The following is a 57,414-nucleotide window of genomic DNA, read 5'->3' on the forward strand; positions in this document are numbered from 1 at the left end:
TGGCTGGATGCCTGACCGCTTTGGCGGCGTGAAGGTGGCGGTTGGTTCACTTTTGGTGGAAACCGTTGGCTTGCTGCTGCTGTGGCTGGCGCCCGACGCATGGTATGCGCTGGCCGGCGCGGCTTTAACCGGGGCCGGTTGCTCGCTGATCTTCCCGGCGCTGGGGGTGGAAGTGGTTAAGCGCGTGCCGCAGCAGGTACGTGGGACGGCGCTCGGTGGCTATGCCGCGTTCCAGGACATCGCGCTCGGCGTCTCCGGGCCGCTGGCGGGCATGCTGGCCACCTCGTTCGGCTATGCGTCCGTGTTTCTCGGCGGAGCCATTGCCGCCATACTGGGAATTGGCGTCACGCTGTGGTCGTTCCGCAAATAGCGTTTATCGGCTGGCTCTGCGCACCTGCGAGCCGGTCGTCGCTTTGCGCGGCAGAAAATATTTCACCTGGAACTCGAACATGTTGGTGTAGAGAATGGAGTAATCGATAGGGTTTTGCTGCTCATCGACGGCCTGAGTCTGCATCCTGACTATCGGATCCAGCGCACTAATGTGCAGGAGCTGCGCTACCTCTGGCGACGGCAAAATCGGCTGGATAGATTCATAACAACCCAGAATTTTCACCCCACACTCATTTTCGATATAGGCAAATTTGGAGTTCTTCATGTGGGCGATCGTCAGGTCGGGAAAACGGCTGGCGGAAAGCCAGGTTTCCTCCACCTGCATGGCGATATTGTCGATAAAGCGCAGCCGTTTGGCGTAATAAACCGGTTCGCCGTGGCTGACTCTCAGACTGGTGGCGATATCGTCCGATGCGCGCTGAAGCTCAAACTTCAGGATCTGACTCGTGGGTGTTTTACCTTCATTGCGGGCAATTTCAGTAAAGCTGTCGAGGTGCGTCAGCGACGCCTGAAAATGTTTGTTCCGCAGGTAGGTTCCCGAACCGTGCCGCCGTTCAATCATCCCTTCCTCTTCCAGCGTTTTTAACGCCTTGCGTAAGGTATTGCGCGAAACATCATAAAGCGCCGCCAGCTCTTTTTCCGAGGGGAGAAGATCGCCCACATTGTAGATTGAGCTGTTTAATCTGTTTTTCAGCAAATTTATGATGTTCTGATATACCACTTTTGAACCTCCTTAAATCCTTTTTAAACAACTGGTTATAAAATCACTTTTGCGACGACGGGCCAACACGTTCATCTATTTCCCGATTATTGAACAACTTAGGCATGGTTAACTGTGATCGAAATACGGGTTACGAAAATTAACAATAATTAAAGTGATCGTCAATTAATGACCTTTTTACCAATATTCTCGCCAGATATGAGAAATGGTGCAGTTATTAAATGAATTATGCCTAATCATTTTATTTTAAATTTAAGGGTTCACTATGGGTTTAATGAATTCATTTGAACGAGGGATGGAAAAAATCCTTGTTCCGGTTGCGATAAAATTGAATTCGCAGATACACGTTTCGGCTATTCGGGATGCTTTTATTTTGTCATTCCCGATAGTCATGGCCAGCTCGCTGATTATCCTTATCAACTTTGCCATTCTCTCGCCGGATGGTTTTATCGCCAGTATTTTACATTTAGGCACCTTATTCCCTAATCTGGCCGACGCGCAGCAAATTTTTACGCCGGTGATGAACGGTTCGGTCAATATTATGGCTGTGCTGATTACTTTCCTCGTGGCGCGCAATATGGCGATCAGCTATCAGCAGGATGACTTGCTGTGCGGCCTGACGGCAATTGGCGCGTTCTTCGTGGTGTATACTCCGTATGTGATTATTGACGGCCAGGCCTATCTCACCACCAAATATCTCGGGCCTCAGGGGCTGTTTGTGGCGGTGATTGTGGCGCTGATTTCCAGCGAAATATTCTGTCGCCTGGCCCGAAACCCGAAGGTGGCTATCACGATGCCCGACGCGGTACCGCCGGCGGTGGCGCGCTCTTTTAAGGTGCTATTACCTATCTTTTTCGTGATGATCTTCTTCTCGGTGTTGAACTACCTGCTATCAAAAATCTCGCCAAACGGGCTGAACGATCTTATCTACACCCTGATTCAGGCGCCGCTGAAGGATATGGGCACCAATATCTTTACCGTGTTGATTCTCGGGCTGGTGGCTAACTTCCTGTGGATCCTCGGTATTCATGGGCCGAATACGGTTGCCGCCATTCGCGAAACCATTTTCTCAGAAGCGAACCTGGAGAACCTGTCGTATGCCGCCTCCCACGGTTCAACCTGGGGTGCGCCGTATCCGATTACCTGGACCGGCATCAACGATGCCTTCGCCAACTGCGGCGGCTCCGGGATGACGCTGGGCTTGCTGCTGGCCATTTTTATCGCCTCTCGCCGGAAGGACTACCGCGACTTAGCGAAAATGGCCTTTGTGCCAGGCCTGTTCAACATTAACGAACCGGTGATGTTCGGCCTGCCGATCGTACTGAACCCGATTCTGGTGATCCCGTTTATTCTGGTGCCGTTCGTCAACTCACTGATTGGCTATTTCTTTATCACGCTGGAGATTATTCCGCCGATTGCCTATGCGGTACCGTGGACGACGCCGGGGCCGCTGATCGCCTTCTTCGGCACCGGCGGCAACTGGATGGCGCTATTTGTTGGCGTATTGTGTCTGGTGGTGGCGACGCTTATCTATCTGCCGTTCGTGATTGCCGCGAATAAAGTGAATATGTCAGCAGCAGAACAGAATACATAACGTCCTGGTGTAGAAATTCCTTCACTCTGCAATAGCCGCCGCGGAGTGGGGGGATCATGATTCTCTGGCTAACAATATTATTCCGATAACCCAGGGACGTGAGTCAATTCAGACGTCACGACCTGGGTTTTTAATTTTCGGAAGAGGAATCTCTTGCTGACTACCATAAAGCGAAGAGGAGGGCGCTGAACTTACAGTACCAGCCACAGCAGCATCGCGACGACAATCAACACCACGAAAGCCAGGCCCGGGCGCGCTGACAACGATTTCAGCGTGTTGATGGCCGGGGCAAATGGCGCATAAATGGGCTGAAGATCGCGCGCTTCCAGGGTATGGGCGTGGGCCACGCGCTCGCGCTCGATACGTTTAAGGAACAGCAGATTCAGCAACTCCTGTACCTGCACCTGGGTCAGTACCGTCTGCGGGGTGGCGTTCCAGTTTTGCTGGGCGAAATCGCGAAGCGCTTGTCCTTCCTGCGGCTCCAGCGGTTGTTTGAGCGCTGCCTGCAAAACGTTGAGCGTTGGGGCGGGATGCGTGCTGAGGGTCAGGCGCGCCTGCAGTAGCGTGACCAGCGCGTTAAAGTGTTTCGCGGGTAACGGGTCGCCGGACTTCACGCCGGAAAGCTCAAGCAGCGACTGCCAGATCAGCTTAGTAGAGTCGCCAGTGGCGGCGGAAACCTTAGTCACCAGCTGATTCAGGGTATTGTGCTCGGCAGGCAGCAGGGGACGATCGGTCGCCGGGCGCTGCTGAGGCTGCGGAATAGAAAGCTGCCCTTGTTGAAGCAACTGCAGGACGTTTTTCAACTGCTGCGGCGTCAATTGGCTGAGGGCCGTTTGCCCGTACTGTTGACGGATATAGTCGCTGACGGCCTGGCGATTATTGCCCTGATTCAGCAGTTCAGTCAGTTGCGACAGCGTCTGGCGCGTGCTGAGCTTTTGTTCGGCAGTACCAATACGTTGATTCAGATTCTGCTCGGCGGCAGGAAAGTGGCGCGCCAGCAGCGGCGTGTCGTTTTTCAGCCCCAGATCGTGTTTTACGCCCGCCCAAACCTCAGCATTCTGCTGCGAGGTCATCGCGATTAAGCGCGTGATCAGTCGTTCCAGCACCGTGCGTTGCTGGGTACTAAGCGGCTGTTCTCCGGCAGGAGAGAGCGGAGTGGGGCCTGTCCCCGGAGGGCGCGCGGGCATACCTGAAATGGGTTGCGTCATGATTGATCCTTTCCAAACCGAATACTGATGCCCGGCGCAAGTATGCCTGGCGGCCAGATTATGGCACACTTCCCCGGTTTACTCTCGTTCTCAGACAGGTACTGAACCGTGAAAATCTTCGTTGATGAAAATATGCCCTACGCCCGCGAACTTTTTAGCCGTTTGGGTGAGGTTAAGGCTGTCCCCGGCCGCCCGATCCCGACTGAGGCGTTAACCGATGCCGATGCGCTGATGGTCCGCTCGGTGACAAAGGTGAATGAAGCGCTGCTGGGCGATAAGGCGATTAAGTTCGTTGGCACCGCGACGGCGGGCACCGATCACGTCGATCAGGCGTGGCTGGAACAGGCAGGGATTGGTTTCTCCGCCGCACCGGGGTGTAACGCGATTGCGGTCGTTGAGTACGTATTTTCTGCGCTGTTGATGCTGGCCGAGCGCGACGGTTTTGCGCTGGCCGACCGTACCGTGGGTATTGTTGGTGTGGGTAACGTAGGCGGACGCCTGCAAAAACGGCTGGAAGCCCTGGGCATCAAAACGCTGCTCTGCGATCCGCCACGCGCCGACAACGGCGAAGAGGGCGATTTCCGTTCGTTGGACGAGCTGGTGGCGCAGGCGGACGTGCTGACTTTCCACACGCCGCTGTATAAAGATGGCCCGTATAAGTCGCTGCATCTGGCCGACGAGGCGCTGATTGCCAGCCTGAAGCCGGGCGCTATTCTGATCAACGCTTGCCGTGGCCCGGTGGTGGATAACGCCGCGCTGCTGAAATGCCTGAACGCCGGGCAGCAGCTGAGCGTGGTGCTCGACGTCTGGGAGCCGGAGCCGGATCTCAACCTGGCGCTGCTGGATAAAGTCGACCTCGGCACTTCGCATATTGCGGGCTACACCCTGGAAGGGAAAGCGCGTGGCACCACCCAGGTGTTTGAAGCCTATAGCCAGTTTATCGGTCAGCCGCAAGAAGTGGCGCTCTCGTCGCTGCTGCCCGCGCCGGAATTCGGACGGATTAGCCTGCACGGCCCGCTCGATCAGCCTACGCTGAAAAGACTGGTGCATTTGGTGTATGATGTGCGCCGCGATGACGCGCCGCTGCGGAAAGTGGCGGGGATCCCGGGCGAATTCGACAAGCTGCGCAAAAATTACCTTGAGCGTCGCGAATGGTCATCGCTGACCGTCGAGTGCGATGACGCCGACGCAGCCGCGCTGCTGCAAAAACTCGGGTTTAACGCCGTACACTGTTAATGTCTTCTTAATGCCTCTGCCGGATACTCCGGCAGAGCCGCTTTTTTTCTGGAGTAAATCACCATGTCTGAAGGCTGGAATATTGCCATCCTGGGCGCAACCGGCGCCGTAGGCGAAGCCCTGCTTGAAACCCTTGCTGAACGTCAGTTCCCGGTGGGTGATATCTACGCGCTGGCGCGCACCGACAGCGCGGGCGAACATCTGCGTTTTAACGGTAAATCGGTAAGAGTGCAGGACGCGGCGGAGTTTGACTGGACGCAGGCGCAGCTGGCGTTCTTCGCGGCTGGCGTGGAAGCCAGCGCCACCTATGTTGAAGAGGCCACTAACGCCGGCTGTCTGGTTATCGATCTTAGCGGTCTGTTTGCGCTGGAGCCGGACGTACCGCTGGTGGTACCGGAGGTGAACCCATTTGTGCTGGCCGATTATCGCAACCGTAATGTGATTGCGGTGGCGGACAGCCAGACCAGCCAACTTTTGGCAGCGCTGAAGCCGCTGATTGATGACGGCGGCCTGTCGCGCATCAACGTGACCAGCCTGATCTCCGCCTCGGCGCACGGTAAAAAAGCCGTCGACGCCCTGGCCGGGCAGAGCGCCAAGCTGTTGAACGGTATTCCAATCGATGAAGATGATTTCTTTGGCCGCCAGCTGGCGTTCAACATGCTGCCGATGCTGCCGGATCGTGAAGGCGCGGTGAGCGACGAGCGTCGCATTGTTGATCAGGTGCGTAAAATCATGCAGGACGACGGTCTGATGATCTCCGCCAGCTGCATTCAGTCGCCGGTGTTCTACGGTCATGCGCAGATGGTGACGTTTGAAGCCATGCGTCCGCTGTCGGCGGAAGAGGCGCGAGACGCCTTTGCGCGCGGCGAAGATATTGTGCTGTCAGAAGAGCGCGAATTCCCGACTCAGGTCGGTGATGCCACCGGTAGCGCCCATCTGTCCGTGGGCTGTGTGCGTAACGATTACGGCATGCCGGAGCAGGTTCAGTTCTGGTCGGTGGCGGATAACGTTCGCTTTGGCGGCGCGCTGATGGCGGTGAAAATCGCCGAGAAACTGGTGCAGGAGTATCTGTACTGATGTCTGAAATGGAGCAACTGCCGGTCTATCGAATTGCGCTGGGCATTGAGTACGACGGCAGCAAATACTACGGCTGGCAGCGGCAAAACGAAGTGCGCAGCGTGCAGGAGAAGCTGGAAAAGGCGCTTTCGCAGGTGGCTAACGAACCGATTAATGTCTTCTGCGCCGGTCGTACTGACGCAGGCGTACACGGGACCGGCCAGGTCGTGCACTTCGACACTCATGCCGTACGTAAAGATGCGGCGTGGACGCTCGGCGTAAATGCGAATTTACCTGGTGACATTGCGGTACGTTGGGTGAAAGCTGTTCCCGACGATTTTCACGCGCGTTTTAGCGCGACGGCACGCCGCTATCGCTACGTGATTTACAACCACCGGCTGCGTCCGGCGGTGCTGGGGCAGGGGGTAACGCACTATCACCAGCCGCTGGATGCCGAGCGGATGCATCGCGCGGCGCAAAGCCTGCTGGGCGAAAACGACTTTACTTCGTTTCGCGCGGTGCAGTGTCAGTCGCGCACGCCGTGGCGTAACGTTATGCACATTAATGTGACGCGTTACGGCGCTTATATTGTGGTGGACATTAAAGCAAACGCCTTTGTTCACCATATGGTAAGGAACATTGTTGGCAGCCTGATGGAAGTTGGCGCAGGAAACCAGCCGGAGAGCTGGATTGCAGAACTGCTGGCGGCAAAAGACAGGACGCTTGCCGCCGCAACGGCGAAAGCGGAAGGGTTGTATCTGGTGGCGGTGGACTACCCCGCGCACTTTGCGCTGCCTTCCGTGCCGATGGGCCCGCTATTCCTGGCGGACTAACGTAGTCATTTGGGGCTAAACAATATGGATCTTATCCGTTTTTTAATTGATTTCATTCTGCACATTGACGTGCACCTGGCGGAGCTGGTCGCGCAGTATGGCGTCTGGGTGTATGCCATTCTGTTCCTGATTCTGTTCTGTGAAACGGGGCTGGTGGTAACACCATTCCTGCCGGGCGACTCGCTGCTGTTTGTCGCCGGGGCGCTCTCCGCGCTGCCGACGAACGACATCAACGTGCATGTGATGGTTGTGCTGATGGTGATTGCGGCGATTGTCGGCGATGCGGTGAACTACACCATTGGCAGGCTGTTCGGCGAGAAGCTGTTCAGCAATCCGGACTCGAAAATTTTCCGTCGCAGCTACCTGGATAAGACCCATGCCTTCTACGATAGACATGGTGGAAAAACCATTATTCTGGCGCGATTTGTCCCCATCGTCAGAACATTCGCGCCTTTTGTGGCGGGAATGGGCCACATGTCCTATCGTCATTTTGCGCTCTATAACGTCGCGGGCGCGCTGCTGTGGGTGCTGCTGTTCACCTACGCGGGCTATCTGTTCGGCGACCTGCCGGTGGTACAAGAGAACCTGAAGCTGCTGATTGTGGCGATCATCGTTCTGTCGGTGCTGCCGGGGGTAATCGAAGTGATCCGTCACCGTCGCAAGGCGGCAAAACAGGCAAAATAAACCCTGCACACGGGGCACGATTCAGCCGTGCCCTGTTACGACATGTTTCGCGGTTCGACCACTTTTTTATGCCAAGTTTCGGGCTGTTATGTTTTAATGTGCAACATTCATGGTCTATGAAGGGGAAAAGTGGCATTATGCGCGGCCCCTTAATGGCAAAACTGGCATCGACCAGGTTCAGGCAGAAAGGTTATCAATGAGCTGGATTGAACGAATTAAAAGCAACATCACACCTACCCGCAAGGCGAGCATCCCGGAAGGGGTATGGACCAAGTGCGATAGCTGTGGTCAGGTTTTGTATCGCGCCGAGCTGGAGCGTAACCTCGAGGTTTGCCCGAAGTGCGATCACCACATGCGTATGTCAGCGCGTAATCGCCTGCATAGCCTGTTGGATGAAGGGTCCCTGGTAGAACTGGGTAGCGAACTTGAGCCGAAAGACGTGCTGAAGTTCCGTGACTCTAAAAAGTATAAAGATCGTCTGGCATCCGCTCAGAAAGAGACGGGTGAGAAAGACGCGCTGGTGGTCATGAAGGGTACCCTGCATGACATGCCGGTTGTCGCTGCGGCCTTCGAGTTCTCCTTTATGGGCGGCTCTATGGGTTCCGTGGTTGGCGCGCGCTTTGTGCGTGCCGTTGAGCAGGCGTTGGAAGACAACTGCCCGCTGATCTGCTTCTCCGCATCCGGCGGCGCGCGCATGCAGGAAGCGCTGATGTCCCTGATGCAGATGGCGAAAACCTCCGCTGCGCTGGCGAAAATGCAGGAACGCGGTTTACCGTATATTTCCGTGCTGACCGACCCAACCATGGGCGGCGTCTCCGCCAGCTTCGCTATGCTGGGCGATCTGAACATCGCAGAACCGAAAGCGCTGATCGGCTTTGCCGGCCCGCGTGTTATCGAACAGACCGTGCGTGAGAAACTGCCGCCGGGCTTCCAGCGCAGTGAATTCCTCATCGAAAAAGGCGCGATCGACATGATCGTTCGCCGCCCGGAAATGCGTCTGAAGCTGGCCAGTATCCTGGCGAAGCTGATGAACCTCCCGGCACCGAATCCGGACGCGCCGCGCGAGAGCGTGGTGGTACCGCCGGTACCGGATCAGGAACCAGAGGCCTGATGATGTAAAGGGCAGGGCCGGTTGGCGCTGCCCTTTTTGCTATTATTCACCGTTGAAAGTTGCGGGCACCATGGACAAACATCTTATTCCTCAGGCCACGTCGCCCCTGGCTACGTGGCTTTCTTATCTGGAAAACCTCCATTCAAAAACCATCGATCTGGGGCTGGCGCGCGTCAGCCAGGTTGCGGGTTCGCTCGATGTGCTGCAGCCGGCACCGTTTGTTTTCACCGTCGCGGGCACCAACGGCAAAGGCACCACCTGCCGCACGCTGGAAACCATTCTGATGGCGGCGGGCTACAAAGTGGGCGTTTACAGTTCCCCGCATCTGGTGCGCTACACCGAACGTGTCCGCGTACAGGGAGAGGAGCTGGCGGAAAGCGCCCATACGGCTTCGTTTGCCGCGATTGAGGCAGCGCGTGGCGACACCTCGTTAACCTATTTTGAGTACGGCACGCTCTCGGCGCTGTGGTTGTTCAAACAGCAAAACGTTGACGTAGCGATTCTCGAAGTGGGCCTCGGCGGGCGGCTGGACGCCACCAACATTGTTGATGCCAACGTCGCGGTGGTGACCAGTATCGCGCTGGACCACACCGACTGGCTGGGCCCGGATCGTGAAAGCATTGGCCGCGAAAAAGCGGGCGTGTTCCGCGGCGGGCGACCGGCGGTGGTGGGGGAACCTGATATGCCGCGCACAATTGCCGACGTCGCGCAGGAGAAAGGCGCTTTGCTGATGCAGCGTGACGTCGACTGGCGCTATACGGTGGGCGAGCACAGCTGGAGCTTTAGCGACGCGCAGGGTGAACTTCGCGAGTTGCCGTTGCCGAATGTCCCGCAACCGAATGCCGCCACCGCGCTGGCTGCGCTGCGCGCCAGTGGGCTTAAGGTGAGCGAAGAGGCTATTCGCGAGGGCGTCGCCAGCGCGATTCTGCCGGGCCGATTCCAGACCATCCAACTGCAGCCTCGCGTGATTCTCGACGTTGCGCATAACCCGCATGCCGCAGGCTACCTTGCCGGGCGTCTCAAATCATTGCCGAAAACCGGGCGAGTACTGGCGGTTATTGGTATGCTGCATGATAAAGACATTGCCGGTACGCTGGCCTGTCTGGAAAGCGTCGTCGACAGCTGGTACTGTGCGCCTCTCGAAGGACCGCGCGGTGCGACGGCAGAGCAGCTGCGCGAACATCTGCGCGCGGGTGCCGTTTATGGCAGCGTGGCGCAGGCGTGGCATGCCGCAATGGCTGACGCCGCGCCGGAAGATACGGTGCTGGTGTGTGGGTCTTTCCACACCGTAGCGCATGTGATGGAAGAGTTAGACGCGGGGAGAGCCGGTGGCAAGTAAGTTTCAGAACCGTCTTGTCGGGACGATAGTGTTGGTTGCTCTGGGGGTCATTGTGCTGCCAGGGCTGCTTGACGGGCAAAAAAAGCATTATCAGGACGAGTTTGCGGCTATCCCGTTGGTCCCTAAACCAGGCGATCGCGATGAACCGGATATGTTGCCGACGGCGACTCAGGCGTTGCCTGCACAGCCGCCGGAAGGCGCAGCGGAAGAAGTTCGGGCAGGCGATGCCGCGGCGCCGTCGCTCGATTCCAGCCGCCTGGCGGTAAACGGCAACGGCGATCTGGAGCAGATCCCACCGACCGCCGAACCGATAAAGCCGAAACCCGTAGAAAAACCGAAGCCGCAGCCGAAGCCGGTGACGGAACAGGTTGCCGCCACGACGCCGCCGCCAAAAGCGGCGCAGGAAGAGAAACCCGCGCCGGTGGGCAAAGCCTACGTGGTGCAGCTTGGTGCGCTGAAGAACGCCGACAAGGTTAACGAAATCGTAGCCAGCCTGCGCGGTGCGGGCTACCACGCTTTCACGTCGCCTTCGACGCCGGTTCAGGGTAAAATCACCCGAATTCTGGTCGGCCCGGATGCCTCGAAAGATAAGCTGAAAGGTTCGCTTGGCGAGCTTAAACAGCTCTCGGGGCTGAGCGGTGTGGTGATGGGGTATACGCCGAACTAAGGCGTGGGATTTTCCCCTCACCCCGGCCCTCTCCCCAGAGGGGCGAGGGAGAAAGTCGGCGCCAGGCTCATCGACGGCTCCCTACGGTACCCTCTCCCCTCTGGGGAGAGGGTTAGGGTGAGGGGCCACAAACAACGCCAAAAGCGACCAGAAAAACGATGGCGTTGAATATTTTTTCAGCGCCATTTTTTATTTATGCCAGGGAAGGAAATCCCTACGCAAACGTTTTCTTTTTCTGTTAGAATGCGCCCGAACTGGATGACAGGGCGTAAAATCGTGGGACAAATATGGTCTGGATTGATTACGCCATTATCGCGGTGCTGGGCTTTTCTTGCTTAGTGAGCCTTATCCGTGGCTTCGTTCGTGAAGCGCTATCGTTGGTCACGTGGGGTTGTGCTTTTTACGTAGCCAGCCATTACTACACTGACCTGTCTGTCTGGTTTACGGGCTTTGAAGACGAACGGGTTCGAAATGGGATTGCTATTGCGGCGCTGTTTATCGCGACGCTCATCGTCGGCGCTATCGTCAACTACGTGATAGGTCAGCTGGTGGAGAAGACCGGTTTGTCGGGGACCGACAGGGTATTGGGCGTCTGCTTCGGCGCGCTGCGCGGGGTGCTGATTATCGCCGCTATCCTGTTCTTCCTCGACACTTTTACCGGCATGGCAAAAAGCGAAGACTGGCAGCAGTCGCAGTTTATCCCCTATTTTTCGCCGGTTATCAGATGGTTTTTTGAATACCTTCAAAGCTCGTCAAGTTTCTTGCCCAAAGTATAAGCTTTGGGTCGTTGCTTAACGAGGAAAAGACGTATGTGCGGTATTGTCGGTATCGCCGGTGTCATGCCGGTAAACCAGTCGATTTATGATGCGCTAACGGTGCTGCAGCACCGTGGACAGGATGCCGCTGGCATCATCACCATTGATGCCAACAACTGTTTCCGGTTGCGTAAGGCGAACGGTCTGGTGAGTGATGTCTTTGAAGCCCGCCACATGCAGCGTATGCAGGGCAATATGGGTATTGGCCACGTGCGGTACCCAACGGCGGGCAGCTCCAGCGCCTCTGAGGCTCAGCCTTTCTACGTGAACTCCCCATATGGCATTACGCTGGCGCATAACGGTAACCTGACCAATGCGCACGAGTTACGTCAGAAACTGTTCGAAGAAAAACGCCGCCACATCAACACCACCTCTGATTCAGAAATCCTGCTCAATATCTTCGCCAGCGAGCTGGATAACTTCCGTCATTACCCGCTGGAAGCCGATAACATTTTTGCCGCCATCGCGGCGACCAATCGCCAGATTCGCGGTGCGTACGCCTGTGTGGCAATGATTATCGGCCACGGCATGGTGGCTTTCCGCGACCCGAACGGCATCCGTCCGCTGGTGCTGGGCAAACGTGACGTGGGCGATGGCCGCACCGAGTATATGGTGGCCTCCGAAAGCGTGGCGCTGGATACTCTTGGCTTTGAATTCCTGCGTGATGTTGCGCCGGGCGAAGCGATTTACATTACTGAAAAAGGGCAGTTGTTTACCCGTCAGTGCGCCGATAACCCGGTCAGCAACCCGTGCCTGTTCGAGTACGTTTACTTTGCGCGTCCGGACTCCTTTATCGATAAAATCTCCGTCTACAGCGCCCGCGTGAACATGGGTACCAAGCTTGGCGAGAAGATTGCGCGCGAGTGGGAAGATTTGGATATCGACGTGGTCATTCCAATTCCGGAAACCTCCTGCGATATCGCGCTGGAAATCGCCCGTATTCTGGGTAAACCGTACCGCCAGGGGTTTGTGAAAAACCGCTATGTGGGCCGTACCTTTATCATGCCGGGCCAGCAGCTGCGTCGTAAATCCGTACGCCGTAAGCTGAACGCCAACCGCGCCGAGTTCCGTGATAAGAACGTGCTGCTGGTGGATGACTCCATCGTGCGCGGCACCACCTCTGAGCAGATTATCGAGATGGCGCGTGAAGCCGGGGCGAAGAAGGTTTACCTGGCCTCTGCGGCACCGGAAATTCGTTTCCCGAACGTTTACGGTATCGATATGCCGACCGCTAACGAGCTGATTGCTCACGGGCGTGAAGTGGATGAGATTCGTCAGATCATCGGCGCCGATGGTCTTATCTTCCAGGATCTTGACGATCTGATTGACGCGGTGCGCGCAGAAAACCCGGATATTCAACAGTTTGAATGCTCGGTATTTAACGGTGTATACGTGACCAAAGACGTTGATCAGACCTATCTCGACTTCCTCGACTCACTGCGTAACGACGATGCGAAAGCCGTTCAGCTGCAGAATGAAGTCGAGAATTTAGAGATGCATAACGAAGGGTAAATCAGGACATGCCGGATGGCGACGCGTCGCGTCTTATCCGGCCTACGGTCCACCCTCGTTTAGTAGGCCGGATAAGGCGTAACTGCCATCCGGCTTTTTTTATGGTTACGCCTCGTCCACCCAAATCCGCATTTCGCCCTCGCCACGGTTGGCCCAGCTAAACCACGGAATAAAGGTTAAGGTTTGCTTTTCGGCGGCCGTCTGACGATTATCAAAGCTGTACAGCGGTTTATCTTCCTGCGCAGTCGGGAGGCGTAGCCCCTCCGCCTGGAGCAATACTTTCCCCTTCAGCACGCCCACGCCCTGAATCTCACGGAACACGCTTGTTTTTGGCAGCGACAGGTTGTGCAACTCTGCGCCGTTATCCGCTTCTTCCAGGCAGTAGACCAGCGGCCCGCGCTGAATCGCTACTTTACCGGCAGCGTGGCGCACCAGCGGGTTGGCGTAAACCCGGCGGATGGTCATTGGTAGTTGCAGCGTAATCACGTCGCCTTCCTGCCATTGGCGGTGCAAATGCAAATAGCCTTTGATGGTTTCGCCCTGCGCGGCTTCACCGTTCACTTGTACCTGAGGTGATTCGCACCACTCCGGCAGGCGCAGCGCCAGCGTATGTTCAACCGTCTGCGGCTGGCTAAAGCGGATCGTGACCTGCTCATCCCACGGATAGTTGCCCTCAATTTTTAGCGCCAGCGTCCGATCTTTCATCGTGAACTGTGCCTCGCTACCGGCGTAGAAGTTGATAAACAGGGCGTCCTGCCGCGGAGTGAAGAGGTAGTGGCCAATGGCGACCAGCGTGCGCGCGATGTTCGGCGGGCAGCAGGCGCAACCGAACCAGCGCTGGCGAACGGGTTTGATATGGTCGTAAATGTGGTTATGCGGAATGCTTTTCGGGTGCGTTTCCAGTGGGTTAACGTAGAAGAAGTGCTTGCCGTCCAGTGCCATGCCGCCCAGCACCGTGTTGTAGAACGCGCGCTCCATGACGTCGGCGTAGTGGGCGTCGCCCTCCATCTCCAGCATGCGGCGGGCAAACATCATCAGGCCGATGGAGGCGCAGCTCTCGCCGTAGGCGGTGTCGTTCGGCAGGTCGTAATCGCTGGTGAAGGCTTCGCCGATACCCTGCGAGCCAATGCCGCCGGTGATGTACATGCGGCGCTGCACCATATTGTTCCAGATGCGCAGGCAGGTCTGGCGCTTCTCTTCATCCTTAGTCATGCGCGCGATATGCGCCAGGCCGGTCATCAGATATACCGAACGCACCGCGTGGCCGACGGCTTCGTTCTGTTCTGACAGCGGCTTGTGAGCATGTGTGTAACTTTTATCTTTGATCATGCCCGGCCAGGCATCGCCCCAGCCTACCCAGTGGCGAGTGCCGCCGCGTTTTTCAAACTCAATATCGTAGTAGTACGGCTGCTGGCCACGCTCCTCGACGAAGAAACTGGCCAGCGCCTGGTATCGCGGTTCCCGGGTGACTTCGTACAGGCGCATTAGCGCCAGTTCGATTTCCGGGTGCCCCGGATAGCCGCGCAGCTGGCCGTCGTTCGGGCCAAAAACGGTGTCGATATGATCGGCAAACCGGCAGGCAATTTCCAGCAGACGGCGCTTACCGGTGGCGTTGAAGAACGCCACGGCGGCTTCGAACAGATGTCCGGCGCAGTACATTTCGTGGCACTCGGCGACGTTGGTCCAGCGCTGGCCCGGCTCTTTAACGGTGTACCAGGTGTTGAGGTAGCCATCTTCGCACTGTGCTTGCGCCAGCAGTTCAATCACTTCATCGGCTGTCTGTTCAAGCCGGGCATCCGGCTTCTGGCTCAGCGACCAGGCAACCGCTTCCAGCCATTTGGTGACGTCACTGTCCTGGAAGACCATGCCGTAAAACTCACCCTGTTCAAGCCCGGCGGCGATGCGATAGTTCGCCAGCGCATGGCTTGGCTCGGCCTCCGGAAGATTGTCATTAAGCGCTTCCCACTGATAAGGGATCACCACATCGCGGATCAGCCGCTGATATTCGCCCAGAAACGGGTCGGTGACGGTAATACGGTTCAGATCGGCTTCAATCACATCAGACTGCATCATGTTTACCTCAAGAAATGTGTGAATGTCTTTGGTGAAGATCGGTAGAAATACGTTTCATCATCGGGCCGTTCAGACGGCACTTCAGCAGGCACAGGGCGAGAACAAAGTGGAACAACGCTGGAACCAGGCTTTGCAGCAGGGTAATGCCATGAATAGATGCTGGCGTCTGGTTCCCCAGCCCTGGTTGGTAGGCCACCATGATCAGGATCAGGCTGATAATGCCGCCGGAAGAGGCCCAGGAGAGCTTGATGAAAAAGAGGTTAAAGGCGAAATTCATGCCGGAGGAGCGCACGCCGGTTTTCCATTCACCGTAGTCGTCGGCGAAGGCCATAATCGAGAAGTGCAGCGGCAGGGTGAAGCCCTGAATCACGCTGTTAACCGCAATGCAGATCAGCCAGAGTATCTGGAACTGCGGGCCGGTGGGCAGGAAGTACATACCGACGCCGAAAGCGACCAGCACCAGGTTGGTCCAGTAGTACAGACGTACCATATCCACGCGGCGGGAGAGCGGATTGACGATCACCGCGCCAGCGATCCCGGCAATCGTCAGAATGCCGAAGAACAGCGACATGTAGGCCGCACTGCCTTGCAGCACGTAGGAGATAAAATACATATAGCCGCCGCCGCGGATGCACAGAATGTTCACCAGCAGGAACGACATAATGAGCATCATCAGCAGTTGATCGTTTTTACGCAGCCCCTTCAGGTGTTCGCGGAGGGTGAAATTGCCCGCCAGCGATAAGGGGACGCGTTCTTTGACCCAGAAGAAGCACAACAGAAACAGCACCATGCCGATGGTGCACAGCACGGTTACGCCATACTGATAACCCTTCGCCAGGTTGCCCTGACCAAAGAATTCCACCATCCACGGCAGACCGACGGAGACGAGGAAACCAGCAATGCCGCTTAACACGAAGCGCCAGGACTGACAGGACATCACCTGATCGTGGCGGTTGGTGATGGCGTTAATCAGCGCGCAGTAAGGCACGTTGTTGGCGGTATAGCCGATGGAGAGCAGGAAATAGGTGCCGAACGCCCACGCAATTTTCATGTTTGCGCTCATGTCCGGGACGGTAAACGTCAGGATACCAATCACGCCAAGCGGTACGGCTGTCCACAGCTGCCACGGACGAAAGCGCCCCCAGCGGCTGCGGGTGCGGTCGGCAATCACGCCCATTACCGGGTCGGAAATCGCGTCGAAAATTCGCAGCGTAAAGAACATCGCACCGACGATAGCCGGGCTGAGCCCAAAGACGTCGGTATAGAAAAAAAGTAAAAAGCCGCTTATCAAATCTGAGATGCAATGCCCGCCAGCATCGCCTAATCCATAGCCTATCTTTTCGCGGGTAGAGAGCGTCTCTCCCGCATCAACGGTCTGGACATCGGTATCCAGGTTATCAGCAATGGTCATAACCAATCCTCGAACAGGGTGTGATGATTCAAAAAGTCATTACGGCGTATCTCTGACGAATTTTTAGTAAATAACTAGCGGCGTTGAGGATAGAACCTGGGCCAGATGTGGGTATATAACGTAGATTTCAAATGGTGAAATTGATCTTGTTTTTACTATAAATAAACTAAAAATAGTGATTAATATCACAATTTGTGTTGGATTAAGAGGGTTTTTCGCCGACGCGAACACATATTGGTACTGAATATTAAAATGTTTAGTAAAAATAAAACTTAAGATTGCAGGGGGGATGACCACGCGTGATACTCTTTGTCCCGTCAGGCCGTTAATGAGGTAAAGCGAAGGATGGTGAAGAAAACCCGAATCAAAGACATTGCCAGCGCGTGCGGCGTCTCGATTGCGGCAGTTTCTCGTGCGCTGAAAGGGCAGCCGGGGCTGAGCGATGAAACGCGACAGCGTATTCTGGCGATTGCCCAGGCGGAAGGGTACGACTTCAGCCGCCTGCGCAGCGGGCGCATCAAGCGGCTGCTGTTTTTGCTGCACCGCGAACACAATATCGCCAGCGCGCTGCCGTTCTATTCCACGGTGATGCTCGGCGTGGCGGATGCCTGCCGTGAAAACGACATCGCGATGAGCTTCCAGCCGATTGGCCCGGAAGATGCGGTGGCGGATCTGATTAATCTGCACCAGCCGGACGCGTTAATCTGCGCGGGATATCTTGAACCTGAGGTATTGGCAGCGTTACGCCAGTCGGCGCTGCCGGTGGCGCTGGTCGATCTGTGGGCGGCCGACTTTCCCTGCGTGAACCCGGATAACTACCACGGCGGCTTTGTGGCAACCCGCCATCTACTGGAGCAGGGGAGAACGCGCATTGCGTTTCTGGGCACGTCTCAGCGCCACTACAGTATTCGCCAGCGCGTCGAGGGCTACCAGCAAGCGTTATTCGATGCCGGTCTGGTTCTGCCCGCGGCCTACCGCATTGAGGTGCCGCCGGTGAAGGATATCGAGCAGGCGCTGGTGGAGGGGATGTCACAGCTGTTGGCGCTGGCGCAGCCGCCGGATGCGATTTTCGCCTACAACGACGTGGCGGCGCTGGTGGCAATGCGCGAATGCGCGCGCCGGGGGATTCGCGTCCCGGAAGACGTGGCGATTGTCGGTTTCGATGATATCGACGCCGCGGCCTGGGCGCATCCGCCGCTGTCGACGGTGGCCGTCGATAAACGTGAGTTGGGGCGTGATGCTTTCCAGTTGTTGCTTGGCGAGGAGAGCGAAAGAAATCTGCTGCTGCCGGTAAGGCTGGTGGCCCGCGAAAGTTCTGTGACCGACGCCAGCGCGTCACGGTTGCGTCTGGCGCCGTAATCCGGCAAAGTTGGCGCCATTACGGATACAAGGCGGTCAGCGTGAAACGACTCATCATTGGAATCTCCGGCGCCAGCGGCGCCATTTACGGCGTGCGTATGCTTGAAGTGCTGCAATCTGTACCGGATGTGGAAACGCATCTGGTGATGAGTCTGGCGGCACGGCAGACGCTGTCGCTGGAAACGGACCTGTCGCTACGTGAGGTTCAGGCGCTGGCCGACGTGGTGCACGATGCGCGGGATATTGCCGCCAGTATCTCCTCCGGTTCGTTCAAAACGGCGGGCATGGCGATTTTACCCTGTTCCATCAAGACCCTTTCCGGCATCGTGAACAGCTACACTGATGGCCTGCTGACGCGCGCTGCCGACGTGGTGCTGAAGGAGCGTCGCCCGCTGGTGCTGTGCGTGCGTGAAACGCCGCTGCATCTGGGGCATTTGCGGCTGATGACTCAGGCGGCAGAGATAGGTGCCGTTATCATGCCGCCGGTGCCGGCGTTCTATCATCGACCACAAACGCTGGATGACGTCATCAACCAGACCGTTAACCGGGTGCTCGATCAGTTCGATATCGCGTTGCCGGACGATCTGTTTACCCGCTGGTCGGGAGCCTGACCGCGCACGAAAAAGCGCGCTTAATGTATCTTTTGCCCTGTTTCAGGGCAAATCTGCAACGCCGATCAAATCCTCGCTATTTAATCATCCCGATTGCATTTTTGTGCTCGATTTATACGCTGCGGCTGATATCTTCCCTCATGCTCACCTCTTGTTATCTTATTGTTAACATATTTAACGTTGTTTGCTGTTATGACGAAAAATATGGCACAGAAGATGCAATGTCAGGTTGGCAAGCACAACACAACATAACTATATCGCAGTTAACAACATCACGATTTAATAGGGGAACGTATGAAGAAGACGGTTCTTGCTCTCTCTTTGCTGCTGGGCCTCAGCAGCGCCGCCAGCGTTTTTGCCGCACTGCCGCAGAGCATTCGCATCGGTACCGATACCACCTACGCACCGTTCTCATCGAAAGATGCCAAAGGGGATTTCATCGGCTTTGATATCGATCTGGGCAACGAAATGTGCAAACGCGCCAGCATCAAGTGCACTTGGGTGGGGAGCGACTTTGACGCGCTGATTCCTTCGCTGAAAGCGAAGAAAATCGATGCCATCATCTCTTCATTGTCCATCACGGAAAAACGTCAGCAGGAGATTGCCTTCTCCGACAAGCTGTACGCGGCTGACTCTCGCCTGATAGCCGCGAAAGGCTCGGCCATTAAGCCGACGCTGGACGCCCTGAAAGGCAAGCATATTGGCGTGCTGCAGGGATCGACCCAGGAAGCCTATGCCAATGAAAACTGGCGGAGCAAAGGCGTTGACGTGGTCGCCTATCAAAATCAGGACCTGATCTACTCCGACATGGCCGCCGGGCGTCTTGACGCCGCGTTCCAGGACGAAGTGGCCGCCAGCGAAGGCTTCCTCAAACAACCCGCCGGGAAAGATTTTGACTTTGCCGGTCCGTCGGTAAAAGACAAGAAATACTTCGGCGACGGCACGGGCGTTGGGCTACGTAAAGACGACGTTGAGCTGAAAGCGGCGCTGGATAAAGCGCTGGCGGAGCTGCGTGCCGATGGTACCTACGACAAAATGGCGAAGAAATACTTCAACTTTAACGTCTACGGCGACTAAGCGGTCTGAAGTGTCATCATGGTGCATATTTTTATCGATGCACCATGATGGTGCGTTTTTTGCTCGAAAGTTGCGCATGGTTGCATAATTAAGCATTTTTAATGAGAAAAAAGCCAGCCGGAAGGGCAGAATACTTTGCCTTGATGGGCCGAAAGATGGCACGATAACTGCTCAGATAATTTCTAAAAACCCACAAGAATTTCGGTCTGTTGAGGATGATTATGAAAAAACTGGCGTTGTCTTTTTCTCTGGTCTTAGCGCTTGCTTCTGCTTCCAGCGCATTTGCAGCAATTCCGCAAAAAGTACGTATCGGCACTGACCCAACGTACGCACCGTTCGAGTCGAAAAATGCCCAGGGTGAATTAGTGGGTTTTGACATTGATCTGGCAAAAGAGCTCTGTAAGCGCATCCAGGCACAATGTACCTTCGTGGAGAACCCGCTGGACGCACTGATCCCCTCGCTGAAAGCGAAGAAAATCGATGCCATCATGTCATCGCTGTCGATCACGGAAAAACGTCAGCAGGAAATCGCCTTTACCGACAAACTTTATGCCGCCGACTCGCGTCTGGTGGTGAAAAAAGGTTCCCCGGTTACCCCGGACCTCGCCACGCTGAAAGGCAAGCGCGTGGGCGTGCTGCAGGGCACCACCCAGGAAACCTACGGTAACGAGCACTGGGCGCCGAAAGGGATTGAAATCGTCTCCTACCAGGGCCAGGACAATATCTACTCTGACCTGACTGCCGGCCGTATCGACGCGGCGTTCCAGGACGAAGTGGCGGCAAGCGAAGGTTTCCTGAAACAGCCGATCGGCAAAGACTACCAGTTCGGCGGCCCGTCCATTAAAGACGAAAAGCTGTTTGGCGTCGGTACCGGTATGGGCCTGCGTAAAGACGATACCGAACTGCTGAACGCGTTGAACAAGGCGTTTGCTGAAATGCGTGCTGACGGCACCTACGACAAGCTGGCGAAGAAGTACTTCGATTTTAACGTTTACGGCGAATAATCATCACGAGTAACCCATCGCTTCGCACGCACGGGGCGATGGGCGTAAAGACAGGACTGGCAGCATGCTGTACGGGTTTTCACAGGTAATTTTTCAGGGCGCCCTTGTCACCCTTGAGCTGGCTATCAGCTCAGTGGTTCTGGCCGTGCTTATTGGTCTGGTTGGCGCGGGAGCCAAGCTCTCCCGAAATCGCGTACTGGCGTTAATTTTTGAGGGCTATACCACGCTGATTCGTGGGGTGCCCGACCTGGTGCTGATGCTGCTGATCTTTTATGGTCTGCAGATGGTACTTAACCTTATCACCGACTCGCTCGGCATCGGGCAGTTTGATATTGACCCGATGATCGCCGGGATTATCACCCTGGGTTTCATCTACGGTGCCTATTTCACCGAAACCTTCCGCGGCGCCTTTATGGCCGTGCCGAAAGGGCATATTGAGGCCGCGACGGCCTTTGGTTTTACCGGCGGTCAAACCTTCCGTCGTATTCTTTTTCCGGCCATGATGCGTTACGCGCTGCCGGGGATTGGCAACAACTGGCAGGTGATCCTCAAAGCTACCGCGCTGGTGTCGCTGCTGGGGCTGGAAGATGTGGTCAAGGCCACCCAACTGGCCGGCAAGAGCACCTGGGAACCGTTCTATTTTGCCATCGTCTGTGGCTTGATTTATCTGCTATTTACTACCGTTTCCAATGGCGTGTTGCTGCTGCTCGAACGCCGCTACTCCGTGGGCGTGAAGAGGGCTGACCTGTGATGGAGATTATTCAGGAGTACTGGAAAGCGCTGCTGTGGACCGACGGTTACCGCTTTACCGGCGTGGCGATCACCCTGTGGCTGCTGGTGCTGTCAGTGGTGATGGGCGGCATTATGGCGCTGTTTCTCGCCATCGCCCGCGTCTCAAGCAACAAATACATTAAGTTTCCGGTGTGGCTGTTCACCTATATTTTTCGCGGCACGCCGCTGTATGTGCAGCTGCTGGTGTTCTATTCCGGGATGTATACGCTGGAGATTGTCAAAGGCACCGAACTGCTGAACGCTTTTTTCCGCAGCGGCCTGAACTGTACGGTGCTGGCCTTAACCCTCAACACCTGCGCTTACACCACCGAGATTTTCGCCGGGGCGATTCGCTCGGTGCCGGCAGGGGAAATCGAGGCTGCGCGCGCCTACGGCTTCTCATCGTTTAAGCTCTACCGCTGCATTATTCTGCCGTCGGCGCTGCGCATCGCGCTGCCTGCCTACAGCAACGAGGTGATCCTGATGCTGCACTCGACGGCGCTGGCGTTCACCGCGACCGTTCCGGATCTGCTGAAAATTGCCCGCGATATCAACTCGGCGACCTATCAGCCGTTTACCGCGTTCGGCATTGCAGCGGTGCTCTATTTGATTATCTCCTATGTGCTGATTCGCCTGTTCCGCAAAGCGGAAAAGCGCTGGTTACAGCATATGAAACCGACTTCTACGCACTGAGAACATGATGGCTGATAAAAAACTAAACGTAATCGACCTGCACAAACGCTACGGTGAGCACGAGGTGCTGAAGGGCGTGTCGCTGAAAGCTAACGCTGGCGACGTGATCAGCATTATCGGTTCGTCGGGGTCGGGAAAAAGTACTTTTCTGCGCTGCATTAACTTCCTCGAAAAGCCGAGCGAAGGCACGATTATCGTCAATGGGCAGAATATTGGCCTGGTGCGCGATAATGACGGTCAACTCAAGGTGGCTGATAAAAACCAACTGCGCCTGCTACGCACGCGCCTGACAATGGTCTTCCAGCACTTCAATCTGTGGAGCCACATGACGGTGCTGGAGAACGTGATGGAAGCCCCCATTCAGGTGCTGGGCCTGAGCAAGCAGGAAGCACGCGAGCGGGCGGTGAAGTATCTGGCAAAGGTGGGCATCGACGAGCGGCAGCAGGGTAAGTACCCGGTGCATCTTTCCGGTGGACAGCAGCAACGTGTGTCCATTGCCCGAGCGTTGGCGATGGAGCCGGAGGTCTTGCTGTTTGATGAACCGACTTCCGCGCTGGACCCTGAACTGGTGGGCGAGGTGCTGCGTATCATGCAGCAACTGGCGGAAGAGGGGAAAACCATGGTGGTGGTGACCCACGAAATGGGCTTTGCGCGCCATGTCTCTTCGCACGTCATTTTTCTCCATCAGGGGAAAATTGAGGAAGAAGGCAAACCGGAAGAGGTGTTCGGCAATCCGAAAAGCCCGCGCTTGCAGCAGTTCCTCAGCGGCGCGCTCAAATAAAATAAAGGCTGGATAATCCAGCCTTTATTATTTTCCGTTTTTCTACACATACAACATAAATTATCGTTGCTGGCTGTCATATTTCTGCATCAGGAAAATAAAATGGGAAATATATAATGGCTAGCTATGAAGATATGTTAATGAATAACGGCGCTGTGTTGGAAAGCGATTATCTTGCCTGCTCTGGAATGGACGAACCGCATGAAGCTTATTTTGGCGCAGTGGCGCCGCCAATTATACAGACCAGCCTGTTTGCGCAAAAAGATTATCAACAATATTGCGATGATATGCTGCAGGAGACGCGGCGTTATATATACAGCCGCGGTCTGAACCCAACGGTTCGCATGGCTGAAGAGAAGCTGGCGCGTCTGGAAGGCGGGGAAGAGGCGCGATGCTTTGCATCGGGAATGGGCGCGATTGGCGCGGTGATGATCGGTTACCTGAATCGCGGCGATCATATTCTTCTGGTCAATCAAGTCTATGGCCCAGCCGTTGAACTGGTTAAGTCGTTGGCGCAAAAATATGATGTGGAATACGATATTATTCCCGACGGTGATCTGCTGAATATTGCGTGTAAAATAAAACCTAATACGCGAATGATTTATACGGAATCCCCCGGTTCGATGACCATGAGAGTTGTCGATTTGCGGGCGATTGCCGAACTGGCTGCGCGGCATAATATTATTACCGCCATTGATAATACGTGGCCGACGCCGCTCTTCCAGAAACCACTCAGCCTCGGTTTTGATATTGTTATTCATTCTTGTACTAAATATCTTGCCGGGCATAGCGATATTCTGGCTGGTGTGGTGATTACCCGGTCTTCGCTGATGGGGCCGATTCGTGATTTTTCGCATCAGCTATTAGGGGCTGTGCTGGCACCGTTCAGCGCGTGGCTGTTATTGCGCGGCTTACGGACGCTGCCGGTACGAATGCAGGCGCATCAGCATAATGCCATCAAGGTGATTGATTGGTTGCGGCGCCGCGACGATGTCGAAAATATTCGCCACCCCTATCTGGCGTCGACGGCGGAAAAAGAGATTATCCAACGCCAGATGAGCGGTTTCTCAGGGCTGTTCAGCTTTGAACTGAAAAACGCCGATTTTGAGAAGGTGAAAGGTTTTATTGATGCCTGCCGGGTGTTTAAAATTGGTCCTAGCTGGGGGGGCTATGAGAGTCTGATTATTTCGCCTAACCGCGGTTACAATCAGGCGGCGCTCGATGAATCGGGCGTCTCCCGGGGGTTGATTCGTCTTTCTGTCGGCCAGGAACCGGCGGAGGTGCTGATCAACGATCTTGAGGCTGCCTTCCAGGCGAGCGGTGCGGCATCGCGTTAAGCGGGTACAGGCCCGGTTAACGGGCCTGTCTTTCCAGTCGATACACCCAGTCATCATAGTACTGGCCATTCAACAGATACGCCTTTTCCAGCACCTGCGTGCGGGTGAAACCCTGTTTTTCCAACAGATGCGCCGAATGCTGATTATCGCCCAGCACCCAGGCATTAATCGCCCCCAACGAAAGCTGTTGAAAGCCGAAGTCGCAAATGGCCGCCAGCGCTTCGCTGGCATAGCCCTTACCCTGCGCAGTCGGCAACAGCGCGTAACCGACGTCCGCTTCATGCGGGTTTCTGCTGCTGATACGCAGACCGATATCGCCTAGTGGCGTGCCCTGCGCATCGCGGATAACGAAAATACCCGCTTCCCGGCAGCGTTGTTTAAATATCGTATGTATCGCCGCTTCATCCAGCACTTCGCCCATAAAGCGCATCACCTCGCGGTTTTGTCGCAGTTGTAAAAAGAAGGGCCAGTCGTGCTCATTGAAGGGGGAAAGCTGTAGCCGTGGAGTGGTGATTGAGACCATAAAGATTGCCGTAACGAAGAGCCAAAACACATACCTTAGCATCAAAGCTGCGTTGCAAACCAATATGTTAGTTTGGCCGGTGATAGCCGAGCGCTATCACCGGATAGGCATAGGTGGCGCTAGCGCAGAATATTGGCCAGCGCTTCATCCAGATCGTACCAGCGGAAGGTAAACCCGGCCGCTTCCAGCCGTTTGGGTAGCGCGCGCTGGCCGCCGAGTACCAGCACGGACGATTCTCCCATCAGCAGGCGGATGGCGGTGGCGGGAACGCGCAAAAAGGCCGGACGGTTTAAGGCCTGACCCAACGCGTGGGAAAACTGTTCGTTACGGACCGGGTAGGGAGAGACCATATTAAACGGCCCGCGTAGATCGTTATCCAGCAGCCACAGGATGCCGTTGACCATATCGTCGATATGAATCCACGCCAGATACTGCCTGCCGTTGCCGATGGGGCCGCCGAGCCCCAGCTTAAATGGCGGCACCATTTTGCCGAGGATCCCTCCGTTGCGGGCCAGCACCACGCCGGTACGCAGCAGACAGACGCGGGTGCGGTCGCTCTGCGCGGAGCTGGCGATTTGCTCCCAGCGGGCGCACAGCTTGTGGGTAAATTCGTTATGCGGCGGCTCTTCTTCCGTGACCACGACTTCACCGAGGTCGCCATAGTAGCCGGTTGCCGAGCCGGAAATCAGCACGGCAGGCGGCGTCTCGCTCGCCTGAATGAGTTCGCTGATACGCTGGGTGATTGCCCAGCGGCTGTCACACAGTTTCTGCTTTTGCGCGTGGGTCCAGCGCTTGTCGGCAATGGGTTCACCGGCCAGGTTAACGACCGCGTCGACACCGTCAAGGGTGGACACATTCTGCAGGCCTGGCCAAATCTCGACGCGCGCGTCGAGCATCTGTCGGGCTTTTTCCGGAGAACGGGTCACGACGCACACCGTATGGCCCAGCGTCAGCAAGCGCGAAACTAAATGGCGGCCTATCAGCCCAGTGCCGCCGGTAAGCAGAATTCTCATACGACCTCCCGCAGGGGGCGCTTAGCGTTGCCAGCTTAGGGTGATGGACACCGAGTCGGCATAACGCAGCGCGTGAAGTTTATCGACCTCCACTTCAGCATAAGTGACCCAGTGATGTTCGCGTGCGATATCGAGCACATCCTGAGTTAATTTTTCCAGCAAAGAGAAACGGTTACTTTCTACGTGGCGAATAATATTTTTGGTGATAGTGCGGTAGTTCAGCGCGTCGTTGATATCTTCGCTGCTGCGTGATTTCTCTGCCGGATAGCGAATTTGCAGATTGATGACGATGTCCTGACGATTCGCGATCTCCTCTTCTTTGATGCCGATAAAGGTGCGCAGGCGCAGGTTTTTGATGCGGATGACGGCGTCAGACTGAGACATTGCAGGTGTTCTCCTTATTTTTTGTTGTCCACTTCATCATACACGAAAGCGCCTGTCACGCGGCAAGCTCTGACGTAGGTCATCACTGATTGCAAAATCCTCATGTCGCAGGAAAGTGACATCCATAGAAAGACCCGCTATGTTGGCAATGAGATCTCATGGACGCCGATTCGTGTCCTCGTCGTTCGTTTTTCGCCTGCCCATCATTGAGGAAACTATGAGCCAGCCCACTCTCACGCTTTGGTCCGATTCTGATTTCTTTTCGCCTTATGTGATGTCCGTTTATGTTGCCCTACAGGAAAAAGGACTGCCGTTTACCCTGAAAACTGTCAATCTCGACCAGGGGGAACATTTACAGGCTGGCTGGCGCGGCTATGCGGCGACCCGTCGCGTTCCCTTGCTCGAAGTCGATGATTTTGCACTCAGTGAATCCTCCGCGATCACGGAATACCTTGATGAACGTTTTGCACCGCCAGAGTGGGAGCGGTTGTATCCGCACGACCAGCAAAAACGCGCGCTTACCCGACAGATTCAGGCGTGGTTGCGCAGCGACCTGATGCCTATCCGCGAAGAACGGCCGACGTCGGTTATCTTTGCTGGTGAGAAAAAAGCGCCGCTGACGGAGGCAGGACGCAAAAGCGCGGCTAAACTGTTTGACACCGCCAGTGCGCTGCTGGCTCACGGTCGACCCAACCTGTTTGGCGAGTGGTGTCTGGCGGATACCGACCTGGCGCTGATGCTTAACCGGCTGGTATTCAACGGAGATGATGTGCCGGAACAGCTTGCAGACTATGCGGCCTTCCAATGGCAGCGCGCCTCGGTGCAACGTTATGTGGCGCTTTCGGCAAAACGCGCAGGCTGAAAAAGTCGATGTAATCCATTATGATATTGGGGTTTATCATTGTGGGGATTTGATTAATGAAGCTGATGTTTGCATCGGATATTCATGGCTCCTTACCGGCTGCCGAACGGGTGCTGGCGCTGTTTGCCGAGAGCGGCGCACGCTGGCTGGTGATTCTGGGGGATGTTCTTAACCATGGGCCGCGTAACGCACTGCCGGAGGGCTATGCCCCGGCCCAGGTGGCAGAACGCCTCAATAGCGTTGCCGAGCGTATTATCGCCGTGCGCGGCAACTGCGATAGCGAAGTTGACCAGATGCTATTGCACTTTCCCATTACCGCGCCGTGGCAGCAGGTGCTCACCGAACATCAGCGGCTGTTTTTGACCCACGGGCATCTTTATGGTCCGGCGAATCTTCCGCCATTGGCCGCGAATGATGTGTTGGTTTACGGACATACGCACCTTCCGGTGGCAGAAAAACGCGATGAGATATTCTTATTTAACCCCGGTTCAGTTAGCATTCCTAAGGGCGGTTTTGCTGCCAGCTATGGGCTGCTTGACGGGCATAAACTGCAAGTTTTAGCACTCAATGATCAACAGGTTATTGCAGAGGTTGCTATTAACCCGTAAGTTACCCATCAATCACAAAACGCGCCGTAAAGAGCGCTTTCAAGGTAAGGTTTTCGGATGGTCGAGCAGAATCATTTGGCAAGCACGGAATGGGTCGATATTGTCAGCGAAGACAATGAGGTCATCGCGCAAGCGAGCCGTGAACAGATGCGCGCGCAGTGCCTGCGTCACCGGGCAACCTATATCGTCGTGCACGACGGCATGGGCAAAATCCTGGTGCAACGCCGCACCGAAACGAAAGACTACCAGCCGGGTATGCTGGACGCCACCGCTGGGGGTGTCGTTCAGGCAGATGAGCCGCTGCTGGAGTCCGCTCGCCGCGAGGCGGAAGAGGAACTGGGCATTGCTGGCGTGCCATTCGCCGACCACGGGCAATTCTATTTTGAAGATAAGCACTGCCGTGTTTGGGGAAGCCTGTTCAGCTGCGTTTCACACGGGCCGTTTGCCTTGCAGGAAGAAGAGGTGAGCGAAGTGTGCTGGATGACGCCGGAAGAAATTACTGCCCGCTGTGATGAATTTACCGATGACTCGCTGAAGGCGCTGGCGCTGTGGATGACGCGAAACGCCAACAACGAAGTCCACGTTGAGGAAGAAGCCGAGTAATCGCTAGCAGCTATCCCTCATGCATAAACTGGAGACGATGGTTTTCCTGTCGCTCCAGTCTCCCTCGTTAAGGCGTTCCAGAAGCGCGCGTCCGGCCTCCAGACCAATTTTATGATGCGGTACAGCCATGGTTGTCAACGGTGGTTGACATACCCGGCTAACGTCGCTGTCGCCAAAGCCGACGACGGCTAAATCATCCGGCACTTTAATCCGCCGACGTTGGCATTCATAGAGCACCCCACAGGCAAGCTCATCAGAAACACAGACCAGCGCATCCAGCTCCGGCCATGCCAGAATAAACTCGGGAAGCTGAGAAGCACCCGTGGAAAAGTTAGCGGGCAGGGCCGCGTTAATCACTCGGGTGGGCGACATATGGTGGCGCAACATCGCTTTATACCAACCGTGTAAATGCTGCTGGAAAATCCATTGCTCCTGGTTGGCGCACAGTAAACCAATATTCTGATATCCGCGATGGATAAGCATTTCAGTCAGCTCGAACATGGCGGCTACGTTATCAATCCCAATATTCATATCGAGAGGATCGGCCCGCATTGCACCGATTTCCATGACCGGAATCGAGGCGTTCTTTAGCCAGTGACGTACGGTGTCGCTATGTTCAACGCTAAGCAGTATGGCGGCGGCGATATTTGAGGCCAGCAGCGTTTCCAGCAACTTTTCTTCCTGTTCAAGACGGTGTTGCGATTCTGCGAGCATGATTTGATAGCCTGCCGGCTGCAATATCTGCTGAAGCCCGGCAAACATGGCGGAACAGCCCGCCTCGGCAAGATTTGGCACCACCATGGCGATGGTCTTTGAAGAGGCGGATGCCAGCGCGCTGGCGGCGAGATTGGGCATATACCCGAGTTCTGCAACCGCCGCTTCGATTTTTTCTCGTAGCTTATCGGAGACCTGTTCCGGCGTGCGAAGCGCACGGGACACGGTCATGGTGCCGACGCCAGCTAACTGAGCAACATCGGCGATCGTCACCTTGCCGGTACTCCGTCGTTTTCGGGTAAGAGACATACATTTTCCTGCTAAACAGACGTTTTTTATTATCATCCATTACTTCATCTGTCAGGGAGTATACGCCCTAACCGGGAAATTTTTCTGCGTTTTCATGTGATGATTGCGAAATGATAGCGCTATCACAAATCTGCGTGTTCTTGAATGATAGCGCTATCTTTGTGAGCGTCCTCTCAGATAACTGTTGCCTGCTTGCATAAAGTTTGCCCATCTTTTGCGAAAAGACGAGGGACAAAATGCTCAATACCTGGATCTCCGATGCCACTATTACGCTGCAACAGCGTGTCGAAGACTGGTCGCAGGCGTTGGATATCTGCGCCCGGCCGCTGCTGGAAGCGGGCGTGATTGAAAAAAAATACGTGGCGGCCATCGTGGAACAGCATCGTAAGCTGGGGCCGTACTATGTGCTGGCGCCGGGTTTGGCTATGCCTCATGCGCGGCCAGAAGAAGGCGCCAACGGCTTAGGGTTGTCGCTGCTGAAATTGCAGCAGGGCGTATCATTTGGCTGTGAAGAATTCGATCCTGTGGACCTCGTTATTATGCTGGCGGCACCGGATAAGCATAGCCATATTGAAATGATCTCTGCGCTGGCGGAATTATTTTCCAGCGACGAAGATATGCATAAATTACATCAGGCAACCAGTCTCGAGGAGATTAAAACTATCATCGCACGTTTCTAATTTATTTATACAATCCGACTTATAGCACATTACGCGCTAGCGTGATGGGAATGCACTCTACCCAAAAGGTGACAATAATGAAAATTATGGCAATTTGCGGTTCTGGCCTGGGCAGTAGTTTTATGGTTGAGATGAATATTAAAAAAGTGCTTAAAAAGCTTGAAATAGAGGCTGAGGTGGAGCACTCGGATCTGTCATCGGCTACCCCGGGAGCGGCTGATTTATTCGTGATGGCCAAGGACATCGCCGCCAGCGCCAGCGTGCCGGAGAGTCAGCTGGTGGTCATTACTAACATCATCGATATTAACGAACTCGAAGCGCAGCTGCGTGCCTGGTTTGCCAAACAATAATTCTATATAGCGAGGCGGATATGTTTATCCTTGAAACGCTGAATTTTGTTGTTGATATACTCAAAGTGCCTTCGGTGTTGGTCGGGCTAATTGCGCTAATTGGCCTGGTGGCACAAAAGAAATCTTTTTCCGATGTTGTGAAGGGAACGATTAAAACTATCCTGGGGTTTATTGTCCTGGGCGGTGGGGCGACAGTATTAGTTGGTTCATTGAATCCACTGGGAGGGATGTTTGAACACGCCTTTAATATACAAGGAATTATTCCGAATAATGAGGCGATTGTTTCTATTGCGCTTGAGAAGTACGGTGCGTCAACGGCGTTAATTATGGCATTTGGTATGGTCGCGAATATTCTGGTCGCCCGTTTTACGCGCCTGAAATATATCTTCCTTACCGGCCATCATACCTTCTATATGGCCTGCATGATCGGCGTAATCCTGACCGTTGCGGGTTTCGACGGTATCGGACTGGTCTTTACCGGCTCGCTAATCCTCGGCCTGGTCATGGCATTCTTCCCGGCGCTGGCACAGCGCTATATGAAGCGTATTACCGGCACCGATGACATCGCCTTCGGCCACTTCGGTACGTTGGGCTATGTGCTTTCGGGCTGGATCGGCAGCGTCTGTGGTAAAGGGTCGCGTTCGACCGAAGAGATGAACCTGCCGAAGAACCTGAGTTTTCTGCGTGACAGCTCTATCTCCATTTCACTGACCATGATGATTATCTACCTGATCATGGCGGTCAGCGCAGGGCGTGAATATGTTGAAAGCACCTTCAGCGGCGGTCAGAACTATCTCGTCTACGCCATCATTATGGCGATCACCTTTGCTGCCGGTGTATTCATCATCCTGCAAGGGGTGCGCCTGATTCTGGCTGAGATCGTACCGGCGTTTACCGGTTTCTCGGAAAAGCTGGTGCCGCATGCACGCCCGGCGCTGGACTGCCCGGTGGTGTATCCCTACGCCCCTAACGCGGTGTTAATTGGTTTCTTGTTCAGCTTCCTGGGTGGACTCGTTGGGCTGTTCCTGTGTGGGCAGTTTAAGTGGGTGCTGATTTTACCCGGTGTGGTGCCGCACTTCTTTACCGGCGCGACGGCCGGCGTGTTTGGCAATGCCACCGGTGGTCGACGCGGCGCGATGATTGGCGCGTTTGCTAACGGTCTGCTGATCACCTTCCTGCCTGTGCTGCTCTTGCCAGTATTGGGGGCGATTGGCTTTGCCAATACGACCTTCTCGGATGCTGATTTTGGCGTTGTCGGTATTGTGCTGGGGAACCTGGCCCGCTACATGTCGCCGTTTGCTATTACGGGCCTGGTCGTCGCCTTGTTTGCAGCGCTGGTGGCGTACAACGTTTTTGCGAAAAAGAAATCTGTGGGCGGCAGCGCGCAGGAGAACAACGGGGCTAAATCATGAATGTGAAAGAAGTGAGCGCACTGGCGCGTGAGATTCGCGTGGAAACCCTGAAATCGCTGACCAATCTGGGGTTCGGCCATTACGGCGGCAGCATGTCGGTGGTGGAAACGCTGGCCGTGCTGTACGGCGCGGTAATGAAAATTGACCCGGCAGACCCGGACTGGCCAGAACGGGACTATTTTGTGCTGTCGAAAGGGCACGCCGGCCCGGCGCTGTACAGTACGCTGGCGATTAAGGGATATTTCCCGATTGAGGAGCTGAGTACGCTGAACCAAAACGGAACGCGCCTCCCGAGTCATCCGGACAGGCTCAAAACGCGCGGCGTGGATGCGACGACGGGGTCGTTGGGGCAGGGGATTTCCATCGCTGCGGGAATGGCACTCTCGCATCAACTGGCGGGGCGCGCGAATCGTGTTTTCTGCATCGTGGGGGATGGCGAACTGAATGAGGGGCAGTGCTGGGAGGCGTTCCAGTTTATTGCCCATCATCGTCTGAATAACCTGACCGTCTTTGTCGACTGGAACAAGCTGCAGCTTGACGGCAAGCTGGATGACATTATCTGTCCTTTCAACCTTGACGAAAAATTCCGCGCCTTTGGTTTTGACGTGGTGACCGTGAAAGGCGATGACATCCCAGGGCTGCTGGCGGCGGTACAGCCGGTGCCGCCTGTTGATGCTCGCCCACGGGTGGTGATCCTCGATAGCGTCAAAGGCCAGGGGGTGCCCTATCTCGAGAATCTCGCCAATAACCACCATTTACGCCTGACGGATGAGATGAAAGAGACGATAAACGAGAGCATTCGCCAACTGGAGACTGAACATGATTAAGGTTGCCCCAGCAGGACAAAAAGACGCTCTGGAAATGCGTAAAGTATACGCCGGATTTGTTGCCCAGCAGATTGCCGAGGGCAGCCCGATCATTGCGCTGGAAGCTGATCTGATGAGCTCTATGGCGATGGACAGCGTTGCCCGCGAGTATCCGCAACATGTGATCAACTGCGGCATTATGGAAGCGAACGTGATTGGCACCGCCGCCGGGCTATCGCTCACCGGGCGTAAGCCGTTTGTTCACACATTCACCGCGTTTGCCAGCCGCCGCTGCTTTGACCAGCTGTTTATGTCGCTGGATTATCAGCGCAATAACGTTAAGGTGATTGCCTCTGACGCGGGAGTGACCGCCTGTCATAACGGCGGTACGCACATGTCTTTTGAGGATATGGGGATTGTCCGCGGTCTGGCGCATTCGGTGGTGCTGGAAGTCACCGATGCGGTGATGTTTGAAGATATTCTGCGTCAGCTCATCAACCTCGACGGTTTTTACTGGCTGCGTACCATCCGCAAGCAGGCGCCGAGCGTGTATGCGCCAGGGTCAACCTTTACCATCGGCAAGGGCAACGTGCTGCGCGAAGGTAGTGATATTACGCTGATTGCCAACGGTATTATGGTGACAGAGGCGCTGGAGGCGGCACGACAGCTTGAACAGCTCGGAGTCAGCGCGGCGGTGATCGACATGTTTACCCTCAAGCCTATCGACAAAATGCTGGTAAAAAACTATGCGGAAAAAACCGGGCGTATCGTGACCTGTGAAAACCACAGCATCCATAACGGCCTGGGGTCAGCGGTGGCGGAAGTGCTTGTCGAAACGTGTCCCGTACCGATGCGGCGGGTGGGGGTGAAAGAATGCTACGGCCAGGTGGGAACACAGGACTTTTTACAGAAAGAATATGGCCTGACTGCGCATGATATTGTGTCGGCCGCGCGAGAGCTACTGTAAATAAAAAGGCGACCTGTTGGTCGCCTTTTTCATGCCATCATCAGCAAGAATTACTGCTGCTGTGAAGACTGGATCGCGGTCAGCGCGATGGTGTAGACGATATCGTCTACCAGCGCGCCACGAGACAGGTCGTTCACCGGCTTGCGCATACCCTGCAGCATCGGCCCGATGGAGATCAGGTCGGCAGAACGCTGTACCGCTTTATAGGTGGTGTTACCGGTGTTCAGATCCGGGAAGATGAACACGGTAGCGCGACCGGCAACCGGAGAGTTCGGTGCTTTGGATTTCGCAACGTCAGCCATAACAGCGGCGTCGTACTGCAGCGGGCCGTCGATCATCAGGTCAGGACGTTTTTCCTGTGCCAGACGAGTTGCTTCGCGAACTTTCTCTACGTCGCTACCTGCGCCAGAGGTACCGGTGGAGTAGGAGAGCATTGCAACGCGCGGTTCGATACCGAAAGCAATGGCGGATTCAGCGGACTGAATCGCGATTTCTGCCAGCTGTTCTGCAGTCGGATCCGGGTTGATCGCGCAGTCGCCGTAAACGTAAACCTGTTCAGGCAGCAGCATGAAGAACACGGAAGACACCAGAGAGCTACCCGGCGCAGTTTTGATCAGCTGCAGCGGCGGACGAATGGTGTTCGCAGTGGTGTGAACCGCACCGGAAACCAGGCCGTCTACGTCGTCCTGTTCCAGCATAAGGGTACCGAGAACCACGTTGTCTTCCAGCTGTTCGCGGGCAACGGTTTCGGTCATGCCTTTGTTTTTACGCAGTTCGACCAGGCGAGCCACGTAGCTTTCGCGAACCACATCCGGATCAACGATTTCAACGCCAGCGCCCAGTTCAACACCCTGAGAGGCCGCAACGCGGTTGATTTCGTCCGGGTTACCCAGCAGGACGCAGGTTGCGATGCCGCGTTCCGCACAGATAGCGGCCGCTTTAACGGTACGCGGTTCGTCGCCTTCCGGCAGAACAACGCGTTTGCCCGCTTTACGCGCCAGCTCGGTCAGCTGGTAGCGGAATGCCGGCGGAGACAGACGACGGCTGTGTTCAGAGGTCGCAGTCAGGGAATCAATCCATTCCGGATTGATAAAGTTGGCAACGTATTCCTGAACTTTCTCGATGCGCTCGCGGTCATCAACCGGAACTTCCAGGTTGAAGCTCTGCAGGCTCAGAGAGGTCTGCCAGGTGTTGGTGTTCACCATGAATACCGGCAGGCCGGTAGCGAATGCACGCTCACACAGCTTGCTGATGCGCGGATCCATGTCGTAGCCGCCGGTCAGCAGCAGGGCACCGATTTCCACGCCGTTCATCGCGGCCAGGCAGGCTGCAACCAGCACGTCCGGACGGTCTGCGGAGGTCACCAGCAGGGAACCTGCACGGAAGTGCTCCAGCATGTGCGGGATGCTACGCGCACAGAAGGTTACGGACTTCACGCGGCGGGTGTTGATATCGCCTTCGTTGATCACGGTGGCGTTCAGGTGACGCGCCATATCGATCGCGCGAGTGGCGATCAGATCGAAGCTCCACGGTACCGCGCCCAGTACAGGCAGCGTGCTGTGGCCCTTCAGCTGTTCAGCGTCGATTTTCACGACCTGCGCTTTGGATGAGTCGTCGAAGATCTCAGACAGATCCGGGCGAGTACGGCCCTGTTCATCAACCGGTGCGTTCAGTTTGTTCACGATAACGCCGGTGATGTTGGTGTTTTTCGCGCCGCCGAAGCTGTTGCGAGTCAGTTCAATACGCTCGTTCAGCTGTTCCGGCGTGTCGGTACCCTGAGACATGACGAAGACGATTTCCGCATTCAGCGTTTTCGCGATTTCGTAGTTCAGAGACTGAGCGAACTGGTGTTTACGGGTTGGGACCAGGCCTTCAACCAGCACCACTTCTGCATCTTTGCTGTTCGCGTGGTAGTTAGCAATGATCTCTTCCATCAGCACATCTTTCTGATTGCTGGAGAGCAGCGTTTCTACATGGCTCATCTTCAGCGGTTCAGCCGCTGTCGTCGTTGATGAGTTTGCACGAACGATAGTAGTAGTCTGGTCAGGCGCATCGCCACCGGAACGTGGTTGAGCGATAGGCTTAAAGACGCTCAGACGAACGCCTTTGCGTTCCATAGCACGGATCACGCCAAGGCTGACGCTGGTCAGGCCGACGCTGGTTCCGGTAGGGATCAGCATAATAGTACGGGACACGGTTTATCCTCTTTCGTTACCGCCAGTTTCGGGCGGGATACAAAACAGCACCGCCAGCTAGGCTGGCGGTGTGATATCAGGCAGTCAGACGGCTGGCGTCTTGTGCAATGACCAGTTCTTCGTTGGTCGGGATAACGATGGCAGGACGAGTGCCTTCTTTGTTGATGAAGCCAGACTTGCCGAAACGGGCAGCCAGGTTACGTTCGTGATCAACTTCGAAGCCCAGAACGCCCAGTTTGCCCAGGGACAGTTCACGCACCATCGCTGCGTTCTCACCGATACCGCCGGTGAAGATAACCGCGTCCAGACGACCGTCCATCAGTGCAGTGTAAGCGCCGATGTATTTCGCCAGACGGTGGCAGTAAACGTCCATTGCACGTTTAGCGTCTTCTTTATCTTTGTAGTTGTCTTCTACATAACGGCAGTCGCTGGTCACTTCGGTCAGACCCAGCAGGCCGGACTCTTTGGTCAGCAGCTTGTTGATCTGGTCGATGCTCATGCCCAGGGTGTCATGCAGATGGAAAATGATAGCCGGGTCGATATCGCCAGAGCGAGTACCCATCACCAGACCTTCCAGCGGGGTCAGACCCATGGAGGTGTCTACGCACACGCCGTTACGGATAGCGGAAACGGAACCGCCGTTGCCCAGGTGGCAGGTGATGATGTTAACTTCTTCAACCGGTTTGTTCAGAACTTTCGCGGCTTCCTGAGTCACATAGAAGTGGCTGGTGCCGTGCGCGCCGTAGCGACGGATGCCGTGTTCTTTGTACAGGCTGTACGGCAGAGCATACAGGTAAGATTCTTCCGGCATGGTCTGGTGGAACGCGGTATCGAATACAGCAACGTTCTTGTCTTTCAGCTGCGGGAAGGATTTCAGCGCTTCGGCGATACCGATCAGGTGAGCCGGGTTGTGCAGCGGAGCGAAAGAGGCAGAATCTTTGATGCCCTGGATAACGGATTCGTCGATCACAACGGAGCTGGTGTACTTCTCGCCGCCGTGTACGATACGGTGGCCGATCGCGGTCAGCTGAGCAGACAGTTCTGGTTTTTGTGCCAGAATTGTATTAACGATGAAGTTCAGCGCTTCACTGTGAGCGGCGCCTGCACCTAAAGCCGCTTCTTGTTTACCGCCGTCCATTTTCCACTTGATACGTGCTTCTGGAAGATGGAAACATTCGGCTAAACCAGAGAGGTATTCTTCACCATTAACTGCATCGATGATTGCAAATTTCAGTGAGGAGCTACCGCAGTTCAGAACCAGTACTAACTTACTCGACATGGAAGTACCTATTTATGATACGTGGCTAAAAAAACGTCAATGAGTCATTAAGCGTAGCGCAGGATGACACCGACATTTATGATTAACATCATGCCCGGAACACTTTTCAGGCATGATCTAAGAAATACATATTGATTCTAAGCCATTTTGCATAATTTTCAGCCAATGGCAGAATATGCGATAATTTGATGTGCCGGAGTGTATAGAATCAGGTTATCTCAGGCTGGCACAGGATACCCGATTGCCGGGCCTATGCCAAAATTTTTTGAACGATGTCATACCCAGTTGTTGTTTTGCAAAAATATTTTAATTTTTATACGAGAAGTTGAGGTTAGCCATGTCGACTCCCGAGCAACGCCCGGTCAGTTTTTTCAGTTTGTTTAGCCGGGGGCAGCACTATGCAAAGACGTGGCCGCTGGAAAAACGTCTTGCGCCGGTGTTTGTTGAGAATCGCGTGATTCGCGCGACGCGCCATGCGATACGCTTGATGCCGCCGCTGGCGATTTTTACGCTCTGCTGGCAAATCGCCCTGGGTGGTCAGCTTGGCCCCGCGGTGGCCACGGCGCTCTTTGCGCTGAGCCTGCCGATGCAAGGTCTGTGGTGGTTGGGTAAGCGTTCCGTCACGCCATTGCCGCCGTCAATCCTGCAGTGGTTCTATGAAGTGCGCGGCAAATTACAGGAAGCCGGGCAGGCGCTCGCGCCGGTCGAAGGAAAGCCGGATTACCAGGCGCTGGCTGACACGCTTAAGCGCGCCTTCAAACAACTGGATAAAACTTTCCTCGATGATTTGTAATTGATAGCGAAAAACGCATATAAAAGAAGACACAAACCTTGTGTCTTTTTTTTTATGCTGCAAAGCGCAACAGGAGTCGAAAAATGGAAATGACCCATGCTCAACGTCTGATTTTGTCCAATCAGTACAAAATGATGACTATGCTTGATCCCGACAACGCTGAGCGCTACCGCCGCCTGCAGACCATTATCGAACGTGGTTATGGTTTACAGATGCGTGAACTGGACCGTGAATTTGGCGAACTCAAAGAAGAGACCTGTCGTATCGTTATCGACATCATGGAGATGTACCACGCGCTGCACGTCTCCTGGACCAACCTGAAAGACGCCGACACCATTGATGAACGTCGTGTCACTTTCCTCGGCTTTGATGCGGCGACCGAAGCGCGTTTCCTGGGCTATGTCCGCTTTATGGTGAATGTGGAAGGCCGCTATACCCACTTTGATGCGGGGACTCACGGCTTCAACGCGCAGACCCCGATGTGGGACAAATACCAGCGCATGCTGAACGTCTGGCACGGGTGCCCGCGCCAGTATCATCTGAGCAGCAACGAAATTAATCAGATCATTAACGCCTGATGGAGGCCGCTGTGCAGTGCAAAGGTTTCCTGTTTGATTTAGACGGTACGCTGGTGGATTCACTGCCGGTGGTTGAGCGTTCCTGGCAGTTTTGGGCGGAAAGCTACGGCGTTGATCCGCAAGCGGTTCTGGACTTTATTCACGGCAAACAGGCGATCACCACGCTGCGTCATTTTATGCCGGATAAATCGGAGGCGGAAATTCAGGCCGAGTTTCTGCGGCTGGAACAGATAGAAGCGAACGATCTCGACGGTATTCGTGCGCTGCCTGGCGCGGTGGCGCTGCTCCAGCATCTTGATGCGCAAAGCGTTCAATGGGCCATCGTTACCTCTGGCTCCATTCCGGTCGCCCATGCGCGTCATCGCGCGGCGGGCCTGCCGACGCCTGCGGTGTTCGTCACCGCCGAGCAAGTCAAACGCGGAAAGCCGCAACCGGACGCCTATTTACTGGGTGCCGAACTGCTGGGTCTGCCACCGCAGGCGTGTCTGGTCGTCGAAGATGCGCTGGCGGGTGTACAGTCGGGGTTAGCGGCGGGCTGCCATGTCGCCGCCGTGAACGTACCGCCGGAGACGCCCGAGCTGCTGGAGGTCGACTTTGTCCTCTCGACGCTGGCGTCGCTGCGGGTTGAAAAACAGGCTGATGGCTGGGTCAACGTCTCGCAGAATGCATGATCTTATGATTTAGCCCCACATCGTTGGGGCTTTTTTCTGTCACTATAGTCAACGGCTTTTTACTTGAACAACTTACCGCTTATTTGATGACAAGGATGTGCTGTGAACGGTGAACTGATTTGGGTGCTATGTCTGCTTGCAATTGCGGTGGTGCTTTTCGCCACCGGCAAGGTGCGCATGGATGCGATCGCGCTGGGCATCATTGTGGCCTTTGTGCTCAGCGGCACGCTGACCCTAAGCGAAGCTTTTTCTGGCTTCAGCGACCCTAACGTGATTTTGATTGCCGCGCTGTTTATTATCGGCGACGGCCTCGTGCGCACCGGTGTGGCGACCAACATGGGCTCCTGGCTGGTACAGGTGGCGGGAAACAGCGAAACCAAAATGCTGGTATTCCTGATGTTAACCGTCGCCGGGTTGGGGGCGTTTATGAGCTCGACCGGCGTCGTCGCTATCTTTATCCCGGTGGTACTTAGCGTCTCGGCGCGCATGAATATTTCCCCTTCGCGTTTAATGATGCCGCTGAGCTTTGCCGGGCTTATCAGCGGTATGATGACGCTGGTGGCTACGCCGCCTAACCTGGTTATCAACAGTGAGCTTATTCGTGAGGGGCTTGAGGGTTTCAGCTTCTTTAGCGTCACGCCAATTGGTCTGGTGGTGCTGGTCTTCGGCATCCTCTATATGCTGGTCATGCGCTTTTTACTGAATGGCGATGATGGCAGCCAGCCGCGGGATAGCCGTAAACGCAGCACCTTCCGCGATCTGATTAAAGAATATCACCTGACCGGCCGTGCCCGTCGTCTGGCGATTCGTCCCGGCTCGCCGATGATTGGTCAGCGTCTCGACGACATGAAGCTGCGCGAGCGCTATGGCGCCAACATTATCGGGGTGGAACGCTGGCGTCGTTTTCGCCGGGTGATTGTGAACGTTAATGGGGTATCTGAGTTTCGCGCGCGCGACGTGCTGCTGATTGATATGTCCGCCGCTGAAATCGACCTGCGTCAGTTCTGTAGCGAGCAGATGCTCGAGCCGATGGTGCTGCGCGGCGAGTATTTCTCCGATCAGGCGCTGGACGTCGGGATGGCGGAAGTGTCGCTGATTCCAGAGTCCGAACTGATTGGTAAAACCATTCGTGAAATGGGCTTCCGTACCCGTTACGGTCTGAACGTCGTGGGGATGAAACGCGATGGCGAAGCGCTCGATGGCTCGGTCGTGGATGAGTCACTGCAGTTGGGCGACATTGTGCTGGTGGTCGGCAACTGGAAGCAGATAAGCCAGCTGGCGCAGAATGGCCGCGATTTCGTGGTCCTCAATCTGCCGGTTGAAGTGAGCGATGCATCACCGGCGCACAGCCAGGCGCCGCACGCCATCTTTTGCCTGGTGTTGATGGTCGCGCTGATGCTCACCGATGAAATTCCTAACCCCATTGCCGCGATTATCGCCTGTCTGCTGATGGGCAAATTCCGCTGTATCGATGCCCAGAGCGCCTATAAATCAATTCACTGGCCGAGCATTATCCTGATCGTCGGGATGATGCCGTTCGCGTTAGCGCTGCAAAAAACCGGCGGTGTCGATCTGGTGGTAAAAGGGCTGATGGACGTCGGCGGCGGGCAGGGGCCTTATCTGATGCTGGGCTGTCTGTTCGTCATGTGCGCGGCGATTGGTTTGTTTATCTCTAATACGGCCACGGCGGTGCTGATGGCGCCGATTGCGCTGGCGACGGCAAAATCGATGGGAGTGTCGCCCTATCCGTTTGCGATGATCGTCGCGATGGCGGCCTCGGCGGCCTTTATGACGCCAGTGTCGTCACCGGTAAACACCCTGGTACTGGGGCCCGGAAGATACAGCTTCAGCGACTTCGTCAAAATCGGCGTGCCGTTTACGGTGCTGGTGATGATTATCTGCGTGATACTGGTGCCGATTTTATTCCCGTTCTGATGAACGGGATAGGTAGGCCGGATGGCGACGTAAACGTCTTATCCGGCCTACAAACTCACCGTCGTCGGGGGGATTAAAGCGGCGAGTCCTGGCTTATTTCATCCAGTGAAAGATGGAAGCTGGGTACGAACACTGCCATAAAGTAATCCATCTCTTCGCTGCGCCGTGAGGCCAGCGTTTTCTCCAGACGACCTTTCGCCAGCAGGAATTCGTTGTTACCGGCTGATAGCTCTTCCAGGCACTTCAGGTAGGCGCACAGGGCGTCTGCCTGCTTCACAATCGCTTTCTCTTCTTCGCTGCTTTGATGTTCGTCGACAAGCGGCGCAAAAATATCGCGCAGCTCGTCCGGTACCATCTCAATGAGCTTCTGCTGGGCGATTTTTTCTATTGCCTTGTACTCCTGGGCAATCTGAGAGTTGAAATACTTGACCGGGGTCGGCAGATCGCCGGTCAGCACTTCGGAAGCGTCGTGATACATCGCCAGCAGTGCAATACGTTCGGCGTTGAGCTGGCCGTTAAACTTGCGGTTTTTAATGGCGGCGAGCGCGTGAGCGACCATCGCGACCTGAAGGCTGTGTTCAGAGACGTTCTCGGTGCGCACGTTGCGCATCAGCGGCCAGCGGTTAATTAACTTCAGGCGGGAGAGGTGGGCAAAAAAATGACTCTGATTCATAACAACCCTTACTCAGTAGCTTTAGTAAAGGCATTGTGCGCAGAGATGGCCGCCGGATGCAAATGCCGGCGGCCAATTCAGATGATGATTACAGCTGGTGATAGCCTGAGAGGAAGCGACCAAAACGGGTGATGGCCATTTCCAGATCGTCCTCACGCGGCAGGGTGACGATACGGACGTGATCCGGCCACGGCCAGTTAAAGGCAGTGCCCTGAACCAGCAGGACTTTTTCCTGTAACAGGAAGTCCAGCACCATGCGCTGATCGTCATGAATATTGAAGCGTTTCGCGTCGATTTTCGGGAACATATACAGCGCGCCCTGTGGCTTGACACAGGAAACCCCAGGGATCTCGTTAATCAGCTCCCACGCGCGGTTACGCTGTTCGTACAGACGTCCGCCCGGCGTAATAAATTCACTGATACTCTGATAGCCGCCCAGTGCGGTCTGAATCGCGTGCTGCGCCGGAACGTTGGCGCACAGGCGCATCGAGGCCAGCATTTCCAGCCCTTCAATGTAGCCTTTCGCGTGTTTCTTCGGCCCGTTGAGCACCATCCAGCCCTGACGGAAACCGGCCACACGATAGGTCTTGGATAAACCGTTGAAGGTCACGGTCAGCAGATCCGGCGCCAGGGCGGCAATCGAGTGATGCTGCGCCGCGTCATAGAGGATCTTGTCGTAGATTTCGTCGGCGAAGATGATCAGATTGTGCTCGCGGGCGATCTCCACGATCTCCATCAGCAGCTCTTTTGAGTATACCGCGCCGGTAGGGTTGTTCGGGTTGATGATCACGATGCCACGCGTGCGTGGGGTAATTTTCGCGCGTATATCGTCGAGGTCCGGGAACCAGCCGGCGGACTCATCGCACAGATAGTGCACCGCATTACCGCTGGATAATGACACTGCCGCTGTCCACAGCGGATAGTCCGGAGCCGGTACCAGCATTTCGTCGCCGCTATTGAGCAGCGCCTGCATGGCCTGCACGATAAGCTCGGAAACGCCGTTGCCAATGTAAATGTCTTCTACCGTGACGTCACGCATACCGCGCGCCTGGTAGTGCTGCATAATGGCCTTACGCGCGGAATAGAGACCTTTGGAGTCGCAATAACCCTGCGCCGTCGGCAGGTTGCGGATCACGTCGACCAGAATTTCATCCGGCGCGTCAAACCCGAAAGGCGCCGGGTTGCCGATATTCAGTTTAAGAACTTTGTTGCCTTCTTCTTCAAGGCGTTTGGCCTCTTTGAGTACCGGGCCGCGAATGTCGTAACAAACGTTGTCTAATTTTCTGGATTTTTCGATGGGGGACATGAACCTTTGACCTTTTTAGCTGTTATTGCCACTCCCTGCCGTGGAAGTCAGCACCGAACAATGTACTCCCCATCCCCGCTGTTTTGAAGGGTTAGCAGTAGAAGATTTTGTTCATTTTTTGTCGTTGGAACATTGTTTTTTACTGGGTAATGACGGCTGTCTTTGTTTGATGTTTTGTTAATTTATTGTTTTGTAGTTCGATATGCCATCATTAGTCGATAAAGTGGTTTTTATGTCTAAGGAAAAAGAAATGGTTTAGCTTAGGTATCGTTGGCCAGGATATACTTTAAGCCTGCTTCAACCATTTTAATTTAAAATAAAATCCCAACAAATAAGGATTAGTAATGATACCTACTTTTGTGAAGTTGATGTTAATGGCGGCATCCGATAAAGATTAATATTTTTTTATATTTTGAAAAGTAATGAATGTGATTTGTTAGATTTCTTAAATTGTTTTGATTCTGAACCTTTTTTCCCTTTGAGATACAGCTTATTTAGGCTTATAAATCTTATGGTTTTCGGTTAATATGTTATGGTTAGTAAGACCCTTAAGAGTTAGTTTCGTTGATGATTATCAATGATTGTTTTTATAACTCACTGTTATTCATCATGTTTACTGGCTTATTTTAAAACGTACAGCAATCTTCCTGGCGCATTATCGTGACGACGCTTCTTGCCACTTCCTACGCAAGGCTTCGCTCGGGGGGAGTCCGATAAATAGCTACAGGCTAAAGGATATATTGTTAAAAGGAACTGTTGCTGACTCTGGCAACAGACAATTTTAATACTGACACTCGTCAGGCAGTCATTCGTCAGCGATTGGTGAAAGATGATTAAAGGATTAGCCTGAAATTTTTGAGTGCAGCATCAATAAGGCAGGCCGGTCTCCGAACCTGTAAGTGGATTAATATGATAAATGCCAATCGTCCGATACTGAACCTCGATCTCGATCTGCTGAGAACGTTTGTTGCTGTTGCCGATCTGAGTACCTTTGCCGCCGCCGCCGCTGCGGTATGTCGAACCCAATCCGCCGTGAGCCAGCAGATGCAGCGTCTGGAGCAGCTGGTGGGAAAGGAGCTCTTCGCCCGTCATGGGCGAAATAAGCTGCTGACGGAGCATGGAATCCAGCTGTTGGGCTATGCGCGAAAAATTCTGCGATTTAATGATGAAGCATGCACGTCGCTAATGTTTAGTCCGCTTCAGGGGCAACTGACGCTGGGCTCATCTGATGAATCGGCGGACACCATTCTTCCTTTTTTACTAAACCGAATTAGCTCGGCCTATCCGAAGCTGGCTCTTGACGTGCGCGTGAAGCGTCATAGCGTTATGGGCGATATGTTGCGGAACAAAGAGGTCGACCTGGCGCTGACCACGCATCCGCTGGAAGGCTTTACCTCGACGGTGCTGCGTACCTCACCTACGCTTTGGTACTGTGCGTCCGAATTTATGCTGCGTCCTGAAGAGCCGCTGCCGCTGGTGCTGCTTGACGATCCGAGCCCGTTCCGCGATACGATTATTAAAACGCTGGATGCCGCAGGCATGCCATGGCGATTGGCCTATGTCGCCTCGACGCTCTCAGCCGTTCGCGCGGCGGTGAAGGCAGGGCTTGGCGTCACTGCGCGTCCGGTGGAAATGATGAGTCCGGATCTGCGTGCGTTGGGTAAAGGCGAGGGGATGCCGGAGCTGCCGGAAACCGAATATATGCTGAGCTATGATGCGCAGAGTGAAAACGAGCTGACGCAGATGATCTTCCAGTCTCAGGAACCGCGCCACAATCCCTGGCCCTCAGCGGGAATGTATACCCCGGAAGACGGAGAAAATACCCTCATGTTTGAAAGGGACATTGATTAACATTCCGGTTGAAAAGTGGTAACAAAATGTAAGTGCAAAAAAGAATCGTAGACGATAAAAAACGAGTTTGCGGTTCTTTTTTTGTGCTTTTGCGATACCGAAGAAAAAATGAATCTAATAATGTGATAATAATCATGTAATTAGAAATATTTCATCCATCAATTCCCCCTTCACCAAACGCGATGTCATATCACCTGCTAATGTTAAAAAAACGGATAGATTGTTGCCGTTTTACAGGGCGAATTAACAAAAGCGTGTCTTAGATCAAGAAAATACCTCTCTTTGGGGGGATGAATCATCAGAAAATCCTGTCAAAATAGAGGGGTAATTCCGGTTAATGCTACAATACGGACACGATTCAACAACAGGTAAACCGTAAGGTCTTCTGAAGCGAATCGAATCAAAGGGCACGTAATGTTAATGAAATACCTTTGATGTAAATTAATGTGAGGAAACTTTTGTTAAAGTTGACAAAAGGTTATAGAAAGGAGTAAAAAACCTCAACATTTTGCGGTCTACGTTTCCAATTGGGCTGTTTGTAGGTTTTTTAATCCTCCCCATGAATCGATGTAGCGTCCATCTGCCGGTAAGAGCAGAGCAGGTCGTGCTACTTATTTGGTAAAGCTTTGCGTATGTCAACATCCACTGAAATCATCGCTCATCACTGGGCATTCGCTATCTTTCTGATCATTGCCATTGGCCTGTGTTGCCTGATGTTAATCGGCGGCTGGTACCTTGGCGGTCGCGCGCGCGCGCGAAGCAAAAACACCCCGTTTGAATCGGGTATCGACTCCGTTGGCTCCGCACGTTTGCGCCTGTCGGCCAAGTTTTATCTGGTCGCGATGTTCTTCGTCATCTTCGACGTGGAAGCGCTCTACCTGTACGCCTGGTCAACGTCCATCCGTGAAAGCGGTTGGGTTGGCTTTATCGAAGCCGCCATTTTCATATTTGTGCTGCTCGCCGGCCTGGTTTACCTCGTTCGCATTGGCGCGCTGGATTGGACGCCAGCACGTTCTCGCCGCACGCTGGTTAACCCAGAAACCGACAGCGTCACTAACCGTAATACGCAGTAAAAGCGAGGCAATAAGATGGATTATACGCTCACCCGCATAGATCCTAACGGTGAGAACGACCGTTACCCTCTGCAAAAGCAGGAGATTGTCACCGATCCCCTGGAGCAAGAGGTGAACAAAAGCGTGTATATGGGGAAACTCGAACACGCGATGCACGATATGGTCAACTGGGGTCGTAAGAACTCAATCTGGCCATACAACTTCGGCCTTTCTTGCTGCTACGTTGAAATGGTGACGTCATTCACTGCGGTGCATGACGTTGCGCGTTTTGGTGCGGAAGTTCTGCGTGCCTCCCCGCGTCAGGCAGACCTGATGGTGGTGGCGGGAACCTGTTTCACCAAAATGGCCCCGGTTATTCAGCGCCTGTATGACCAGATGCTGGAGCCGAAATGGGTTATCTCGATGGGTGCCTGCGCCAACTCCGGCGGCATGTACGACATCTACTCCGTGGTGCAGGGCGTCGATAAGTTTATTCCTGTCGATGTGTATATCCCTGGCTGCCCACCCCGTCCGGAAGCCTACATGCAGGCGCTGATGCTGCTGCAGGAATCGATTGGTAAAGAGCGTCGCCCGCTGTCATGGGTGGTTGGCGATCAGGGCGTTTACCGCGCCAATATGCAGTCGGAACGCGAGCGTAAACGCGGCGAACGCATTGCAGTGACCAATCTGCGCACGCCTGACGAGATTTAATTTGCGCCTGCGGGCGGTGGCATTTTGACTTCGCAGATCAACATACAACAGCGCGAAGGCCACTCCCGGCAGTCACCACGGACCTTTTGCAATGGTGAACAATATGACCGATTTAACCGCGCAAGAAGCGGCCGCATGGCAAACCCGCGATCACCTTGATGATCCGGTCATCGGCGAACTGCGCAACCGTTTTGGGCCGGATGCATTTACCGTTCAGGCCACCCGCACCGGGGTTCCTGTCGTTTGGGTTAAGCGTGAACAGCTGCTGGAAATTGTCGATTTCCTGAAGAAGTTGCCGAAACCTTACGTCATGCTGTTCGACCTGCACGGTATGGACGAACGCCTGCGTACTCACCGCGACGGTTTACCGGCCGCGGATTTTTCCGTTTTCTACCACCTGATCTCCATCGACCGCAACCGCGACATCATGCTCAAGGTAGCGCTGTCTGAAAACGATCTGAACATACCGACGCTGACCAAACTTTTCCCGAACGCCAACTGGTATGAGCGTGAAACCTGGGAAATGTTCGGCATCACCTTTAACGGCCACCCGAACCTGCGTCGCATCATGATGCCGCCGACCTGGGAAGGCCACCCGCTGCGTAAAGACTACCCGGCGCGCGCCACCGAATTCGATCCGTTTGAGCTGACCAAAGCCAAGCAGGATCTGGAAATGGAAGCGCTGACCTTCAAACCGGAAGAGTGGGGGATGAAGCGTGGGACCGAAAACGAGGACTTTATGTTCCTTAACCTCGGCCCTAACCACCCGTCTGCGCACGGTGCATTCCGTATTATTCTGCAGCTTGATGGCGAAGAGATTGTCGACTGCGTACCGGACATCGGCTACCACCACCGTGGCGCTGAGAAGATGGGCGAACGTCAGTCCTGGCACAGCTACATTCCGTACACTGACCGTATCGAGTACCTCGGCGGCTGCGTGAACGAAATGCCGTACGTGCTGGCGGTGGAGAAACTGGCGGGGATTACCGTGCCGGATCGCGTCAACGTGATTCGCGTGATGCTCTCTGAACTGTTCCGCATCAACAGCCACCTGCTGTACATCTCAACGTTCATTCAGGACGTCGGCGCGATGACCCCGGTCTTCTTCGCCTTTACCGACCGCCAGAAAATCTATGATCTGGTGGAAGCGATTACCGGTTTCCGTATGCACCCGGCCTGGTTCCGTATCGGCGGCGTCGCGCACGACCTGCCGCGCGGCTGGGATCGCCTGCTGCGTGAATTCCTTGAGTGGATGCCGAAGCGTCTTGATTCCTACGAGAAAGCGGCGCTGCGTAACACCATTCTGAAAGGCCGCTCCGTCGGCGTTGCTGCTTATACCGCCAAAGAAGCGCTGGAGTGGGGCACTACCGGTGCCGGCCTGCGTGCAACCGGTATCGGCTTCGACGTGCGTAAATGGCGTCCGTACTCTGGTTACGAAAACTTCGACTTCGAAATCCCGACCGGCGGTGGCGTTTCTGACTGCTACACCCGCGTGATGCTGAAAGTGGAAGAGCTGCGCCAGAGCCTGCGTATTCTTCAGCAGTGCCTCGACAATATGCCGGAAGGGCCGTTTAAGGCGGATCATCCGCTGACCACGCCGCCGCCGAAAGAGCGCACGCTGCAACACATCGAAACCCTGATTACCCACTTCCTGCAGGTTTCCTGGGGCCCGGTGATGCCGGCGCAGGAATCTTTCCAGATGGTGGAAGCCACCAAGGGTATCAACAGTTACTACCTGACCAGCGACGGCAGCACCATGAGCTACCGTACCCGAATCCGTACCCCGAGCTATGCGCACCTGCAGCAGATCCCGGCGGCGATTCGCGGCAGCCTGGTATCCGACCTGATCGTCTATCTGGGTAGTATCGATTTTGTTATGTCAGACGTGGACCGCTAATTATGCACGAGAATCAACAACCACAAACCGAGGCTTTTGAGCTGAGTGCGGCAGAGCGTGAAGCTATTGAGCACGAGAAGCACCACTACGAAGACCCGCGTGCGGCGTCCATTGAAGCGCTGAAAATCGTTCAGAAGCAGCGCGGCTGGGTACCGGACGGCGCGATTTACGCTATCGCTGATGTGCTGGGTATTCCCGCAAGCGACGTAGAAGGCGTCGCGACCTTCTATAGCCAGATTTTCCGCCAGCCGGTAGGACGCCACGTTATTCGCTACTGCGACAGCGTGGTGTGCCACATTACGGGTTATCAGGGTATTCAGGCCGCCATTGAGAAGAAGCTGAACATCAAACCGGGTCAAACCACCTTTGATGGCCGTTTCACTCTGCTGCCGACCTGCTGCCTGGGCAACTGCGACAAGGGGCCGACCATGATGATTGATGAGGATACTCACAGCCATCTGACGCCGGAAGCCATTCCTGACCTACTGGAGCAGTATAAATAATGAAAAATATTATTCTGACTCCCGAAACCCATCCGCTGACCTGGCGTCTTCGCGACGACAAGCAGCCGGTATGGCTGGAAGAGTATCAGGCGAAAAACGGTTATGCCGGCGCGCGTAAAGCGCTCGGCGGCATGGCGCCGGACGAAATCGTCAACCAGGTCAAAGACGCTGGCCTGAAAGGGCGCGGCGGAGCGGGCTTTTCTACTGGCCTGAAGTGGAGCCTGATGCCGAAAGACGAATCCATGAACATCCGTTACCTGCTGTGTAACGCCGATGAAATGGAGCCGGGCACCTATAAAGACCGCCTGCTGATGGAACAGCTGCCGCACCTGCTGGTGGAAGGCATGCTGATTTCCGCGTTCGCCCTGAAGGCGTACCGCGGCTACATCTTCCTGCGCGGCGAATATATTGAAGCGGCACAGCATCTGCGTCGCGCCATTGCCGAAGCGACCGAAGCGGGGCTGCTTGGGAAAAATATCCTTGGTACCGGTTTTGATTTTGAGCTGTTCGTGCACACCGGGGCAGGGCGCTACATCTGCGGCGAAGAAACGGCGCTGATTAACTCCCTCGAAGGCCGTCGTGCTAACCCGCGCTCCAAGCCGCCGTTCCCTGCGAGCTCCGGCGTGTGGGGTAAACCCACCTGCGTCAACAACGTGGAAACGCTGTGTAACGTCCCGGCTATCCTGGCGAACGGCGTCGAGTGGTACCAGAACATCTCGAAGAGCAAAGATGCGGGTACCAAGCTGATGGGCTTCTCTGGCCGCGTGAAAAACCCGGGCCTCTGGGAGCTGCCGTTTGGCACCACTGCGCGTGAAATCCTTGAAGACTACGCTGGCGGCATGCGTGATGGCCTGAAATTCAAGGCCTGGCAGCCGGGCGGCGCGGGCACTGACTTCCTGACCGAAGCGCACCTTGATCTGCCGATGGAATTTGAAAGCATCGGTAAAGCGGGCAGCCGTCTGGGTACGGCGCTGGCGATGGCCGTCGACCACGAGATTGGCATGGTATCGCTGGTGCGTAACCTGGAAGAGTTCTTCGCCCGCGAGTCGTGCGGCTGGTGTACGCCGTGCCGCGACGGTCTGCCGTGGAGCGTGAAAATTCTGCGCGCCCTTGAAAAAGGGGAAGGGCAGCCTGGCGATATCGAGACACTTGAGCAACTGTGTCGATTCTTAGGCCCGGGGAAAACCTTCTGCGCGCATGCGCCTGGCGCGGTTGAACCGCTGCAGAGCGCCATTAAATATTTCCGCGACGAATTCGAGGCAGGCATTAAGCAGCAGTTCAGCAACACTCATGCAATTCATGGGATTCAGCCGAACCTGCTTAAGACGCGCTGGTAATCTAAAGATTTATTTATTTTGGAAGCACGCTAATGGCTACGATTCATGTAGACGGCAAAGAATACGAGGTTAATGGAGCGGACAACCTGCTACAGGCATGTCTCTCTATGGGCCTTGATATTCCGTACTTTTGCTGGCACCCGGCGCTTGGGAGCGTCGGTGCTTGCCGCCAGTGTGCGGTGAAGCAATATCAGAACGCGGAAGACACGCGTGGTCGCCTGGTGATGTCCTGTATGACTCCGGCATCCGACGGCACCTTTATTTCTATCGACGACGCAGAAGCGAAGCAGTTCCGCGAGAGCGTGGTGGAGTGGCTCATGACCAACCACCCGCACGACTGCCCGGTCTGTGAAGAAGGCGGCAACTGCCACCTTCAGGATATGACCGTGATGACCGGCCATAGCTTCCGTCGCTATCGCTTTACTAAACGTACCCACCGTAATCAGGACCTGGGGCCGTTCATCTCTCACGAAATGAACCGCTGCATCGCCTGCTATCGCTGCGTGCGTTACTACAAAGATTACGCTGACGGCACCGACCTGGGTGTGTACGGCGCGCACGACAACGTCTACTTCGGTCGTCCGGAAGACGGTACCCTGGAAAGCGAATTCTCCGGTAACTTGGTCGAAATTTGCCCGACCGGCGTGTTTACCGACAAAACGCATTCCGAGCGCTACAACCGTAAGTGGGATATGCAGTTTGCGCCAAGCATCTGCCAGCAATGTTCGCTGGGCTGTAACACCAGCCCGGGTGAACGTTACGGCGAACTGCGTCGTATCGAAAACCGTTACAACGGTACCGTAAACCACTACTTCCTCTGCGACCGTGGTCGTTTCGGCTATGGCTATGTGAACCTGAAAGACCGTCCGCGTCAGCCGGTTCAGCGCCGTGGCGATGACCTGATCGCGCTGAACGCCGAACAGGCGATGCAGGGCGCGGCAGATATTCTGCGCCAGTCTAAGAAAGTGATCGGTATCGGTTCCCCGCGCGCCAGCATCGAAAGCAACTTCGCGCTGCGCGAGCTGGTTGGGGCGGAAAACTTCTATACCGGTATCGCCGAGGGCGAGCAGGAACGTCTGCAACTGGTGCTGAAAGTGCTGCGTGAAGGCGGTATTCATACCCCAGCGCTGCGCGAAATTGAATCCTATGATGCGGTGCTGGTGTTGGGTGAAGACCTGACGCAAACCGGCGCTCGCGCGGCTCTGGCGGTACGTCAGGCGGTGAAAGGCAAAGCGCGTGAAATGGCGGCGGCGCAGAAAGTGGCTGACTGGCAGATTGCGGCGATCCTCAACATCGGCCAGCGCGCGAAGCATCCGCTGTTTGTCACCAACGTCGACGATACCCGTCTTGACGACATCGCGGCGTGGACCTACCGCGCGCCGGTGGAAGATCAGGCACGCCTTGGTTTTGCTATCGCGCATGCGCTGGACAATAGCGCGCCGGCCGTTGAAGGCCTGGATCGCGACCTGCAAAACAAGATCGACGTGATCGTCCAGGCGCTGGCCGGGGCGAAGAAACCGCTGATCGTTTCCGGCACCAACGCCGGTAGCGCGGAGATTATTCAGGCGGCTGCCAACGTGGCGAAAGCGCTGAAGGGCCGTGGCGCCGACGTTGGCGTAACCATGATCGCGCGTGCGGTGAACAGCATTGGTCTGGGCATGATTGGCGGCGGTTCTCTGGAAGCGGCGTTAAGCGAGCTGGAAACCGGCGCGGCAGACGCGGTCGTGGTGCTGGAAAACGACCTGCATCGCCACGCTTCTGCGGCACGCGTTGACGCCGCGCTCGCCAAAGCGCCGCTGGTGATGGTGATTGACCATCAGCGCACCGCGATTATGGATAAAGCGCATCTGGTCCTCTCTGCGGCAAGCTTCGCCGAAAGTGACGGAACGGTTATCAACAACGAAGGCCGCGCACAGCGCTTCTTCCAGGTGTATGACCCGGCGTACTACGACAGCAACACCGTGATGCTCGAAAGCTGGCGCTGGCTACACTCGCTGCACAGCACCGTGCAGAGCCGTGAAGTGGACTGGACGCAGCTCGATCACGTTATTGATGCGGCCATCGAGAAGCTGCCGCAGCTGGCGGGCATTAAAAATGCCGCGCCGGACGCCAGCTTCCGTATCCGCGGTCAGAAACTGTCGCGTGAACCGCACCGCTACAGCGGTCGTACGGCGATGCGCGCCAACATCAGCGTGCACGAGCCGCGTCAGCCGCAGGATAAAGACACCATGTTTGCCTTCTCGATGGAAGGGAACAACCAGCCGTCAGCGCCGCGTTCGCAAATCCCGTTCGCCTGGGCACCGGGCTGGAACTCCCCGCAGGCATGGAACAAGTTCCAGGCCGAAGTGGGCGGCAAACTGCGCCACGGCGATCCGGGCGTGCGTTTAATTGAAGCATCGGAAAGCGGTCTGGAATTCTTTACCACCGTTCCGGCAAGCTTCCAGGCGCAGGAAGGCAACTGGCGTATTGCGCCGTACTACCATCTGTTCGGTAGCGACGAAATGTCCCAGCGCTCTCCGGTGTTCCAGAGCCGTATGCCGCAGCCGTACATCAAGCTGAACCCGGCAGATGCCGCGAAGCTTGGCGTTAACGCGGGCGCGAATATCGCCTTTAGCTACGACGGCCAGACCATCGTTCTCCCGCTGCTCATCTCTGAAGGGCTGGCGGCAGGGCAGGTGGGCTTACCGATGGGCTTGCCGGGCATTGCGCCGGTGCTGGCGGGTGCGCGCCTTGATAATCTGCAGGAGGCAAAAGCATGAGTTGGTTAACGCCGGATCTGATTGAGATCCTCCTCAGCATTGTTAAAGCCGTGGTCATCCTGCTGGTGGTGGTCACCTGCGGGGCGTTCATGAGCTTCGGCGAACGTCGCCTGCTGGGTCTGTTCCAGAACCGCTACGGGCCGAACCGCGTGGGCTGGGGCGGTTCGCTCCAGCTGGTTGCGGACATGATCAAGATGTTCTTTAAAGAAGACTGGGTACCGAAATTCTCGGACCGCGTCATCTTTACGCTGGCACCGATGATCGCCTTTACCTCGCTGCTGCTGGCCTTCGCCATTGTGCCGGTCAGCCCAAGCTGGGTGGTCGCCGACCTCAATATTGGCGTCCTGTTCTTCCTGATGCTGGCAGGCCTCGCGGTGTACGCGGTGCTGTTCGCCGGCTGGTCGAGTAACAACAAATACTCCCTGCTGGGGGCGATGCGTGCGTCTGCGCAGACCCTGAGCTACGAGGTGTTCCTCGGTCTGTCCCTGATGGGCGTGGTGGCGCAAGCCGGTTCATTCAATATGACCGACATCGTTAATAACCAGGCTCACCTGTGGAACGTGATTCCGCAGTTCTTCGGCTTCATTACCTTTGCGATTGCGGGCGTAGCGGTGTGTCACCGTCACCCGTTTGACCAACCGGAAGCCGAGCAGGAACTGGCTGATGGTTACCACATTGAATATTCCGGCATGAAATTCGGTCTGTTCTTCGTGGGGGAATACATCGGTATCGTTACCGTATCGGCGATGATCGTGACGCTGTTCTTCGGTGGCTGGCAAGGCCCGTTCTTACCGCCGTTCATCTGGTTCGCGCTGAAAACCGCGTTCTTCATGATGATGTTCATTTTGATTCGCGCCTCATTACCGCGTCCGCGTTATGACCAGGTAATGTCCTTCGGCTGGAAAGTGTGCCTGCCGCTGACGCTGATCAACTTGCTGGTAACGGCGGCTGTCATTCTGTGGCAGGCGCAATAAGGGGCGAATAGACCATGACCTTAAAAGAATTACTCGTAGGCTTCGGCACCCAGGTACGCAGTATCTGGATGATTGGCCTGCATGCGTTCGCCAAACGCGAAACGCAAATGTACCCGGAAGAGCCGGTTTACCTGCCGCCGCGCTATCGTGGCCGTATCGTGCTGACGCGCGACCCGGACGGCGAAGAGCGCTGCGTGGCCTGTAACCTGTGCGCGGTAGCCTGCCCGGTGGGCTGTATCTCTCTGCAGAAAGCAGAGACCAAAGATGGCCGCTGGTATCCGGAGTTTTTCCGCATTAACTTCTCGCGCTGCATTTTCTGTGGCCTGTGTGAAGAAGCGTGCCCGACCACGGCGATTCAGTTGACCCCGGACTTCGAACTGGGCGAATACAAACGTCAGGATCTGGTGTACGAAAAAGAGGATCTGCTGATTTCCGGTCCGGGTAAATACCCGGAATATAACTTCTACCGGATGGCGGGTATGGCAATCGACGGCAAAGATAAGGGCGAAGCAGAGAACGAAGCTAAGCCTATCGACGTCAAGAGCCTGTTACCGTAAGGAGAGGGGCAATGGAATTCGCTTTTTATATCTGTGGCCTGATTGCTGTCCTCGCGACGCTGCGAGTGATTACGCACACTAACCCGGTACATGCGCTGCTGTATCTGATTATCTCGCTGCTGGCAATTGCCGGGGTGTTCTTCTCGCTGGGCGCGTATTTCGCCGGTGCGCTGGAGATCATCGTTTACGCGGGCGCCATCATGGTGCTGTTCGTCTTCGTGGTGATGATGCTGAACCTGGGCGGCGCTGAAATCGCTCAGGAACGTGAGTGGTTGAAGCCGCAAATCTGGATTGGCCCGGCGATTTTGTCCGCCGTGCTGCTGGCGGTGATGGTTTACGCCATCATCGGCCTGAATGATCAGGGCATCGACGGAAACGCCATCAGCGCTAAAGAAGTCGGTATCGCACTGTTCGGGCCGTACGTTCTGGCGGTAGAACTGGCGTCGATGCTACTGCTGGCCGGGCTGGTGGTGGCCTTCCACATTGGCCGTGAAGACCGTCCGGGCGAAGTGCTGAGCAACCGTTCCGGCGATAGCGCGAAAAGGAAAACGGAGGAACACGCATGATTCCTTTACAACATGGGCTGATCCTCGCCGCGATTTTATTCGTGCTGGGTTTAACCGGCCTGGTTATCCGCCGTAACCTGCTGTTTATGCTGATTGGGCTGGAAATCATGATTAACGCCGCCGCGCTGGCCTTTGTGGTCGCCGGCAGCTACTGGGGCCAGACCGACGGTCAGGTGATGTATATCCTCGCCATTACCCTCGCGGCTGCGGAAGCAAGTATTGGCCTGGCGCTGCTGCTGCAGCTCCATCGTCGCCGCCAGAACCTGAACATCGATTCAGTAAGTGAGTTGCGCGGATGAACATGCTTGCCTTAACCATTATTTTCCCGTTAATTGGCTTTGTCCTGCTGGCTTTCTCCCGCGGGCGCTGGTCAGAAAACCTGTCCGCCACCGTGGGGATTGGCTCGATTGGTCTGTCTGCGCTGGTCACGGCGTACGTCGGCATCGACTTCTTCGCTAACGGCAAACAGGCGTTCAGCCAGCCGCTGTGGACGTGGATGTCCGTCGGTGATTTCAATATCGGTTTCAACCTGGTGCTGGACGGCCTGTCGCTGACCATGCTCTCGGTAGTAACCGGGGTCGGCTTCCTGATCCACATGTTCGCCTCCTGGTACATGCGCGGTGAAGAGGGTTACTCCCGCTTCTTCGCCTACACCAACCTGTTTATCGCCAGCATGGTGGTTCTGGTACTGGCCGATAACCTGCTGCTGATGTATCTGGGCTGGGAAGGCGTGGGCCTGTGCTCCTATCTGCTGATCGGTTTCTACTATACCGATCCGAAGAACGGCGCGGCGGCAATGAAAGCCTTCGTGGTAACCCGTGTGGGTGACGTGTTCCTCGCGTTCGCGCTGTTCATCCTCTACAACGAGCTGGGCACGCTGAACTTCCGCGAAATGGTGGAACTGGCGCCGGCGCACTTTGCCGCAGGCAATAACATGCTGATGTGGGCAACGCTGATGCTGCTGGGTGGTGCCGTGGGTAAATCCGCGCAGCTGCCGTTGCAGACCTGGCTTGCGGACGCGATGGCCGGCCCGACGCCGGTCTCCGCGCTGATCCACGCCGCGACGATGGTTACCGCAGGTGTCTACCTGATTGCCCGTACCCACGGCCTGTTCCTGATGACGCCGGAAGTGCTGCATCTGGTGGGGATCGTTGGGGCGATTACGCTGGTGCTGGCAGGCTTTGCCGCGCTGGTGCAGACCGACATCAAACGTGTACTCGCGTACTCCACCATGAGCCAGATTGGCTACATGTTCCTGGCGCTGGGCGTGCAGGCGTGGGATGCGGCGATTTTCCACCTGATGACCCACGCGTTCTTCAAAGCGCTGCTGTTCCTGGCGTCCGGCTCGGTGATTCTGGCCTGTCATCACGAACAGAACATCTTCAAGATGGGCGGCCTGCGTAAGTCGATTCCGCTGGTGTATGCCTGCTTCCTGATCGGTGGCGCCGCGCTCTCTGCGCTGCCGCTGATTACCGCGGGCTTCTTCAGTAAAGACGAAATCCTTGCCGGGGCGATGGCTAACGGTCATATCAATCTGATGGTGGCGGGTCTGGTCGGTGCGTTCATGACCTCGCTGTACACCTTCCGTATGATCTTCATCGTCTTCCACGGTAAAGAGCAGATTCATGCGCACGCAGGGAAGGGGATTACCCATCACCTGCCGCTGATTGTGCTGATGGTGCTGTCGACCTTCGTGGGCGCGCTGATTGTACCGCCGCTGCACGGCGTACTGCCGGCGACGACCGAACTGGAACATGGCCGCGTGCTGACGCTGGAAATCACCTCAGGCATCGTGGCGATTGCCGGTATCCTGATTGCCGCATGGCTGTGGCTGGGTCAACGTACGCTGGTGACCTCTATCGCCAACAGCGCGCCGGGCCGTCTGCTGGGTACCTGGTGGTACAACGCCTGGGGCTTTGACTGGCTGTACGACAAAGTGTTCGTTAAGCCATTCCTGGGCATCGCCTGGCTGCTGAAGAGCGACCCGCTCAACGCGCTGATGAACATTCCGGCGATCCTTTCCCGCTTTGCAGGCAAAGGCCTGGTGCTGAGCGCGAACGGTTATCTGCGCTGGTATGTTGCGTCAATGAGCATTGGTGCCGTGGTGGTGCTGGCGCTGTTGATGGTATTGCGTTAATTCGTTGGGGAGGGTTTTCCTCCCCATGAAAATGTCGTGCTGTTTTCCTGTTCCGGCGAGCGATGTCGCCACCGGATAGTTGAATAAGGAAATGAATTGCCATGTTATTACCCTGGCTAATACTGA

56 protein-coding genes (2 of these 56 cut by a window edge) are annotated in these 57,414 nt (G+C 55.5%); 44 read left to right on the plus strand and 12 right to left on the minus strand.

Annotated features, from left to right (window positions below; translation table 11 throughout):
* A protein-coding gene (locus GY169_RS06970; RefSeq protein WP_163448755.1) for an MFS transporter crosses the window boundary here: on the plus strand, window positions 1-370 show its final stretch. It extends 806 nt beyond the left edge of the window; only the last 370 of its 1,176 coding nucleotides appear in the window; its start codon lies beyond the left edge, outside the window; its stop codon occupies window positions 368-370.
* A gap of 3 nt (window positions 371-373) precedes the next feature.
* Here GY169_RS06970 and GY169_RS06975 read toward each other — a convergent pair whose 3' ends face one another.
* On the minus strand, window positions 374-1,111 hold the full coding sequence (locus GY169_RS06975) for a GntR family transcriptional regulator (protein WP_163448754.1): 738 nt from the start codon (window positions 1,109-1,111) through the stop codon (window positions 374-376).
* Between the two features lie 265 nt (window positions 1,112-1,376).
* Here GY169_RS06975 and GY169_RS06980 point away from each other — a divergent pair, with 265 nt between their 5' ends.
* Window positions 1,377-2,705, plus strand: coding sequence for a PTS sugar transporter subunit IIC (locus GY169_RS06980; protein ID WP_163448753.1), 1,329 nt, complete (start codon window positions 1,377-1,379; stop codon window positions 2,703-2,705).
* A gap of 191 nt (window positions 2,706-2,896) precedes the next feature.
* Here GY169_RS06980 and flk read toward each other — a convergent pair whose 3' ends face one another.
* Entirely contained in the window at window positions 2,897-3,913 is a 1,017-nt protein-coding gene (gene flk / locus GY169_RS06985) for a flagella biosynthesis regulator Flk (protein ID WP_167575329.1), read from the minus strand.
* 108 nt (window positions 3,914-4,021) lie between these two features.
* Between flk and pdxB the strand changes: the two genes are divergently transcribed.
* The 9 genes from pdxB to purF all read left to right on the plus strand — a co-directional run bounded on the left by pdxB (window position 4,022) and on the right by purF (window position 13,166).
* On the plus strand, window positions 4,022-5,149 hold the full coding sequence (gene pdxB, locus GY169_RS06990) for a 4-phosphoerythronate dehydrogenase PdxB (protein WP_167575330.1): 1,128 nt from the start codon (window positions 4,022-4,024) through the stop codon (window positions 5,147-5,149).
* A gap of 63 nt (window positions 5,150-5,212) precedes the next feature.
* On the plus strand, window positions 5,213-6,226 hold the full coding sequence (locus GY169_RS06995) for an aspartate-semialdehyde dehydrogenase (protein WP_064543803.1): 1,014 nt from the start codon (window positions 5,213-5,215) through the stop codon (window positions 6,224-6,226).
* Complete coding sequence (gene truA / locus GY169_RS07000) at window positions 6,226-7,038, plus strand: tRNA pseudouridine(38-40) synthase TruA (protein ID WP_163448749.1); 813 nt, start codon at window positions 6,226-6,228, stop codon at window positions 7,036-7,038. Before GY169_RS06995 ends, truA begins: the two co-directional genes overlap by 1 nt.
* 24 nt (window positions 7,039-7,062) lie before the next feature.
* Window positions 7,063-7,722, plus strand: coding sequence for a DedA family protein (locus tag GY169_RS07005; protein WP_064543809.1), 660 nt, complete (start codon window positions 7,063-7,065; stop codon window positions 7,720-7,722).
* A 196-nt stretch (window positions 7,723-7,918) separates the two neighbouring features.
* On the plus strand, window positions 7,919-8,833 hold the full coding sequence (gene accD, locus GY169_RS07010; RefSeq protein WP_167575331.1) for an acetyl-CoA carboxylase, carboxyltransferase subunit beta: 915 nt from the start codon (window positions 7,919-7,921) through the stop codon (window positions 8,831-8,833).
* Window positions 8,834-8,903: 70 nt separating this feature from the next.
* Window positions 8,904-10,172: a bifunctional tetrahydrofolate synthase/dihydrofolate synthase gene (gene folC, locus GY169_RS07015; RefSeq protein WP_167575332.1), complete on the plus strand. Its 1,269-nt coding sequence runs from the start codon at window positions 8,904-8,906 to the stop codon at window positions 10,170-10,172.
* Window positions 10,162-10,839 (plus strand): cell division protein DedD, encoded by a 678-nt coding sequence (gene dedD, locus GY169_RS07020; protein WP_167575333.1) that lies wholly within the window; start codon window positions 10,162-10,164, stop codon window positions 10,837-10,839. Before folC ends, dedD begins: the two co-directional genes overlap by 11 nt.
* A gap of 287 nt (window positions 10,840-11,126) precedes the next feature.
* Window positions 11,127-11,615 carry a colicin V production protein gene (gene cvpA / locus GY169_RS07025; RefSeq protein ID WP_064543815.1) on the plus strand — a complete coding sequence of 163 codons (489 nt, stop codon included), beginning with the start codon at window positions 11,127-11,129 and terminating at the stop codon, window positions 11,613-11,615.
* Between the two features lie 33 nt (window positions 11,616-11,648).
* On the plus strand, window positions 11,649-13,166 hold the full coding sequence (gene purF, locus GY169_RS07030; RefSeq protein WP_064543817.1) for an amidophosphoribosyltransferase: 1,518 nt from the start codon (window positions 11,649-11,651) through the stop codon (window positions 13,164-13,166).
* 105 nt (window positions 13,167-13,271) lie between these two features.
* Here the strand turns inward: purF and GY169_RS07035 are convergent, their stop codons facing one another.
* Both GY169_RS07035 and GY169_RS07040 read right to left on the minus strand, forming a co-directional pair.
* On the minus strand, window positions 13,272-15,239 hold the full coding sequence (locus GY169_RS07035) for a glycoside hydrolase family 127 protein (protein WP_167575334.1): 1,968 nt from the start codon (window positions 15,237-15,239) through the stop codon (window positions 13,272-13,274).
* A gap of 7 nt (window positions 15,240-15,246) precedes the next feature.
* Window positions 15,247-16,650, minus strand: a complete 1,404-nt coding sequence (locus tag GY169_RS07040) for an MFS transporter (RefSeq protein WP_167575335.1) — start codon at window positions 16,648-16,650, stop codon at window positions 15,247-15,249.
* Window positions 16,651-16,995: 345 nt separating this feature from the next.
* On the opposite strand from GY169_RS07040, the gene GY169_RS07045 reads away from it, so the two are divergent.
* The 8 genes from GY169_RS07045 to GY169_RS07080 all read left to right on the plus strand — a co-directional run bounded on the left by GY169_RS07045 (window position 16,996) and on the right by GY169_RS07080 (window position 24,283).
* Window positions 16,996-18,009, plus strand: a complete 1,014-nt coding sequence (locus tag GY169_RS07045) for a LacI family DNA-binding transcriptional regulator (protein ID WP_163448743.1) — start codon at window positions 16,996-16,998, stop codon at window positions 18,007-18,009.
* A 41-nt stretch (window positions 18,010-18,050) separates the two neighbouring features.
* Window positions 18,051-18,620, plus strand: coding sequence for a UbiX family flavin prenyltransferase (locus GY169_RS07050; protein WP_163448742.1), 570 nt, complete (start codon window positions 18,051-18,053; stop codon window positions 18,618-18,620).
* 294 nt (window positions 18,621-18,914) lie between these two features.
* Window positions 18,915-19,697, plus strand: coding sequence for a lysine/arginine/ornithine ABC transporter substrate-binding protein ArgT (argT, locus tag GY169_RS07055; RefSeq protein ID WP_163448741.1), 783 nt, complete (start codon window positions 18,915-18,917; stop codon window positions 19,695-19,697).
* Window positions 19,698-19,918: 221 nt separating this feature from the next.
* Complete coding sequence (gene hisJ / locus GY169_RS07060; protein WP_163448740.1) at window positions 19,919-20,701, plus strand: histidine ABC transporter substrate-binding protein HisJ; 783 nt, start codon at window positions 19,919-19,921, stop codon at window positions 20,699-20,701.
* A 64-nt stretch (window positions 20,702-20,765) separates the two neighbouring features.
* Window positions 20,766-21,452 carry a histidine ABC transporter permease HisQ gene (locus tag GY169_RS07065; protein ID WP_064543826.1) on the plus strand — a complete coding sequence of 229 codons (687 nt, stop codon included), beginning with the start codon at window positions 20,766-20,768 and terminating at the stop codon, window positions 21,450-21,452.
* Window positions 21,449-22,165, plus strand: a complete 717-nt coding sequence (locus tag GY169_RS07070; RefSeq protein ID WP_167575336.1) for an ABC transporter permease — start codon at window positions 21,449-21,451, stop codon at window positions 22,163-22,165. Before GY169_RS07065 ends, GY169_RS07070 begins: the two co-directional genes overlap by 4 nt.
* Window positions 22,166-22,172: 7 nt before the next feature.
* Complete coding sequence (gene hisP / locus GY169_RS07075; RefSeq protein ID WP_064543830.1) at window positions 22,173-22,946, plus strand: histidine ABC transporter ATP-binding protein HisP; 774 nt, start codon at window positions 22,173-22,175, stop codon at window positions 22,944-22,946.
* A gap of 116 nt (window positions 22,947-23,062) precedes the next feature.
* The gene (locus tag GY169_RS07080; RefSeq protein ID WP_167575337.1) at window positions 23,063-24,283 is read left to right on the plus strand and encodes a trans-sulfuration enzyme family protein; all 1,221 of its coding nucleotides are present in this window, start codon (window positions 23,063-23,065) and stop codon (window positions 24,281-24,283) included.
* A 16-nt stretch (window positions 24,284-24,299) separates the two neighbouring features.
* Here GY169_RS07080 and GY169_RS07085 read toward each other — a convergent pair whose 3' ends face one another.
* From GY169_RS07085 to folX, 3 genes are all read right to left on the minus strand, one after another.
* The gene (locus tag GY169_RS07085) at window positions 24,300-24,806 is read right to left on the minus strand and encodes a GNAT family N-acetyltransferase (RefSeq protein ID WP_167575338.1); all 507 of its coding nucleotides are present in this window, start codon (window positions 24,804-24,806) and stop codon (window positions 24,300-24,302) included.
* A gap of 119 nt (window positions 24,807-24,925) precedes the next feature.
* A complete protein-coding gene (locus tag GY169_RS07090; RefSeq protein ID WP_167575339.1) occupies window positions 24,926-25,819 on the minus strand; it encodes a TIGR01777 family oxidoreductase in 894 nt (297 codons plus the stop codon).
* A 21-nt stretch (window positions 25,820-25,840) separates the two neighbouring features.
* Window positions 25,841-26,203 (minus strand): dihydroneopterin triphosphate 2'-epimerase, encoded by a 363-nt coding sequence (folX, locus tag GY169_RS07095; protein WP_163448736.1) that lies wholly within the window; start codon window positions 26,201-26,203, stop codon window positions 25,841-25,843.
* Between the two features lie 217 nt (window positions 26,204-26,420).
* Between folX and yfcF the strand changes: the two genes are divergently transcribed.
* Genes yfcF through yfcD form a run of 3 tightly spaced genes read left to right on the plus strand, consistent with a single transcriptional unit; the run spans window position 26,421 to window position 28,276 of the window.
* On the plus strand, window positions 26,421-27,065 hold the full coding sequence (gene yfcF, locus GY169_RS07100; RefSeq protein WP_167575340.1) for a glutathione transferase: 645 nt from the start codon (window positions 26,421-26,423) through the stop codon (window positions 27,063-27,065).
* A 56-nt stretch (window positions 27,066-27,121) separates the two neighbouring features.
* Window positions 27,122-27,673: a phosphodiesterase gene (gene yfcE / locus GY169_RS07105; RefSeq protein WP_163448734.1), complete on the plus strand. Its 552-nt coding sequence runs from the start codon at window positions 27,122-27,124 to the stop codon at window positions 27,671-27,673.
* A gap of 57 nt (window positions 27,674-27,730) precedes the next feature.
* Window positions 27,731-28,276: an NUDIX hydrolase YfcD gene (gene yfcD, locus GY169_RS07110; protein ID WP_163448733.1), complete on the plus strand. Its 546-nt coding sequence runs from the start codon at window positions 27,731-27,733 to the stop codon at window positions 28,274-28,276.
* A gap of 3 nt (window positions 28,277-28,279) precedes the next feature.
* On the opposite strand, the gene GY169_RS07115 is transcribed toward yfcD, so the two are convergent.
* Complete coding sequence (locus GY169_RS07115) at window positions 28,280-29,299, minus strand: LacI family DNA-binding transcriptional regulator (RefSeq protein WP_163448732.1); 1,020 nt, start codon at window positions 29,297-29,299, stop codon at window positions 28,280-28,282.
* Between the two features lie 236 nt (window positions 29,300-29,535).
* Between GY169_RS07115 and GY169_RS07120 the strand changes: the two genes are divergently transcribed.
* From GY169_RS07120 to GY169_RS07140, 5 genes are all read left to right on the plus strand, one after another.
* The gene (locus GY169_RS07120; RefSeq protein WP_167575341.1) at window positions 29,536-29,979 is read left to right on the plus strand and encodes a PTS sugar transporter subunit IIA; all 444 of its coding nucleotides are present in this window, start codon (window positions 29,536-29,538) and stop codon (window positions 29,977-29,979) included.
* 77 nt (window positions 29,980-30,056) lie between these two features.
* Window positions 30,057-30,329 carry a PTS sugar transporter subunit IIB gene (locus GY169_RS07125; RefSeq protein WP_041146575.1) on the plus strand — a complete coding sequence of 91 codons (273 nt, stop codon included), beginning with the start codon at window positions 30,057-30,059 and terminating at the stop codon, window positions 30,327-30,329.
* A 20-nt stretch (window positions 30,330-30,349) separates the two neighbouring features.
* Window positions 30,350-31,741 (plus strand): PTS ascorbate transporter subunit IIC, encoded by a 1,392-nt coding sequence (locus tag GY169_RS07130; RefSeq protein WP_167575342.1) that lies wholly within the window; start codon window positions 30,350-30,352, stop codon window positions 31,739-31,741.
* Window positions 31,738-32,568, plus strand: coding sequence for a transketolase (locus GY169_RS07135; RefSeq protein ID WP_167575343.1), 831 nt, complete (start codon window positions 31,738-31,740; stop codon window positions 32,566-32,568). The genes GY169_RS07130 and GY169_RS07135 overlap by 4 nt, the downstream gene beginning before the upstream one ends.
* Window positions 32,561-33,514 carry a transketolase family protein gene (locus GY169_RS07140; RefSeq protein ID WP_167575344.1) on the plus strand — a complete coding sequence of 318 codons (954 nt, stop codon included), beginning with the start codon at window positions 32,561-32,563 and terminating at the stop codon, window positions 33,512-33,514. Before GY169_RS07135 ends, GY169_RS07140 begins: the two co-directional genes overlap by 8 nt.
* A gap of 50 nt (window positions 33,515-33,564) precedes the next feature.
* On the opposite strand, the gene pta is transcribed toward GY169_RS07140, so the two are convergent.
* A complete protein-coding gene (gene pta / locus GY169_RS07145) occupies window positions 33,565-35,709 on the minus strand; it encodes a phosphate acetyltransferase (protein ID WP_064543867.1) in 2,145 nt (714 codons plus the stop codon).
* 76 nt (window positions 35,710-35,785) lie between these two features.
* The gene (gene ackA, locus GY169_RS07150) at window positions 35,786-36,988 is read right to left on the minus strand and encodes an acetate kinase (RefSeq protein WP_163448726.1); all 1,203 of its coding nucleotides are present in this window, start codon (window positions 36,986-36,988) and stop codon (window positions 35,786-35,788) included.
* A 337-nt stretch (window positions 36,989-37,325) separates the two neighbouring features.
* Here ackA and yfbV point away from each other — a divergent pair, with 337 nt between their 5' ends.
* From yfbV to GY169_RS07170, 4 genes are all read left to right on the plus strand, one after another.
* Window positions 37,326-37,781: a terminus macrodomain insulation protein YfbV gene (gene yfbV, locus GY169_RS07155; RefSeq protein ID WP_064543871.1), complete on the plus strand. Its 456-nt coding sequence runs from the start codon at window positions 37,326-37,328 to the stop codon at window positions 37,779-37,781.
* Window positions 37,782-37,864: 83 nt separating this feature from the next.
* Entirely contained in the window at window positions 37,865-38,359 is a 495-nt protein-coding gene (locus GY169_RS07160) for a YfbU family protein (RefSeq protein WP_035892491.1), read from the plus strand.
* Between the two features lie 11 nt (window positions 38,360-38,370).
* Window positions 38,371-39,030 (plus strand): sugar phosphatase, encoded by a 660-nt coding sequence (locus GY169_RS07165; RefSeq protein ID WP_167575345.1) that lies wholly within the window; start codon window positions 38,371-38,373, stop codon window positions 39,028-39,030.
* A 102-nt stretch (window positions 39,031-39,132) separates the two neighbouring features.
* A complete protein-coding gene (locus tag GY169_RS07170; protein WP_167575346.1) occupies window positions 39,133-40,965 on the plus strand; it encodes an SLC13 family permease in 1,833 nt (610 codons plus the stop codon).
* 73 nt (window positions 40,966-41,038) lie between these two features.
* Here the strand turns inward: GY169_RS07170 and yfbR are convergent, their stop codons facing one another.
* Both yfbR and alaA read right to left on the minus strand, forming a co-directional pair.
* Window positions 41,039-41,638, minus strand: a complete 600-nt coding sequence (yfbR, locus tag GY169_RS07175) for a 5'-deoxynucleotidase (RefSeq protein WP_163448722.1) — start codon at window positions 41,636-41,638, stop codon at window positions 41,039-41,041.
* A gap of 88 nt (window positions 41,639-41,726) precedes the next feature.
* A complete protein-coding gene (gene alaA / locus GY169_RS07180) occupies window positions 41,727-42,944 on the minus strand; it encodes an alanine transaminase AlaA (protein WP_064543877.1) in 1,218 nt (405 codons plus the stop codon).
* 909 nt (window positions 42,945-43,853) lie between these two features.
* Here alaA and lrhA point away from each other — a divergent pair.
* The 13 genes from lrhA to nuoM all read left to right on the plus strand — a co-directional run.
* Window positions 43,854-44,795, plus strand: coding sequence for a transcriptional regulator LrhA (gene lrhA / locus GY169_RS07185; RefSeq protein WP_163449086.1), 942 nt, complete (start codon window positions 43,854-43,856; stop codon window positions 44,793-44,795).
* Window positions 44,796-45,421: 626 nt separating this feature from the next.
* On the plus strand, window positions 45,422-45,868 hold the full coding sequence (gene nuoA / locus GY169_RS07190) for an NADH-quinone oxidoreductase subunit NuoA (protein WP_064543881.1): 447 nt from the start codon (window positions 45,422-45,424) through the stop codon (window positions 45,866-45,868).
* Between the two features lie 15 nt (window positions 45,869-45,883).
* Window positions 45,884-46,558: an NADH-quinone oxidoreductase subunit NuoB gene (gene nuoB / locus GY169_RS07195; RefSeq protein ID WP_003861482.1), complete on the plus strand. Its 675-nt coding sequence runs from the start codon at window positions 45,884-45,886 to the stop codon at window positions 46,556-46,558.
* Between the two features lie 91 nt (window positions 46,559-46,649).
* The gene (gene nuoC / locus GY169_RS07200; RefSeq protein ID WP_163449085.1) at window positions 46,650-48,455 is read left to right on the plus strand and encodes an NADH-quinone oxidoreductase subunit C/D; all 1,806 of its coding nucleotides are present in this window, start codon (window positions 46,650-46,652) and stop codon (window positions 48,453-48,455) included.
* 2 nt (window positions 48,456-48,457) lie between these two features.
* Window positions 48,458-48,958 (plus strand): NADH-quinone oxidoreductase subunit NuoE, encoded by a 501-nt coding sequence (nuoE, locus tag GY169_RS07205; RefSeq protein WP_002913160.1) that lies wholly within the window; start codon window positions 48,458-48,460, stop codon window positions 48,956-48,958.
* Window positions 48,958-50,295, plus strand: coding sequence for an NADH-quinone oxidoreductase subunit NuoF (nuoF, locus tag GY169_RS07210; protein WP_065355793.1), 1,338 nt, complete (start codon window positions 48,958-48,960; stop codon window positions 50,293-50,295). The genes nuoE and nuoF overlap by 1 nt, the downstream gene beginning before the upstream one ends.
* A 32-nt stretch (window positions 50,296-50,327) precedes the next feature.
* Window positions 50,328-53,054, plus strand: a complete 2,727-nt coding sequence (gene nuoG / locus GY169_RS07215; protein ID WP_167575347.1) for an NADH-quinone oxidoreductase subunit NuoG — start codon at window positions 50,328-50,330, stop codon at window positions 53,052-53,054.
* Window positions 53,051-54,028: an NADH-quinone oxidoreductase subunit NuoH gene (gene nuoH, locus GY169_RS07220; RefSeq protein ID WP_064543888.1), complete on the plus strand. Its 978-nt coding sequence runs from the start codon at window positions 53,051-53,053 to the stop codon at window positions 54,026-54,028. Before nuoG ends, nuoH begins: the two co-directional genes overlap by 4 nt.
* A gap of 14 nt (window positions 54,029-54,042) precedes the next feature.
* Entirely contained in the window at window positions 54,043-54,585 is a 543-nt protein-coding gene (gene nuoI, locus GY169_RS07225; RefSeq protein ID WP_000172742.1) for an NADH-quinone oxidoreductase subunit NuoI, read from the plus strand.
* A gap of 11 nt (window positions 54,586-54,596) precedes the next feature.
* A complete protein-coding gene (gene nuoJ / locus GY169_RS07230; protein ID WP_163449082.1) occupies window positions 54,597-55,151 on the plus strand; it encodes an NADH-quinone oxidoreductase subunit J in 555 nt (184 codons plus the stop codon).
* Entirely contained in the window at window positions 55,148-55,450 is a 303-nt protein-coding gene (nuoK, locus tag GY169_RS07235) for an NADH-quinone oxidoreductase subunit NuoK (protein WP_035892477.1), read from the plus strand. The genes nuoJ and nuoK overlap by 4 nt, the downstream gene beginning before the upstream one ends.
* The gene (gene nuoL / locus GY169_RS07240; RefSeq protein WP_167575348.1) at window positions 55,447-57,288 is read left to right on the plus strand and encodes an NADH-quinone oxidoreductase subunit L; all 1,842 of its coding nucleotides are present in this window, start codon (window positions 55,447-55,449) and stop codon (window positions 57,286-57,288) included. Before nuoK ends, nuoL begins: the two co-directional genes overlap by 4 nt.
* 101 nt (window positions 57,289-57,389) lie before the next feature.
* Window positions 57,390-57,414, plus strand: the 5' portion of a protein-coding gene (nuoM, locus tag GY169_RS07245; RefSeq protein ID WP_167575349.1) for an NADH-quinone oxidoreductase subunit M. Its footprint extends 1,505 nt past the window's final position; the window shows 25 of its 1,530 coding nt (coding positions 1-25); it begins with the start codon at window positions 57,390-57,392; its stop codon lies off the right edge, out of view.

Origin of the sequence: Kluyvera genomosp. 3, from assembly GCF_011765685.1 — a bacterium.
GTDB classification, from domain to species: Bacteria; Pseudomonadota; Gammaproteobacteria; order Enterobacterales; family Enterobacteriaceae; genus Kluyvera; species Kluyvera georgiana_A.

Excerpts from the sequence above, each read along its gene's own strand:
- yfcF (WP_167575340.1), top strand. The coding sequence starts at position 26,421 with ATGAGCCAGCCCACTCTCACGCTTTGGTCCGATTCTGATTTCTTTTCG.
- ackA (WP_163448726.1), bottom strand. The coding sequence starts at position 36,988 with ATGTCGAGTAAGTTAGTACTGGTTCTGAACTGCGGTAGCTCCTCACTG.
- nuoK (WP_035892477.1), top strand. The coding sequence starts at position 55,148 with ATGATTCCTTTACAACATGGGCTGATCCTCGCCGCGATTTTATTCGTG.
- GY169_RS07160 (WP_035892491.1), top strand. The coding sequence starts at position 37,865 with ATGGAAATGACCCATGCTCAACGTCTGATTTTGTCCAATCAGTACAAA.
- nuoE (WP_002913160.1), top strand. The coding sequence starts at position 48,458 with ATGCACGAGAATCAACAACCACAAACCGAGGCTTTTGAGCTGAGTGCG.
- GY169_RS07120 (WP_167575341.1), top strand. The coding sequence starts at position 29,536 with ATGCTCAATACCTGGATCTCCGATGCCACTATTACGCTGCAACAGCGT.
- yfcE (WP_163448734.1), top strand. The coding sequence starts at position 27,122 with ATGAAGCTGATGTTTGCATCGGATATTCATGGCTCCTTACCGGCTGCC.
- GY169_RS07115 (WP_163448732.1), bottom strand. The coding sequence starts at position 29,299 with ATGTCTCTTACCCGAAAACGACGGAGTACCGGCAAGGTGACGATCGCC.
- GY169_RS06995 (WP_064543803.1), top strand. The coding sequence starts at position 5,213 with ATGTCTGAAGGCTGGAATATTGCCATCCTGGGCGCAACCGGCGCCGTA.
- argT (WP_163448741.1), top strand. The coding sequence starts at position 18,915 with ATGAAGAAGACGGTTCTTGCTCTCTCTTTGCTGCTGGGCCTCAGCAGC.
- folX (WP_163448736.1), bottom strand. The coding sequence starts at position 26,203 with ATGTCTCAGTCTGACGCCGTCATCCGCATCAAAAACCTGCGCCTGCGC.
- nuoL (WP_167575348.1), top strand. The coding sequence starts at position 55,447 with ATGAACATGCTTGCCTTAACCATTATTTTCCCGTTAATTGGCTTTGTC.
- purF (WP_064543817.1), top strand. The coding sequence starts at position 11,649 with ATGTGCGGTATTGTCGGTATCGCCGGTGTCATGCCGGTAAACCAGTCG.
- nuoB (WP_003861482.1), top strand. The coding sequence starts at position 45,884 with ATGGATTATACGCTCACCCGCATAGATCCTAACGGTGAGAACGACCGT.
- GY169_RS07135 (WP_167575343.1), top strand. The coding sequence starts at position 31,738 with ATGAATGTGAAAGAAGTGAGCGCACTGGCGCGTGAGATTCGCGTGGAA.
- GY169_RS07045 (WP_163448743.1), top strand. The coding sequence starts at position 16,996 with ATGGTGAAGAAAACCCGAATCAAAGACATTGCCAGCGCGTGCGGCGTC.
- GY169_RS07080 (WP_167575337.1), top strand. The coding sequence starts at position 23,063 with ATGGCTAGCTATGAAGATATGTTAATGAATAACGGCGCTGTGTTGGAA.
- flk (WP_167575329.1), bottom strand. The coding sequence starts at position 3,913 with ATGACGCAACCCATTTCAGGTATGCCCGCGCGCCCTCCGGGGACAGGC.
- accD (WP_167575331.1), top strand. The coding sequence starts at position 7,919 with ATGAGCTGGATTGAACGAATTAAAAGCAACATCACACCTACCCGCAAG.
- folC (WP_167575332.1), top strand. The coding sequence starts at position 8,904 with ATGGACAAACATCTTATTCCTCAGGCCACGTCGCCCCTGGCTACGTGG.
- GY169_RS07005 (WP_064543809.1), top strand. The coding sequence starts at position 7,063 with ATGGATCTTATCCGTTTTTTAATTGATTTCATTCTGCACATTGACGTG.
- lrhA (WP_163449086.1), top strand. The coding sequence starts at position 43,854 with ATGATAAATGCCAATCGTCCGATACTGAACCTCGATCTCGATCTGCTG.
- GY169_RS07065 (WP_064543826.1), top strand. The coding sequence starts at position 20,766 with ATGCTGTACGGGTTTTCACAGGTAATTTTTCAGGGCGCCCTTGTCACC.
- yfbR (WP_163448722.1), bottom strand. The coding sequence starts at position 41,638 with ATGAATCAGAGTCATTTTTTTGCCCACCTCTCCCGCCTGAAGTTAATT.
- GY169_RS07035 (WP_167575334.1), bottom strand. The coding sequence starts at position 15,239 with ATGATGCAGTCTGATGTGATTGAAGCCGATCTGAACCGTATTACCGTC.
- GY169_RS07085 (WP_167575338.1), bottom strand. The coding sequence starts at position 24,806 with ATGGTCTCAATCACCACTCCACGGCTACAGCTTTCCCCCTTCAATGAG.
- nuoF (WP_065355793.1), top strand. The coding sequence starts at position 48,958 with ATGAAAAATATTATTCTGACTCCCGAAACCCATCCGCTGACCTGGCGT.
- yfbV (WP_064543871.1), top strand. The coding sequence starts at position 37,326 with ATGTCGACTCCCGAGCAACGCCCGGTCAGTTTTTTCAGTTTGTTTAGC.
- GY169_RS07090 (WP_167575339.1), bottom strand. The coding sequence starts at position 25,819 with ATGAGAATTCTGCTTACCGGCGGCACTGGGCTGATAGGCCGCCATTTA.
- nuoG (WP_167575347.1), top strand. The coding sequence starts at position 50,328 with ATGGCTACGATTCATGTAGACGGCAAAGAATACGAGGTTAATGGAGCG.
- nuoJ (WP_163449082.1), top strand. The coding sequence starts at position 54,597 with ATGGAATTCGCTTTTTATATCTGTGGCCTGATTGCTGTCCTCGCGACG.
- GY169_RS07130 (WP_167575342.1), top strand. The coding sequence starts at position 30,350 with ATGTTTATCCTTGAAACGCTGAATTTTGTTGTTGATATACTCAAAGTG.
- GY169_RS07140 (WP_167575344.1), top strand. The coding sequence starts at position 32,561 with ATGATTAAGGTTGCCCCAGCAGGACAAAAAGACGCTCTGGAAATGCGT.
- GY169_RS07125 (WP_041146575.1), top strand. The coding sequence starts at position 30,057 with ATGAAAATTATGGCAATTTGCGGTTCTGGCCTGGGCAGTAGTTTTATG.
- GY169_RS07040 (WP_167575335.1), bottom strand. The coding sequence starts at position 16,650 with ATGACCATTGCTGATAACCTGGATACCGATGTCCAGACCGTTGATGCG.
- nuoI (WP_000172742.1), top strand. The coding sequence starts at position 54,043 with ATGACCTTAAAAGAATTACTCGTAGGCTTCGGCACCCAGGTACGCAGT.
- hisP (WP_064543830.1), top strand. The coding sequence starts at position 22,173 with ATGGCTGATAAAAAACTAAACGTAATCGACCTGCACAAACGCTACGGT.
- GY169_RS06980 (WP_163448753.1), top strand. The coding sequence starts at position 1,377 with ATGGGTTTAATGAATTCATTTGAACGAGGGATGGAAAAAATCCTTGTT.
- alaA (WP_064543877.1), bottom strand. The coding sequence starts at position 42,944 with ATGTCCCCCATCGAAAAATCCAGAAAATTAGACAACGTTTGTTACGAC.
- cvpA (WP_064543815.1), top strand. The coding sequence starts at position 11,127 with ATGGTCTGGATTGATTACGCCATTATCGCGGTGCTGGGCTTTTCTTGC.
- nuoH (WP_064543888.1), top strand. The coding sequence starts at position 53,051 with ATGAGTTGGTTAACGCCGGATCTGATTGAGATCCTCCTCAGCATTGTT.
- yfcD (WP_163448733.1), top strand. The coding sequence starts at position 27,731 with ATGGTCGAGCAGAATCATTTGGCAAGCACGGAATGGGTCGATATTGTC.
- truA (WP_163448749.1), top strand. The coding sequence starts at position 6,226 with ATGTCTGAAATGGAGCAACTGCCGGTCTATCGAATTGCGCTGGGCATT.
- hisJ (WP_163448740.1), top strand. The coding sequence starts at position 19,919 with ATGAAAAAACTGGCGTTGTCTTTTTCTCTGGTCTTAGCGCTTGCTTCT.
- nuoC (WP_163449085.1), top strand. The coding sequence starts at position 46,650 with ATGGTGAACAATATGACCGATTTAACCGCGCAAGAAGCGGCCGCATGG.